At 70.3% G+C, this 54,550-nt stretch carries 60 protein-coding genes and 2 pseudogenes (1 of these 62 cut by a window edge); 30 read left to right on the top strand and 32 right to left on the bottom strand.

Translation table 11 applies throughout. From position 1 onward, the window contains the following. Positions 1–775, bottom strand: partial view of a D-inositol-3-phosphate glycosyltransferase gene (mshA, locus tag ACFC79_RS29390; RefSeq protein ID WP_376246181.1) — the 5' portion only. 566 nt of this gene lie to the left of the window's left edge; 775 of the gene's 1,341 nt are visible here — the first part of the coding sequence; it begins with the start codon at positions 773–775; its stop codon lies off the left edge, out of view. 191 nt (positions 776–966) lie between these two features. Between mshA and ACFC79_RS29385 the strand changes: the two genes are divergently transcribed. The 3 genes from ACFC79_RS29385 to ACFC79_RS29375 all read left to right on the top strand — a co-directional run bounded on the left by ACFC79_RS29385 (position 967) and on the right by ACFC79_RS29375 (position 5,326). Beyond that, a complete protein-coding gene (locus tag ACFC79_RS29385) occupies positions 967–1,758 on the top strand; it encodes a class I SAM-dependent methyltransferase (protein ID WP_376246178.1) in 792 nt (263 codons plus the stop codon). 424 nt (positions 1,759–2,182) lie between these two features. Further along, positions 2,183–3,331 (top strand): NlpC/P60 family protein, encoded by a 1,149-nt coding sequence (locus ACFC79_RS29380; RefSeq protein ID WP_376246175.1) that lies wholly within the window; start codon positions 2,183–2,185, stop codon positions 3,329–3,331. Positions 3,332–3,928: 597 nt separating this feature from the next. Then, positions 3,929–5,326: a PP2C family protein-serine/threonine phosphatase gene (locus ACFC79_RS29375; RefSeq protein ID WP_376246172.1), complete on the top strand. Its 1,398-nt coding sequence runs from the start codon at positions 3,929–3,931 to the stop codon at positions 5,324–5,326. Here ACFC79_RS29375 and ACFC79_RS29370 read toward each other — a convergent pair. The 3 genes from ACFC79_RS29370 to ACFC79_RS29360 all read right to left on the bottom strand — a co-directional run bounded on the left by ACFC79_RS29370 (position 5,308) and on the right by ACFC79_RS29360 (position 7,085). Next, positions 5,308–5,643 (bottom strand): DUF2516 family protein, encoded by a 336-nt coding sequence (locus ACFC79_RS29370; RefSeq protein ID WP_376246170.1) that lies wholly within the window; start codon positions 5,641–5,643, stop codon positions 5,308–5,310. The two genes, ACFC79_RS29375 and ACFC79_RS29370, sit on opposite strands and share 19 nt — an antisense overlap. Positions 5,644–5,789: 146 nt before the next feature. After that, a complete protein-coding gene (locus ACFC79_RS29365; RefSeq protein ID WP_376246167.1) occupies positions 5,790–6,545 on the bottom strand; it encodes a hypothetical protein in 756 nt (251 codons plus the stop codon). A 27-nt stretch (positions 6,546–6,572) separates the two neighbouring features. Further along, on the bottom strand, positions 6,573–7,085 hold the full coding sequence (locus tag ACFC79_RS29360; RefSeq protein ID WP_376246164.1) for a helix-turn-helix domain-containing protein: 513 nt from the start codon (positions 7,083–7,085) through the stop codon (positions 6,573–6,575). A 221-nt stretch (positions 7,086–7,306) separates the two neighbouring features. On the opposite strand from ACFC79_RS29360, the gene ACFC79_RS29355 reads away from it, so the two are divergent. The 6 genes from ACFC79_RS29355 to ACFC79_RS29330 all read left to right on the top strand — a co-directional run bounded on the left by ACFC79_RS29355 (position 7,307) and on the right by ACFC79_RS29330 (position 13,188). Further along, positions 7,307–7,825 carry an NUDIX hydrolase gene (locus tag ACFC79_RS29355; RefSeq protein ID WP_376246161.1) on the top strand — a complete coding sequence of 173 codons (519 nt, stop codon included), beginning with the start codon at positions 7,307–7,309 and terminating at the stop codon, positions 7,823–7,825. Between the two features lie 462 nt (positions 7,826–8,287). After that, entirely contained in the window at positions 8,288–9,400 is a 1,113-nt protein-coding gene (locus tag ACFC79_RS29350) for a MerR family transcriptional regulator (protein WP_376246158.1), read from the top strand. Positions 9,401–9,553: 153 nt separating this feature from the next. Then, positions 9,554–9,982, top strand: a complete 429-nt coding sequence (locus ACFC79_RS29345) for a hypothetical protein (protein WP_376246155.1) — start codon at positions 9,554–9,556, stop codon at positions 9,980–9,982. A 283-nt stretch (positions 9,983–10,265) separates the two neighbouring features. Further along, complete coding sequence (locus ACFC79_RS29340; RefSeq protein WP_376246152.1) at positions 10,266–10,997, top strand: hypothetical protein; 732 nt, start codon at positions 10,266–10,268, stop codon at positions 10,995–10,997. Between the two features lie 478 nt (positions 10,998–11,475). Then, positions 11,476–12,504, top strand: coding sequence for a UDP-glucose 4-epimerase GalE (galE, locus tag ACFC79_RS29335; protein WP_376246149.1), 1,029 nt, complete (start codon positions 11,476–11,478; stop codon positions 12,502–12,504). Positions 12,505–12,666: 162 nt separating this feature from the next. Beyond that, positions 12,667–13,188 (top strand): DUF2199 domain-containing protein, encoded by a 522-nt coding sequence (locus tag ACFC79_RS29330; RefSeq protein WP_376246147.1) that lies wholly within the window; start codon positions 12,667–12,669, stop codon positions 13,186–13,188. Positions 13,189–13,304: 116 nt separating this feature from the next. On the opposite strand, the gene ACFC79_RS29325 is transcribed toward ACFC79_RS29330, so the two are convergent. The 4 genes from ACFC79_RS29325 to ACFC79_RS29310 all read right to left on the bottom strand — a co-directional run bounded on the left by ACFC79_RS29325 (position 13,305) and on the right by ACFC79_RS29310 (position 16,039). Beyond that, on the bottom strand, positions 13,305–14,024 hold the full coding sequence (locus ACFC79_RS29325; RefSeq protein ID WP_376246144.1) for a TetR family transcriptional regulator: 720 nt from the start codon (positions 14,022–14,024) through the stop codon (positions 13,305–13,307). Positions 14,025–14,107: 83 nt separating this feature from the next. Beyond that, positions 14,108–14,368: a sterol carrier protein domain-containing protein gene (locus ACFC79_RS29320; protein ID WP_376246141.1), complete on the bottom strand. Its 261-nt coding sequence runs from the start codon at positions 14,366–14,368 to the stop codon at positions 14,108–14,110. A 15-nt stretch (positions 14,369–14,383) separates the two neighbouring features. Beyond that, positions 14,384–15,367 carry an asparaginase gene (locus ACFC79_RS29315; RefSeq protein WP_376246138.1) on the bottom strand — a complete coding sequence of 328 codons (984 nt, stop codon included), beginning with the start codon at positions 15,365–15,367 and terminating at the stop codon, positions 14,384–14,386. A 45-nt stretch (positions 15,368–15,412) separates the two neighbouring features. Then, positions 15,413–16,039, bottom strand: a complete 627-nt coding sequence (locus ACFC79_RS29310) for an ABC transporter substrate-binding protein (protein ID WP_376246135.1) — start codon at positions 16,037–16,039, stop codon at positions 15,413–15,415. A gap of 130 nt (positions 16,040–16,169) precedes the next feature. On the opposite strand from ACFC79_RS29310, the gene dtd reads away from it, so the two are divergent. After that, on the top strand, positions 16,170–16,619 hold the full coding sequence (gene dtd, locus ACFC79_RS29305; RefSeq protein WP_376246132.1) for a D-aminoacyl-tRNA deacylase: 450 nt from the start codon (positions 16,170–16,172) through the stop codon (positions 16,617–16,619). Between the two features lie 135 nt (positions 16,620–16,754). Here dtd and ACFC79_RS29300 read toward each other — a convergent pair whose 3' ends face one another. The 3 genes from ACFC79_RS29300 to ACFC79_RS29290 all read right to left on the bottom strand — a co-directional run bounded on the left by ACFC79_RS29300 (position 16,755) and on the right by ACFC79_RS29290 (position 19,334). After that, the gene (locus ACFC79_RS29300; protein ID WP_376246129.1) at positions 16,755–17,720 is read right to left on the bottom strand and encodes a YgfZ/GcvT domain-containing protein; all 966 of its coding nucleotides are present in this window, start codon (positions 17,718–17,720) and stop codon (positions 16,755–16,757) included. Between the two features lie 253 nt (positions 17,721–17,973). Further along, a complete protein-coding gene (locus tag ACFC79_RS29295; RefSeq protein ID WP_376246126.1) occupies positions 17,974–18,489 on the bottom strand; it encodes a Fur family transcriptional regulator in 516 nt (171 codons plus the stop codon). 272 nt (positions 18,490–18,761) lie between these two features. Further along, positions 18,762–19,334, bottom strand: a complete 573-nt coding sequence (locus ACFC79_RS29290) for an FABP family protein (RefSeq protein ID WP_376246123.1) — start codon at positions 19,332–19,334, stop codon at positions 18,762–18,764. A gap of 483 nt (positions 19,335–19,817) precedes the next feature. Between ACFC79_RS29290 and ACFC79_RS29285 the strand changes: the two genes are divergently transcribed. Continuing rightward, positions 19,818–20,180, top strand: coding sequence for a DsrE family protein (locus ACFC79_RS29285; RefSeq protein WP_376246120.1), 363 nt, complete (start codon positions 19,818–19,820; stop codon positions 20,178–20,180). 4 nt (positions 20,181–20,184) lie between these two features. Here the strand turns inward: ACFC79_RS29285 and ACFC79_RS29280 are convergent, their stop codons facing one another. The 8 genes from ACFC79_RS29280 to ACFC79_RS29245 form a co-directional block, all read right to left on the bottom strand. Continuing rightward, a complete protein-coding gene (locus ACFC79_RS29280; RefSeq protein WP_376246118.1) occupies positions 20,185–20,442 on the bottom strand; it encodes a DUF3099 domain-containing protein in 258 nt (85 codons plus the stop codon). A gap of 229 nt (positions 20,443–20,671) precedes the next feature. Next, positions 20,672–20,959, bottom strand: a complete 288-nt coding sequence (locus tag ACFC79_RS29275) for a DUF1416 domain-containing protein (RefSeq protein WP_376246115.1) — start codon at positions 20,957–20,959, stop codon at positions 20,672–20,674. Between the two features lie 60 nt (positions 20,960–21,019). Next, a complete protein-coding gene (locus ACFC79_RS29270) occupies positions 21,020–21,865 on the bottom strand; it encodes a sulfurtransferase (RefSeq protein ID WP_376246112.1) in 846 nt (281 codons plus the stop codon). A gap of 160 nt (positions 21,866–22,025) precedes the next feature. Further along, entirely contained in the window at positions 22,026–22,133 is a 108-nt protein-coding gene (locus ACFC79_RS29265) for a putative leader peptide (RefSeq protein ID WP_376246110.1), read from the bottom strand. A 324-nt stretch (positions 22,134–22,457) separates the two neighbouring features. Further along, positions 22,458–23,147 (bottom strand): DUF2993 domain-containing protein, encoded by a 690-nt coding sequence (locus ACFC79_RS29260; protein WP_376246107.1) that lies wholly within the window; start codon positions 23,145–23,147, stop codon positions 22,458–22,460. 211 nt (positions 23,148–23,358) lie between these two features. Continuing rightward, positions 23,359–25,008: a hypothetical protein gene (locus ACFC79_RS29255; RefSeq protein WP_376246104.1), complete on the bottom strand. Its 1,650-nt coding sequence runs from the start codon at positions 25,006–25,008 to the stop codon at positions 23,359–23,361. Positions 25,009–25,018: 10 nt separating this feature from the next. Next, a complete protein-coding gene (locus tag ACFC79_RS29250) occupies positions 25,019–25,273 on the bottom strand; it encodes a MoaD/ThiS family protein (protein ID WP_376246101.1) in 255 nt (84 codons plus the stop codon). 41 nt (positions 25,274–25,314) lie between these two features. After that, positions 25,315–26,187: an alpha/beta hydrolase family protein gene (locus ACFC79_RS29245; protein WP_376246098.1), complete on the bottom strand. Its 873-nt coding sequence runs from the start codon at positions 26,185–26,187 to the stop codon at positions 25,315–25,317. Positions 26,188–26,503: 316 nt separating this feature from the next. Here ACFC79_RS29245 and ACFC79_RS29240 point away from each other — a divergent pair, with 316 nt between their 5' ends. The 3 genes from ACFC79_RS29240 (at position 26,504) to ACFC79_RS29230 (ending at position 29,836) form a co-directional block, all read left to right on the top strand. Beyond that, positions 26,504–27,370 carry a response regulator transcription factor gene (locus ACFC79_RS29240; protein ID WP_376246095.1) on the top strand — a complete coding sequence of 289 codons (867 nt, stop codon included), beginning with the start codon at positions 26,504–26,506 and terminating at the stop codon, positions 27,368–27,370. 51 nt (positions 27,371–27,421) lie between these two features. Continuing rightward, positions 27,422–28,462 carry a LacI family DNA-binding transcriptional regulator gene (locus tag ACFC79_RS29235; RefSeq protein WP_376246092.1) on the top strand — a complete coding sequence of 347 codons (1,041 nt, stop codon included), beginning with the start codon at positions 27,422–27,424 and terminating at the stop codon, positions 28,460–28,462. Between the two features lie 348 nt (positions 28,463–28,810). Next, positions 28,811–29,836: a S1C family serine protease gene (locus tag ACFC79_RS29230; RefSeq protein ID WP_376246089.1), complete on the top strand. Its 1,026-nt coding sequence runs from the start codon at positions 28,811–28,813 to the stop codon at positions 29,834–29,836. A 102-nt stretch (positions 29,837–29,938) separates the two neighbouring features. Here ACFC79_RS29230 and ACFC79_RS29225 read toward each other — a convergent pair whose 3' ends face one another. Further along, a complete protein-coding gene (locus ACFC79_RS29225; RefSeq protein WP_376246086.1) occupies positions 29,939–30,553 on the bottom strand; it encodes a recombinase family protein in 615 nt (204 codons plus the stop codon). A gap of 396 nt (positions 30,554–30,949) precedes the next feature. Between ACFC79_RS29225 and ACFC79_RS29220 the strand changes: the two genes are divergently transcribed. From ACFC79_RS29220 to ACFC79_RS29210, 3 genes are all read left to right on the top strand, one after another. Further along, positions 30,950–32,038: an ABC transporter permease gene (locus ACFC79_RS29220; RefSeq protein WP_376246319.1), complete on the top strand. Its 1,089-nt coding sequence runs from the start codon at positions 30,950–30,952 to the stop codon at positions 32,036–32,038. Next, a complete protein-coding gene (locus ACFC79_RS29215) occupies positions 32,035–32,715 on the top strand; it encodes an ABC transporter ATP-binding protein (RefSeq protein ID WP_376246083.1) in 681 nt (226 codons plus the stop codon). The genes ACFC79_RS29220 and ACFC79_RS29215 overlap by 4 nt, the downstream gene beginning before the upstream one ends. Before the next feature lie 145 nt (positions 32,716–32,860). Then, entirely contained in the window at positions 32,861–33,301 is a 441-nt protein-coding gene (locus tag ACFC79_RS29210; RefSeq protein WP_376246080.1) for a DUF2871 domain-containing protein, read from the top strand. A gap of 354 nt (positions 33,302–33,655) precedes the next feature. Here the strand turns inward: ACFC79_RS29210 and ACFC79_RS29205 are convergent, their stop codons facing one another. Next, entirely contained in the window at positions 33,656–34,240 is a 585-nt protein-coding gene (locus ACFC79_RS29205) for a TetR/AcrR family transcriptional regulator (RefSeq protein ID WP_376246078.1), read from the bottom strand. A gap of 208 nt (positions 34,241–34,448) precedes the next feature. Here ACFC79_RS29205 and ACFC79_RS29200 point away from each other — a divergent pair, with 208 nt between their 5' ends. From ACFC79_RS29200 to ACFC79_RS29190, 3 genes are all read left to right on the top strand, one after another. Then, positions 34,449–36,956, top strand: coding sequence for an MMPL family transporter (locus ACFC79_RS29200; RefSeq protein WP_376246075.1), 2,508 nt, complete (start codon positions 34,449–34,451; stop codon positions 36,954–36,956). A 239-nt stretch (positions 36,957–37,195) separates the two neighbouring features. Further along, positions 37,196–37,927, top strand: coding sequence for a response regulator transcription factor (locus ACFC79_RS29195; RefSeq protein WP_376246072.1), 732 nt, complete (start codon positions 37,196–37,198; stop codon positions 37,925–37,927). Further along, complete coding sequence (locus ACFC79_RS29190) at positions 37,924–39,372, top strand: sensor histidine kinase (RefSeq protein ID WP_376246069.1); 1,449 nt, start codon at positions 37,924–37,926, stop codon at positions 39,370–39,372. Before ACFC79_RS29195 ends, ACFC79_RS29190 begins: the two co-directional genes overlap by 4 nt. A 40-nt stretch (positions 39,373–39,412) precedes the next feature. Here ACFC79_RS29190 and ACFC79_RS29185 read toward each other — a convergent pair whose 3' ends face one another. From ACFC79_RS29185 to ACFC79_RS29165, 5 genes are all read right to left on the bottom strand, one after another. Further along, positions 39,413–39,871: a hypothetical protein gene (locus ACFC79_RS29185; RefSeq protein WP_376246066.1), complete on the bottom strand. Its 459-nt coding sequence runs from the start codon at positions 39,869–39,871 to the stop codon at positions 39,413–39,415. After that, on the bottom strand, positions 39,841–40,218 hold the full coding sequence (locus tag ACFC79_RS29180) for a DUF4157 domain-containing protein (protein WP_376246063.1): 378 nt from the start codon (positions 40,216–40,218) through the stop codon (positions 39,841–39,843). The genes ACFC79_RS29185 and ACFC79_RS29180 overlap by 31 nt, the downstream gene beginning before the upstream one ends. Positions 40,219–40,596: 378 nt before the next feature. Beyond that, on the bottom strand, positions 40,597–41,130 hold the full coding sequence (locus tag ACFC79_RS29175; protein ID WP_376246060.1) for a putative toxin-antitoxin system toxin component, PIN family: 534 nt from the start codon (positions 41,128–41,130) through the stop codon (positions 40,597–40,599). A 40-nt stretch (positions 41,131–41,170) separates the two neighbouring features. Then, positions 41,171–41,617: a helix-turn-helix domain-containing protein gene (locus ACFC79_RS29170; RefSeq protein ID WP_376246058.1), complete on the bottom strand. Its 447-nt coding sequence runs from the start codon at positions 41,615–41,617 to the stop codon at positions 41,171–41,173. A 261-nt stretch (positions 41,618–41,878) separates the two neighbouring features. Next, a complete protein-coding gene (locus tag ACFC79_RS29165; RefSeq protein ID WP_376246055.1) occupies positions 41,879–42,964 on the bottom strand; it encodes a helix-turn-helix transcriptional regulator in 1,086 nt (361 codons plus the stop codon). Positions 42,965–43,025: 61 nt separating this feature from the next. On the opposite strand from ACFC79_RS29165, the gene ACFC79_RS29160 reads away from it, so the two are divergent. After that, a complete protein-coding gene (locus ACFC79_RS29160; protein ID WP_376246052.1) occupies positions 43,026–44,486 on the top strand; it encodes an MFS transporter in 1,461 nt (486 codons plus the stop codon). Positions 44,487–44,559: 73 nt separating this feature from the next. On the opposite strand, the gene ACFC79_RS29155 is transcribed toward ACFC79_RS29160, so the two are convergent. From ACFC79_RS29155 to ACFC79_RS29130, 6 genes are all read right to left on the bottom strand, one after another. Continuing rightward, positions 44,560–45,450: a phosphatidylinositol-specific phospholipase C gene (locus ACFC79_RS29155; protein ID WP_376246049.1), complete on the bottom strand. Its 891-nt coding sequence runs from the start codon at positions 45,448–45,450 to the stop codon at positions 44,560–44,562. Between the two features lie 202 nt (positions 45,451–45,652). Further along, entirely contained in the window at positions 45,653–46,618 is a 966-nt protein-coding gene (locus ACFC79_RS29150) for an ArsR/SmtB family transcription factor (RefSeq protein WP_376246046.1), read from the bottom strand. Positions 46,619–46,703: 85 nt separating this feature from the next. Then, the gene (locus ACFC79_RS29145; RefSeq protein ID WP_376246043.1) at positions 46,704–46,895 is read right to left on the bottom strand and encodes a hypothetical protein; all 192 of its coding nucleotides are present in this window, start codon (positions 46,893–46,895) and stop codon (positions 46,704–46,706) included. Between the two features lie 539 nt (positions 46,896–47,434). Next, positions 47,435–47,716 carry a hypothetical protein gene (locus ACFC79_RS29140; protein WP_376246040.1) on the bottom strand — a complete coding sequence of 94 codons (282 nt, stop codon included), beginning with the start codon at positions 47,714–47,716 and terminating at the stop codon, positions 47,435–47,437. A 409-nt stretch (positions 47,717–48,125) separates the two neighbouring features. Continuing rightward, on the bottom strand, positions 48,126–48,320 hold the full coding sequence (locus ACFC79_RS29135) for a DUF397 domain-containing protein (RefSeq protein WP_376246037.1): 195 nt from the start codon (positions 48,318–48,320) through the stop codon (positions 48,126–48,128). Positions 48,321–48,333: 13 nt separating this feature from the next. Then, positions 48,334–49,185: a Scr1 family TA system antitoxin-like transcriptional regulator gene (locus tag ACFC79_RS29130; protein WP_376246034.1), complete on the bottom strand. Its 852-nt coding sequence runs from the start codon at positions 49,183–49,185 to the stop codon at positions 48,334–48,336. Between the two features lie 250 nt (positions 49,186–49,435). Between ACFC79_RS29130 and ACFC79_RS29125 the strand changes: the two genes are divergently transcribed. From ACFC79_RS29125 to ACFC79_RS29085, 9 genes and pseudogenes are all read left to right on the top strand, one after another. After that, a complete protein-coding gene (locus tag ACFC79_RS29125; protein WP_376246031.1) occupies positions 49,436–49,888 on the top strand; it encodes an ATP-binding protein in 453 nt (150 codons plus the stop codon). 483 nt (positions 49,889–50,371) lie between these two features. Continuing rightward, positions 50,372–50,563, top strand: a complete 192-nt coding sequence (locus ACFC79_RS29120) for a hypothetical protein (protein ID WP_376246028.1) — start codon at positions 50,372–50,374, stop codon at positions 50,561–50,563. After that, positions 50,547–51,074, top strand: a complete 528-nt coding sequence (locus ACFC79_RS29115; RefSeq protein WP_376246025.1) for a DUF6879 family protein — start codon at positions 50,547–50,549, stop codon at positions 51,072–51,074. Before ACFC79_RS29120 ends, ACFC79_RS29115 begins: the two co-directional genes overlap by 17 nt. Positions 51,075–51,106: 32 nt before the next feature. Continuing rightward, positions 51,107–51,900, top strand: a pseudogene (locus ACFC79_RS29110) (helix-turn-helix domain-containing protein). An 86-nt stretch (positions 51,901–51,986) separates the two neighbouring features. Next, complete coding sequence (locus ACFC79_RS29105; RefSeq protein ID WP_376246022.1) at positions 51,987–52,211, top strand: DUF397 domain-containing protein; 225 nt, start codon at positions 51,987–51,989, stop codon at positions 52,209–52,211. Positions 52,212–52,314: 103 nt separating this feature from the next. Further along, a complete protein-coding gene (locus ACFC79_RS29100) occupies positions 52,315–52,791 on the top strand; it encodes a hypothetical protein (RefSeq protein ID WP_376246019.1) in 477 nt (158 codons plus the stop codon). A 266-nt stretch (positions 52,792–53,057) separates the two neighbouring features. Next, the gene (locus ACFC79_RS29095; protein ID WP_376246016.1) at positions 53,058–53,252 is read left to right on the top strand and encodes a hypothetical protein; all 195 of its coding nucleotides are present in this window, start codon (positions 53,058–53,060) and stop codon (positions 53,250–53,252) included. A 13-nt stretch (positions 53,253–53,265) separates the two neighbouring features. Continuing rightward, a pseudogene (locus tag ACFC79_RS29090) lies at positions 53,266–53,761 on the top strand (DUF6879 family protein). Then, positions 53,758–54,537, top strand: coding sequence for a helix-turn-helix domain-containing protein (locus tag ACFC79_RS29085; RefSeq protein WP_376246316.1), 780 nt, complete (start codon positions 53,758–53,760; stop codon positions 54,535–54,537). Before ACFC79_RS29090 ends, ACFC79_RS29085 begins: the two are co-directional and overlap by 4 nt. The last annotated feature ends 13 nt before the right edge of the window (positions 54,538–54,550 follow it).

Raw genomic sequence — 54,550 nt, 5'->3', positions numbered from 1 at the left:
GCTGTATCCGTCCCGCGAAGAGCGGAATCAGCGCGTCCTGCGGAAGCCCGAGACGGGCCCGGGCGGCGGCACGCCCGTCGGCAGGGCGGAAGCGATCCAGGTTGACGCCGGGGTGGACGACGGCGACGGCCCCGGGGTCGGCCTCGTAGAAGCGGACCAGTTCGTCCGCCTCCTCCGCCGTGTTGGCGATCAGCCGGTCGGCCGCGTCGACGATCTGGGTCTCACCGATGACACGGGCGGCGGGTTCGGGGGTGTCGCCCTCCGCGAGCGCCGCGTTCTTGACCTTCGCCATGGTGTGCATGGCGTGGACGAGCGGGACGCCCCAGCGCTGGGCGGCGAGCCAGCCGACATGGCCGGAGAGCCAGTAGTGGGAGTGGACCAGGTCGTAGTAGCCGGGACGGTGACCGGCCCATGCCTGCATGACGCCGTGCGTGAACGCGCAGAGCTGGGCGGGCAGCTCCTCCTTGGCGAGCCCCTCGTACGGGCCCGCGTCGACGTGCCGGACCAGCACCCCGGGCGCCAGCTCGACCGCCGGGGGCAGCGCGCCGGTGGTGGACCGGGTGAAGATCTCGACCTCGATGTTGATCGCGGCGAGGCGCCTGGCCAGCTCCACGATGTAGACGTTCATACCGCCCGCGTCACCGGTGCCCGGCTGGTGCAGGGGCGAGGTGTGCACGGAGAGCATCGCGATGCGGCGGGGTTTGCGGTGGCCGCCGGGAAACCTGAGGCGCGGCGTGGCGAGACTGCTGCCGAGCCGGGAGACGTACTGACTCACGTCGTCCGGTCCTCCTCACTCAGGGCATGACGCCGGAGGGACCCGAGCCCCTTCCGGTCCGCTGAAACAGTGGAAGCCCTCCTTTCATTTCCGCTTTACCAAATCATTACGGTGTCCGCTGCGCACCGCGGCCGGGGTGGGGCCGAGACCGGCCGCCCCACGCCTCCGGCACGGTCGTTACGCTCGCTGTCATGCGCCCCATCGGCACCGCGACCCGCGGGACCACCAACCCGAACCGGCTCCGCCGCATGGACCGCTGGATCGCCGCCACCCATGGCCCCGCCCTGCGTCGCGCCGACGCCCCCATCGCCGTCGACCTCGGGTACGGGGCCGCCCCCTGGACCGCCGTGGAGCTCCTGCAGCGTCTGCGTACGGCCGAGCCGCGCACCGCGGTGGTCGGCGTCGAGATCGATCCGGAACGGGTCGCGGCGGCGCTGCCGTACGAGCGCGAGGGCCTGACCTTCGTGCACGGCGGCTTCGAGATCCCGCTCCCCCGCCGCCCCGACCTCATCAGGGCGGCGAACGTGCTGCGCCAGTACGACGAGGCCGAGGTGGCCGAGGTCTGGCAGCGGCTGTGCGCCCGGCTCGCACCGGACGGACTGCTGGTGGAGGGGACCTGCGACGAGATCGGGCGCCGGCACGTGTGGGTGGCACTCGGACCGGAGGGACCGCGCACGGTGACGTTCGCGACCCGGCTCGGCTCCCTGGACCGCCCCTCCGATCTCGCGGAACGTCTGCCCAAGGCGCTGATCCACCACAATGTGCCGGGTGAACCGGTCCACGCCTTCCTGCGCGACTTCGACCGGGCGTGGGCCTCGGCCGCCCCGTACGCCGCGCTCGGTGCCCGGCAGCGCTGGATCACGGCGGTACGGGCGCTGTCGGCCGACTGGCCGTTGACGGACGGGGTACGGCGGTGGCGCCAGGGCGAGGTCACGGTGACCTGGGACGCCCTCCGGCCCGGCCGTCGGTCCGACGACCGCTGAACAGTCCCGGCACAGACGCCGAACGGTCCCGGCACGGCTGCCGAACGGCACAGACAAGGAACGGTCCGGGCACGGCTGCCGAACGGCACAGACACTGAACGGTCCGGGCACAGACACTGAACAGTCCCGGCACGGGCGCTGAACAGTCCCGGCGGACCCGGCCTCGAAGGAGCGGGCGGGAACGGGCACGGGGTGCCGTTCGTCCAGATGATGGGGCCGACGGCCCGTAGCACGGGTGGGCTTCCGGGGGCGCGGGAGGGGGATTCCGGAGCGCTCGGGGGCGCTGCCCGGGGTGCCGCTCGTTCCGTGTGTCCGTCGGAACAGCGGGTGTGAGCCTCTGTTGCTTTTCGGTACGGCATGGCACGATCGCGCCATCGATGAATAGTTACTGACGGTAAATCAGGTTCGTTCGGAGGGGGATCTCGTGAACCGACGTCACTGTGCCGCAGCCGCGATCACTCTGGTCTGCGCGCTGACCGTGCTCACCGCGCCGGTCCAGGCCTTCGCGGCCCCTTCGCCACCACACCCCTCCGTCTCGCAGCCCGCCTCCGGCTCCGCTTCCGACTCCGGGTCGAAGTCGTCGGAGTCGTCGGAGTCGTCGGAGTCGTCGAAGGCACGGAAGTCGTCCGACGCACCGGCGAAGAGCCTCGAAGAGGTGCGCGAGGAGATCGACGACCTGTACCAGAAGGCGGGGGCGGCCACCGACGCGTACAACCTCGCCGCGGAGAGGGCCAAGAAGCAGTCGAACGAGATCGTCAGGCTGGCCCGCGCCATCGTCGAGGGCCGGGCGAAAATCGCCGAGCTGAAGATCCGGGCGGGCGCCCAGGCCCGCGAGCAGTACCGCAGCGGCGGGCTGCCGCCCGGCGCGCAGCTGATGCTCAGTGACGACCCCCAGCTCTTCCTGGACGGGGTGAGCCGGGTCCGGGAGGGCCAGCAGGCCGCCAAGGGCGTCCTCGGCGAGCTGACCAGGACCCAGCAGGACCTGGAGACGTACACCCAGGACGCGAGCACCAACTGGGAGAAGCTGGAAGCCAACCGGCTGAAGCAGGCCAAGGCCAAGAAGAAGATCAACGCCCAGATCGCGGCGGCGAAGAAGCTGGAGTCCCAGCTGAAGAAGGAGGAGCTCGCCCGGCTCCTCAAGCTGGAGCAGGAAGCCGCGTACCAGCGCCAGACGGCCTGGCTCAGCTCCGGCGCGCTCAAGGACATCCACCGCGAGGCGAGCGCGAGCGGGAAGAAGGCGGTGGCCTTCGCCACCGCACAGATCGGCAAGCCCTACGTCTGGGGGGCCGAGGGACCGAGCTCGTACGACTGCTCGGGGCTGACGTCGCAGGCATGGGCAGCGGCCGACCGGCCGATCCCGCGCACCTCGCAGGAACAGTGGCGGCTGCTGCCGCGCATCGCCATCAAGGACATGCGCCCCGGCGACCTGATCATCTACCACAGCGACGCCAGCCATGTGGGCATGTACGTCGGTGACGGCGCCATCATCCACTCACCGCGCCCCGGCCGGAGCGTCACGCTGGCGGGCGCGGGCTCGATGCAGATCCTCGGCGTGGTCCGTCCGGACAAGTGACGGCCGCGGCGGCGGTGCGTCACGGGGCCCGGACCCCGTGATCTGTGCCCCGTGGTCCGGGCTTCGTGGTCCGTGGGCCGCGGTCCGTGATCCGTGGTTCGAGGACCGGGGTGGGCCGTGCCGTACGGACACGCCCCACCTGCCGGGCGACGGACTCCGGGCGTCGGGCTCCTGGCACCGGACTCCGGGAACCGGGCTCACGCCCTCCGCCCCTGCGGCTCCCACTCCCCGCTCCGGCGGGCTCACCCCTCCCTCTCTCCCGCCGCTCCGACGGCGCGCGTCCACCGTTCTCGCCCACTCCGTCCCAGCCCCCTCACGCACCGCGCATCCCGCGCTGCCCGGGCCCGGACGAACACGGCTCGCGCCGCCACGAGCGGCCACGTGACCTTTGTCATGCCAGGACGCGCGTCCCCCGCTCCTGCCCCATGTGTGGCGCCGGATCCGTGACGGGACACGGCTTATGGCACCGGTACATGACAGGCACTGACACGGTGCGCCATTCCGTTCCCCGGCCGCGGCCCGCTATCGTCCCCGTCTGGCAGGCGTCGATCGTCGTCCCGCCGCGCCCTCGGGGGGAGGGAAGGAACCCGAACACCGATGCCCGTACCCGCGCCGCAGTCACACCCTCTCCACGCTGCGGAGAACTCCCACGGCACCGACCTCACCCTCCTGGTGATCGAGGACGACCCCGCGGGTGCCTTCACCGTCCCCGAACTCCGGGCCGCGGCCGGAACCCGGGTACGCATCCGGAACGCCCGCAATCTCACCGAGGCGGGCCGGCTCCTCACGGACGACGTGGACTGCGTCCTGCTGGACCTGGCCCTGGCGGCCGGGGGCGAGGCACGCCCGGCCCGGACCGGCGGCACCCGGGAGGCCGACGGAGCCGGCGCGGCCCGGGAGATCGATGCTCTCGCCCCGCTCCGGCACATGCTGCGGATCGCCCCGCGCCACGCGGTCCTCGTCCTCACGTCGGAGGACGACACCGAACTGGCCGCCGAGGCAGTACGGGTCGGCGCCCAGGACTACCTCTTCCGCGGCGAACTCGACGGACAGCTGCTCAGCCGCGCCATCCGTTACGCCGTCGCACGCAAGCGGGCCGACCTCGCCCAGGACCAGCTCACCGAATCCCGGCTGCGTGCCCAGGAGAACGCCCGCCTCGAACGCGGGCTGCTCCCCACCCCGCTGCTCGAAGGCTCCGACCTGGGCTTCGCCGCCCGCTACCGCCCCGGCCGCAGCCGTGCGCTGCTGGGCGGGGACTTCTACGACACGGTCCGCACCCCCGACGGAACCGTTCACGCGATGATCGGCGACGTCTGCGGGCACGGTCCCGACGAGGCCGCACTCGGTGTCGAGCTGCGCATCGCCTGGCGAGCGTTGACCCTGGCCGGGCTCTGCGGCGACGCGTTGCTCTGCACGCTCCAGCAGGTCCTGGAACACGAGCGGGAGAGCGAGGAGATCTTCGCGACGCTCTGCACCGTCGACATCGCCCCCGACGGACGCCGCGCCGGGCTCTGCCTCGCCGGCCATCCGGCCCCGTTGATCGCCCGGCACGGGCGGGCCGCGCAGCTCCTCCCGTACGAGGACGGCGGTCCGGCGCTGGGGCTGCTGCCGCGCGCCCGGTGGCCGCGCCGCCAAGTGGACCTCGGCGGTTCCTGGAGTCTGATGATGTACACGGACGGGCTGATCGAGGGACGTGTCGGGGACGGTACCCGGCGGCTCGGCCAGGACGGCATGGTCGCGATGATCAACCGGCAGCTGGCAGAGGGGCTCACCGGGGAGGACCTCCTGGAGGCCGCGGTCGCTTACGTGCGGGAGCTCAACGGCGGCGAGCTGACCGATGACGTCGCGGTCCTGCTGCTCGACAACGACCGGAAGCGGGTCCGCCGCCGGGGCCCGGAAGGCGAACGGGGCCGGAGCGCACCGCGCCCCCGCCCCGAATCGGCCCCGCCCGTGTACCCGGCCAACGCCGCGTACGGTCAACGCCCGCCGTTGTAGGGCCCGTACGGCCCGTCACTGCTGGAGCCACCACGTCGGCCGCCGCCGCCCGAGACCGCCCTGAGCGCGGGCCGTACGTCCACCAGGAACACGATGGACGCCACCAGGCCGGCGAGTTGGAGGAACAGCATCGGCACGAAGAGATTCACCGCGACGGCAATACCGAGGATGATGAGCCAGAAGGACTTCTGCTGCTTGTCCGCGGCCCGGTAGGCGTCCTCCCGGGCCATGGCGGCCATCACCAGCGCGGCCACGGCCAGGACGAGCATGGCCAGGTACAGCAGCCAGATGAGTGTGCTGAATCCTGAGAGCAACATGGTGTGCACCGCCTAAGGAATGGATGAGCGCCTCTTGGCCAAGGTACCGGGGCACGGGGCGGTCACCACGAGGACGCCCGCCCCGTGCCCGGTACACACAGCGGCGCCGCAGTCCGCCGCGGGCGGCACTGCGGCGCCGGAGGGTGCTACTGGGCGGCCGGCGGGGTGGTCTTCTTCGCGGCGGGCTTGCGCACCGGAACCTTCCTGGCGGGCCCGGCCGGGGTCCCGCTCGCCGACCCGGCAGGCTTCGCAGCGGGTTTCGCGGCGGGCGCGGCCTTGGACTGCCCAGCCGTCTTGCTCTGCCCAGCCGTCTTGCTCTGCCCCGCAGCCTTGGCCTGCCCCGCAGCCTTGGCCTGACCTGCGGCCTTGGCCTGCCCCGGCCCGGCGGCCGGTGCGGTCCGCGCGGTGCCCGTCGGCCGGCTCTCCTTGCCCGTCGGCCTCGACTCCTTGCGCGGCTCGACGACCACGGCGATCTCGACGATCTCCTCCGCCGTCTCGCCCCGCCAGTTCTTCACGGTCCGCTCACCGCGCTCGGCGACCTTCTCGTACGTCTCCCGGGCCCGCACCGCGTACTCCGCGGCCACGCCCAGACTGCGCAGCGCCAGATCCTGGGCGTTCTCGCCCAGCTTGCGCAAGTCGCTGTCGAACGAACCGATCACCTCGGTGACCTTGGCCTGCACGGTGGCCTGCGCCTCCTTGGCCTGCGCGGTCACCTTCTCCTGCACGGCCTTGGGGTCGGCGTTGCGCACCGCCTCGATGCGCTCGGGCGCCTCGGCGCGCAGCTGCTCGATCAGCGCCGGGACCTTGCGGGCCTGCTCGACGGCGAGATCGGCAGTACCGGCGGCGAAGTAGAGGGGGGTCGGGTCGGTGAGGGTCTTGCGCAGGTCATCGGTGATGGCCATGACTGTGGTCCTCCCGGATCATCGGGCTCAGTGTGAGGGTTTTGAAGGCTTTGACGTCGAATCCGGGCCGTCGACGTCTCCGTCGTCGGCCGCACGCGGGCCGTCGTCGCCGGGGCGGCCGTCCGCACCGGTCCCCGGTCCGGGCCCGCCGCCGGTCTCCGATCCGGCTCCCGCGCCGGATTCCGGTCCGGACTCGAACCCGTTCTCCTTGCGGAAGGAGTCGTAGATCTGCAGCAGCACACTCTTCTGCCGCTCGTTTATGGACGGGTCGGCGAGAATCACCGCCCGCGTCTCCGACTCCTCGCGCTCCCGCTCGTCCAGAATCCCGGCCCGCACGTAAAGGGTCTCGGCGGAGATCCGCAGCGCCTTCGCGACCTGCTGAAGGACCTCGGCGCTCGGCTTGCGCAGCCCGCGCTCGATCTGGCTGAGGTAGGGATTGGACACCCCGGCGGCATCGGCGAGCTGCCGCAGCGACAGCTGCGCGTTGCGCCGCTGCTCGCGCAGGTACTCACCAAGATTGCCGACGTTGAGTGATGCCATATCCCGATGGTGCACCCGTCTTGCTAACTTTTGCAAGCGACCGCTTGCAAAAGTGCGCCACACCACTCACCCGGCCCAGTGCGACTGAGCGCGATAGGTGTCGTATTTGCACGACAACTGCCGTCGTCCGCGTCCGGCCTCCTGGTGCAGGCGCTTTGGGGCCGGCCTCCGCGAGTCGCCGAGAAACGACGTTGTCGGTGGGCTCTGCCAGGGTGTGCGACGTGGATGAAGACGTGGATGAAGACGTGGATGAATTGGTGGAGCGTGTCGACGGTCGAGATCGCGTGCTGGGGGTGGTCAGCCGTCGAGAGGCCATACGGGAGGGTTGGCTGCACCGGGTCGCCGTAACGGTGTGTCGTGATGAGCGTGGGCGGATCCTCATCCACCGGCGGTCGGAGCAGGTATCGCGCTTCCCCGGGCTCCATGAGGTCGAGGTCGGTGGCGCCGCAAATGTCGGCGAGTCCTATGAACAGGCCGCCGCACGGGAGTTGGCCGAAGAGCTGGGCATTCGTGCGCTGCCGCGCCTGCTGTTCACGTTCATCAACTGCAGCGGCTTGAGCCCCCACTGGCTCGGCGTGCACGAAGCCGTGGTGCCGGACGCCGTGGTCCCCGATCCCGATGAGGTCGCCTGGCATGGCTGGCTGACAGAGCCAGAACTGCGGTCGGCTCTGCTGGAGTGGCGCTTCACTCCCGACAGCCACGAAGCCTTCAGCCGGTATCTCGCGTTCCGGACCGTGTAGTTCGGTAATGCCCGTCGGCAGAGGCGAGTCGCACCCGATGACGACGATCACGACGATGACGACGGCAACGGGGACCGCGGTCCCCGCGGGGAGGGGCGGGGGCGAGTTCTCGTGTTCCCGATCCGCTCTCGATTTCGGCCATTCCACCGGCCCTCTCGATCGCGTCATCGCCCGCCCGACGAAAGAGGAATCTCCGTGCGCAGCACGCGCATTCGCGAAGAATTCGCAGTGAACACCCACATCGTCGTCGAGCTGTTTCACGGTACGTACGGAAAGAAAGGAGGAGCGAAGACGTAATTCCCGTACGCGCCACAGGGAATTCCTATGGCGCCCCTGGTGCAGCCACGAAGGGCAACACCGGGGCATCACGAGGACGCTGTTGACCTTCACCTCGGGGGAGACCACACCATCGATGGAGCCGGGAGAGACGCCCGGCATGAGGAGGAGCGAGGAGGAACGCGCATGAGCCTGCTGACCATCGGGGCGTTCGCGAAGGCGTCGCGGCTGTCACCGAAGGCGCTGCGTCTCTACGACGAGCTCGGCCTGCTGACACCCGCCCGCGTCGACCCGGTGACCGGCTACCGCCACTACGCGCCGGAGCAGCTGGAACAGGCCCGGCTGGTCGCCTGGCTCCGGCGTCTGGGCATGCCGCTGGCCCGCATCCAGCGAGTCTGCACGCTGGACGCGGTACCGGCGGCCCAGGAGATCCGCGCGTTCCGGGCCCAGGTAGAGGCCGACACCGCCGCACGGCGGGACCTTGCCGACTTCCTCATCGACCATCTGACCCGGAAGGACCCCGCCATGCCTCCGACCGCTACTCCCCTGGGCATCCACTACGCCGCCCTCTCCGACACCGGCCGTATCCGCGCGAGCAACCAGGACACCGCCTACGCCGGTCCTCGCCTGCTCGCCGTCGCCGACGGCTACGGCCACCGCGGAGCCCCCGCGAGCGCGGCCGCCGTCGACGCACTCAAGCACCTGGAATCCGACGGCGTCCCGGCGGGCAATCTGCTCGACGTCCTCAAGGACGCCGTCGAACGGGTCGAACACGCAGTGCACGGCGCCACGGGGGTCGGCTCCTCACCCGCCGACTCATCACACGAGGATGCCGGTACGACACTCACCGCGATGCTCTGGACCGGATCGCAACTGGCCCTCGTCCACATCGGCGACTCCCGCGTCCTTCTCCTGCGCGACGGCGAGCTGTTCCGGATCACCCACGACCACACCCTGGTGCAGTCGATGGTCGACGAAGGACGCATCCGCCCGGAGGAGGCCGACTCCCACCCCCAACGTTCGCTGCTGGTACGGGCCCTGGGCCATGGAGCCGACGCCACCCCCGACATGCGCCTCCACGACGCCCGACGAGGAGACCGCTACCTGCTCTGCTCCGACGGCCTGTCGACCGTGGTGCCGACCGAGGAGATCCGTCGGGTGCTCTCCGGGACACCGGAACCCGAACAGGCGGTCCGCGAACTCATCGCCCTCGCCAACGCCTCCGGCGGCCCCGACAACATCAGCTGCGTGGTCGCCGACGTCGTGGAGCACCAGCACCCGCGCTCCGCCCGGCACTGATCCGCGGAATCGAGTGGCGGGGGGGGGTGCTGTGCGGATCTCGCCGGTGCCTGCCCCCGGCGGCGCGGCCACCGTTCGTATGCTTGTCCGCGGGCGGTGGCCGCGTCCCCGGGCCTCGGACGGCGCCGCGCGCCGCGGAACTGGGGGACAGACATGCGGAAGAGCCGCCCTCCCTGGGCGATCGGCTACTTCCTGATGGGCAGTGTGTGCCTGCTGATCGCCGTGGTGATGACGGTGGGCATGCGCCATGTGGTCAGCCTGATCCCGATCGTGGTCCTGGGTGTACCGGGTGCGGTGCTGACGTTCCGCGCGCCGGTGTTCAGCGTCTCCTACGGGCCGGCCGGGGTGAGGTACTCCGGGCTGCTCGGGGTGCGCTCCTACGCGTGGGCGGACGTCCTGGAGGTGCGGGTGGCCGTCCTGTCGGGCAACGTCTACTCGTCCGACGTCCCGGAGCTGGTGCTGGCCTCCGGCGGGACGGACCAGCTGCTGATGCTGGGGGGCCACAGCTGGGGCCGGGCCCGGAACCGGCGTGTCGTGCGGCTGGTGGCCCGGCTGGAGGCGGCGCGCGTGGCCGCGTCCTGACGCCGGTCGCTTCCACCGGCGGCGCGCGGCACCGGCAGTCTCGGATACCCGGTTTCCCGACACCCGGTTTCCCGACGGGCTCCCCGGGGCGCGGGCGTTGGGTCGTGGTGGGCTCGGAGCGGATGGCACGGCAGCGGTTGCCGGGCCGGACTCGGCGGCAGATTTCGACCTCGGTGACAACCACCGCGCCGAAGTGATGACTGCCGCGCTTCGCACAGGAGGAGCCACCGAGGGCCGGGAAAACCTGATGTATCCCTTATCGAACTCCTGTTAGCTTCCTCGTGTGCCGAAGCTGAATCAGATAATCGCCGTGGAGAAGGGCGTCAAGTCCAAGTCTCTGCAGGAGTTGACCCAGGCCCACCACGACGTGCAGAAGCCGGCGCTGCTCGCCGGAATTTCCCGCACGTACCAGCCCAAGGACGAGGAGGGCGAGCAACTGCCGCCCGAGTCCACCCGGGTGCAGGTCAAGGCGGAGGACGTGCTGCGCACGACGGCGGCCACACTGACGCGGCTCTTCGATGTCACGGCGACGAAGGACTGGGCGAACCGTTCGGCCGCCGCCGACATCGTCGTCGACGGAACGGTGCTGCTGCCGCAGGTGCCGGTGCCGTACCTGCTCTTCCTGGAGAAGCAGCTGACCGACCTGCACACCTTCGTGCGGAAGCTTCCGGTGCTCGACGCCTCGGAGTCGTGGAACCTCGACGCCTCGACGGACTCCTGGAAGACCGACCCGGTGCGTACGATCCGCACCAAGAAGGTGCCGCGCAACCACGTCAAGGCGGAGGCCACGGACAAACACCCGGCCCAGGTCGAGGTGTACTACGAGGACATCCCGGTCGGGTACTGGACGACCGTGAAGTTCTCCGGCGCACTGCCCGCCCGGCGGGTGAACGAACTCCTCGACCGGGTCGAGAAACTCCAGCAGGCCGTCAAGTTCGCCCGCGAGGAGGCCAACGGCGTCGAGGTCACCGACCAGCGGATCGGGGACGCGGTGTTCGGCTACCTGTTCGGGTAGCCTCCAGAACTCCCTCCTTTTGAGCGGGGAGGGTGCGCGAAAGCGCAAGCTGAAACTGAAGTTGAAGCTGAAAACGGGGTAACAGGTGGGGGTTCGAATCCCTCCCCCGGCACTACGGGCCGGGGTGGCCCAATACGGTAGAGGCGGCCCCTCAATCTCAGATTCTCGCTCCAGTCTCAGTATTCGCCGCCGAACGCCGGATCGACCGGGCGCGGACGATCGCCGATGGATGGGGGTTCAAGTCCCCTCTGCGCCTCTCACATGGCGCGGTAGTTCAAAGGCAGAACACTCGGTATCAGAATGATCCGCGACCCTTAAACGCCGCCGGTGTGCGCAATTGGGTGGCACACAGGTGCCCGGGAGCTGGATATGCTCCCGGGCACCGTCACGTTCACGGGCCGCCGTCGCCACCGGGGCTACGGCACCGCCGTCACACGGACGGTACGACCCCAGGAAGCCACACACAGGAAGGCGCACCATGAAGGTTCTGATCGCCGGAGGCGCGGGCTACATCGGCAGCACGGTGGCATCCGCCTGCTCGGACGCGGGCATCACCCCGGTCGTCGTCGACAGCCTGGTCACCGGACGGCGGGAGTTCACGGCGGGACGGGACTTCTACGAGGGCGACATCGCGGACGGTCCCCTGATCGACCGGGTCTTCGCCGAGCACCCGGACATCGACGCCGTCATCCACTGCGCGGCCCTGATCGTGGTGCCCGACTCGGTCGCCGATCCGGTCGGGTACTACCGGGCGAACGTGACGAAGAGCCTGGAGTTCGCCGGGCATCTGCTGCGCAACGGCTGCACCCGTCTGATCTTCAGCTCCTCCGCCTCCATATACGGCGCGGACACCGACCTGACGGTCGACGAGGACTCCCCCGTCGCACCGCAGAGCCCGTACGCGCGCACCAAGGCGGTGTGCGAGGCGATGTTCGCCGACATCGCCGCCGGCCGACCGCTGCGGGTGCTGTCCCTGCGCTACTTCAATCCGGTCGGCGCGGACCCGCGCATGCGCACCGGACTCCAGTTGCGACACCCGAGCCACGCGCTGGGCAGGATGATCCAGGCGTGGGAGGAGGGAGTGCCGTTCCGGGTCACCGGGACCGACTACCCGACGCGCGACGGGTCCGGGATCCGCGACTACATCCACGTCTGGGACCTGGCCACCGCGCACGTGGCCGCCCTCGGCGCCTTCGACACCCTCCTGCCGGGAGCGGGAGCGGGAGCGGGAGCGGGGGGCACGGGGGCCTCCACCGTCATCAACGTGGGCACCGGCACGGGCACCACCGTGCGCGAGCTCCTCGACGCCTTCAACGGCGTCGTCGACACACCCGTGTCCGCCGTCGACGCGCCCGCGCGGCCGGGCGATGTGGCGGGTGCCTACACCCGGAGCGAGCGGGCACGGCGCGTTCTGGGGTGGAAGCCCAGCTATTCGCTTGCCGACGGCATCCGCCACTCGCTGGAGTGGGCGACCGTGCGCGAGACCGTCCTCGGCCACTCCGTCTGACGACCGTCCCGTACCCGTGTGCCCGCCGCCGTCCTGACGGCCGCCCCGGTTCGGCCGCGCAGCCCGGCGGCCGCGGCAGCCGACGCACGTACCGGGCGTCGCCGGCCGGTGGCCCCCTCCGGCCACAGCACCGGTGCCGCTCCCGGCAATAGGATCCCGCCCATGGCTATCGACCCCGGCTACACGTGCTCCTCCTGCGGTGAACACCACGCGGAACTCCCCATGGGGTACTCGACCATGGCGCCCGACGCCTGGGACGCGAACCTGGAGAGCGACCCCGACAGCATGCTCTCCTCGGACCAGTGCGTCGTCAGGAACGAGCACTACTTCGTCAAGGGCCTGATCGAGATACCCGTCCTGGGCAGCGACGAGCCCTTCTCCTGGGGCGTATGGGTCTCGCTCAGCCGGACGAACTTCGCCCGCGCCCTCGATGTGTGGGAGACCCCGGGCCGCGAGTCCGAGCAACCGTACTTCGGGTGGCTGAGCACCGAGTTGGGGCTGTACTCGCCCCGTACCACCAACCTCAGGACGAACGTCCACACCCGTCCGATCGGCCGACGCCCCCGCATCGAGCTGGAGCCCACAGATCACCCCCTCGCCGTGGAGCAGCTCACGGGCATCACGCGCGACCGGGTCCGGGCAATCGCCGAGGCGGTACTGCACGGCACGGACGTCCGGGCCTGATCCGGGCCCGAGCTGTCGCACGGCAACGCCGCCGCACAACAACACCGTTGTGCCGTCCTGCTGTTGTGCTGTTGTGCCGTTGTGCCGGCGCGGAGGCGAACCGGGCCCGCCGGTTGTCAGCGGCCGATGCCCGACCGCAACTGCGCGAAGGCGGCCTCGGCGGCCTCGACCGCACCCGTGTACGCCTGGCCGGCGCTCGCGCCCGCGTCGATCCGCCGCCAGTTCTCCATGGCCAGGATGCGTAGTACGGCGACGATCTGGCCCGCGGCCAACCTGTCCCCTGCCCGGTCGCCGAGCGCGCGGGCGAGCGCCGCCTCGGAGCGGTTCTGGTAGCCGACCATGCGGGCCACCAGGGACGGGGTCCCGTACAGCATCCGCATGAACGCCAGCACCTCCGGCACGTCGCACAGCCCGGTCACCGGGTCGCGACGTGCCAGGCCGTCGAGGAAGTGGCGGTGCAGCGCGTCCAGCGGGGATTCGTCGTCGGCGCGGGCGGCGACCACCCGGGCAGGCTCGTCCTCGTGGTCGGCGAACCGGTGCAGCGCCAGGTCCTCCTTGGTCGGGAAGTACCGGAACAGCGTCGGCTTGGAGATATCGGCGGCGGCAGCGATCTCCGCGACTGAGACCTTGTCGAAGCCCCGCTCCACGAACAGGGCGATCGCGATGTCGGAGACCGCCTGGTACGTCAGCTGTTTCTTCCGCTCACGCAGGCTCATCGGCACGTCGGGCGCCTGCGCCGGGCCGCCCTTCCCCGCCCCGTGCGCCGCATCCGCCGTGCGTGCCGCCCGCTCCGAAGCCCCGGGACCGGTTCCGGGGCCGGGAATCTCTCCGCTCATGAGCAGGAAGCGTACGCTCCGGCCCCGAACGAACCTGACGTACCGGCCACCGGAACACTCAGGTGTCAGAACATGTCAGGACATCAGGCGCGTCGCGCCGCCCGGATCATTCCCTCCGCCGGCGCCACCGCCCCCGGCCCCAGTTCCTCGATCCGGCCCGGGGCGGCAAGTCGGACCGGCGACTCGTCGCCGAGGCAGAACGTCCCCAACTCCCCGACGTCCAGGGCGATATCGGCATCCCGCGTGGTGGGTGCGCAGCTCGCCCCGGACGGTGAGCCGTCCAGCCGGTAGCGGCCGCCGACCGATTGTTCCGTCCGCGCCCACGTCTGCGGCCCCGTCCTCACCGCCGGGACGACCGTTCAGAACGCCGCGCGGATCTCGCCGACCTCGCCCCCGCCGCCGAGCAGCGGCGCGCGCCCGATCCGGTCGACCACCGGATCGTCGACGCCGAGCAGCCGCAGCGACCGGGCCAGCACCGGGCCGATCACCCGGCCGGCGCCGTCGTCGATCTTGAAGGCGAGGGCCCGGCCGTCCGGCAGCGCCACCGCCTGCACCGCCTCCGCGCCCATCTTGGAGAGGGCTCCGGGCACCTCCCGCATCAGCCAGGTGTCGGGGCGGCGCGTCCCGGCCACGTACTCGGGATGGGCCCGCATCGCGTCCGCGACCCGGCGCTCCGCCGTCCCCGGCTCCGCCCGTACGAACGCCCGGAAGGCCCGCGCCAGGCCCACCAGGCTGATCGCCATCAGCGGCGCCCCGCACCCGTCCGTACCGACCGCCGCGACCGGCTCACCGGCCATTTCCTCCACCACCTGGTGGATCAGCTTCTGGAGCGGGTGCGACGGGTCGAGGTAGGAATTCCGGTCCCAGCCGTTCGACGCGCAGACCGCGAGCATCGCCGCGTGCTTGCCGGAGCAGTTCATGGCGATCCGCTCCCGCACGCGGCCGGCGGCCAGGTACGTCTCCGCCTCGGCCGGGTCCAGCGGCAGGTCGGGCGGGGTCTGCAGATCACCGGGCGTCAGCCCGTGCTCGGCGAGCATCGTACGGACGAGGTCGAGGTGGAAGTCCTCGCCGGAGTGGCTCGCGGCGGCCAGCGCCAGCCGTTCCCCGGACAGGTCGAGTCCGGCCCGCAGCACGGCCGCGGCCTGCATCGGCTTGTTCGAGGAACGCGGGAAGACCGGCGTCGTCGGCTCGCCCAGGGCCTGTTCCACGCTGCCGTCCGCGGCCAGCAGGACCAGGGAGCCGCGGTGACCGCCCTCCACGAAGCCGGACCGTACGACCTCGGCGAGGACGGGGTGGGCGGGCGATATGGCGGAGGGGGCGTCGGCGGCGGCGCTGGGGGTCATGGTGGCCTTCCGGGGTGGGGCAGGACCCGCCCCGGAAGGATCGCTTCAGGCGAGCAGGTCGTCTACTTGTGCTTCACCTTCACGGTACCTGCGGGCGATCTCCGCCCCGCAATCGTCGGCGGTGCGTTGCAGCAGGTGACGGCGGTGGGAGACCTCCTGTTCGTAGCGGATCAGGCGTCCCATCGCGGTGTGCAGCTCTTCGTCCGTACGGGCGTCGAGGTCGGACAGTTCGACCTCGGCGAGCGTCTCGGCCGCCAGCTGCCGGTACTCGTCGCTGCGCGGTGTGGTGAGCGTGACGTGCCGGGCGGAGGAGCGCTGCTGGGACGGGGTGTCGGCAAGGATCTCCGAGAGCCGGTCCACCACGGGCATCTCCGGGTCCAGCCGCCGGGCCAGCTCGGCCCGCAGGATGTCGATCCGCCCCTGGACCAGTCGCCGCACATAGCTGAGGTCGGCCTCGTCGCGCTGCGAGTCGCGGCGCAGCGTGCGCAGCTCCGCCAGACACAGACCGGCCAGTTCGGGCCGCGCCTCCGCGTGCGGGGCGTCCACTCCACCGTGACCGGTCCGCTGAACGGGTGGGCGCATGGTGCTGGTGCTGGAGTTGCCGCTGGTGCCGCTGCCGGTACACGTGACCGGCACGGCGCCGGGGGACCGCCCGGTTCCATAGGTGCTCATGCTTGTGTCCATCCCCTCGACCGGTGCGTCGGCACACCGCCTTCCGAGCATGGTGCCACTTGGGTGGGTCTGTGTGGCCGCTCTGTACCCGTTCAGCCCAAGGCGGGTTGGCCAAGTTAGGTTGGTCTGTATGCGTGCAGTGATACAGCGGGTGGACGGCGCGAGCGTGACGGTGGCCGACGGAACGGGCGCGTCGGGCGGTCCGGATGTGGTCGGTGAGATCGTCGGCGAGGGGTTGTGTGTGCTGGTGGGAGTCACCCACGACGACACCCCGGAGAAGGCCGCCCAGCTCGCCCGGAAGCTCTGGTCGGTCCGCATTCTAGAGGGCGAGAAGTCCTGCTCGGATGTGAATGCACCGCTTCTGGTGATTTCGCAGTTCACCCTCTACGGGGACGCCAGGAAGGGGCGCAGGCCCACCTGGAACGCGGCGGCGCCCGGCGAGGTCGCCGAGCCGTTGGTCGACGAGGTGGTGGCCCAGCTGCGTGCGCTGGGGGCCCGTGTGGAGACGGGCCGGTTCGGCGCCGAGATGCGGGTCTCGCTCACCAACCACGGCCCGTTCACCGTGATCGTCGAGGTCTGAGCCGCCCCGGGGCCGGCCGGGCCCCGCAGGCACAGGACCGGACTGCGGACCCAGGACCGGCCCCGCAGGCACGGAGCCGACCCACGAACACGCGGCCCGGCCCCCACGGGCACGGGGCCGGACCTCAGGCGGACACTACGGCTCCACGACCGTCTCCTGCGCGGCGGCCGTGTCGCCCGCGAGCAGTTCCGCGTCCACCGCGACGTTCCGCTTCACCAGGGCCAGCGCGATCGGCCCCAGCTCGTGGTGGCGGGCGGACGTCGTGATGAAGCCCAGCTGCCGACCCTCGGGGCCGTCCGCGGCGAGCCGTACCGGGGTGCCGTGTCCGGGCAGCACGACCTCGCTGCCGTCGAGGTGCAGAAAAACCAGCCGACGCGGCGGCTTGCCCAGGTTCTGCACCCGCGCCACGGTCTCCTGCCCCCGGTAGCAGCCCTTCTGGAGGTGGACGGCGGTACCGATCCAGCCCACCTCGTGCGGAATGGTGCGGTGGTCGGTCTCGAAGCCGAGGCGCGGACGGTGGGCCTCGACGCGCAGCGCCTCGTAGGCCAGGACACCGGCCAGGGGGCCGTGCGCGGCCGCGTACTCCTCCAGGTCGGCGCGGGGCAGGAAGAGGTCCCGGCCGTACGCCGTCTCCCGTACCGTCACGCCCTCCGGGGCCTCGGCGATGGAACCGGCGGGCAGGTGCACCACCGCGAAGTCCTCCGTACGGTCGGCGACTTCGACCCGGTAGAAGAACTTCATGGACTCCAGGTAGGCGACCAGGTCGTCCTGCGTGCCCGGCTCGGCGTGCATCCACACGGTCTCGCCGTCGTCGACGAGGTAGAGGGCGTGCTCTACGTGCCCGTGCGCGCTGAGGATCAACGCCTCGGTGGCCTGCCCCGGGGCGAGTTCGCTGACGTGCTGGGTGAGCAGCAGGTGCAGCCAGGCCAGTCGGTCGTCGCCGATGACGGTGACGACGGCGCGGTGCGAGAGGTCGACGAGGCCGGAACCGTCGGCGAGGGCGCGCTGCTCACGGAACAGGTCGCCGTAGTGCGCGGCGACACCTTCGTCGCGGCCCTCGGCGGGGACGGCGCCGGGCAGGGACAGCAGGGGGCTCTTCATGCGACCAGCGTACGACGCGCCTCGGAGCCCGTCGGGCGGCCTTCGCCCGGGGCACATCCCGGCCGACGACCGAGCCGGGGCGGGCGTCCCGGACGACCGACGACCGCGCCCGGTCGGGGGGCCCGGACACCGAAACGTCACGACGTCACGACGCCGCCGAGCCCCGTGGCGGAGGTCGTCACTCCGTGAGGTGTTGCGCCATGGAACGTCACGTTGTGCAGCGTCACGCCGTGAGGCGCCACGCCACGGAGCATCACGCCGTGGAGCCTGCCGCGTCCCCCGCCGATGCCGTGCTCCCGCTCTCCGCGGCCGTGCCGTCGGGCGCCGTCCCGTCCGCGCTCTCGGACGCCTTCCTCTCCGTGCAGTCGGCGCAGCGGCCGAAGATCGCGAAGTGCTTCATGTCGGTGTCGAACCCGAAATCGTCGCGGAGCTTCGCGGTGAAGTCGGCGACGACGGCGACATCGGCCTCGATGACGTTCGTGCAGTCGCGGCAGACCAGGTGGATGTGGTGGTGGCGGTCGGCCAGGTGGTACGTCGGTGCCCCGTGCCCCAGGTGGGCGTGGCTGACCAGCCCCAGCTCCTCCAGGAGTTCCAACGTCCGGTAGACGGTGGAGATGTTCACCCCGGACGCGGTCTTGCGCACCTCGCAGAGGATGTCGTCGGGCGTCGCGTGTTCGAGTGTGTCGACGGCCTCCAGAACAAGCTGCCGCTGCGGCGTCAGCCGGTAGCCGCGCTTCCGGAGATCGGACTTCCAGTCGGTGCTCACCACACGCTCAGTGTAGGTCCGGGCGGACCGCTTGCCCTCCGTCGAACGGGAAGGTCTGCGGGACGGGCACGCACGAGGCGGGGCGGAACACGCGCAGGGCCGTCCGGAATGTGCCGGACGGCCCTGCGAACGATCGAACGGCCCCGGACGGCCCCCGCGCCGGGTGACCGGACACGGGCTGCCGTCGGATGCGGGCCACCGGACGAAGACGACGAAGACGCGGACTGCCCGAAGAGGCGGACTGCCCGAAGAGGCGGACTGCTTGAAGGCGCGGACTACTTGAAGAAGGCGATGCCGTCGTCCGGCAGGTCGCCGAGGCTCTTCGCCATCGCCTCGACCTCTTCGGGGGTGACGACCTTCTTCAGGTGGGCCGACATGTACGGGCGCAGTTCCACCTCGGGGGTGGCCTTCTCGCCGACCCACATCAGGTCGCTGTTCACGTAGCCGTAGAGGCGCTTGCCCCCGCTGTACGGGCCGGAGGCCGCAGTCCGCGCCACCGCGTCGGTCACCAGGTCGATCTGCGGCTTCTGATCGGCGAGTTCGCCGTACCAGATCTCGATGACGCCCTGGTCGCGGGCCATGACGACCTCGACCTTGCGGTCCTTGTCGATGCGCCAGTACCCCGTCTCGGACTCCAGCGGCCGGACCTTCGCGCCCTCGGAGTCCAGCACCCAGGTGTGCGAGGTGTACTCCAGGAAGTCCCGCCCGTCGTGGCGGAAGGTGACCTCCTGGCCGAAGTTGCACTTCTCGGCGCCGGGGAAGTCGGAGACACCCGCGCCCGCCCAGTTGCCGAGGAGGAAGGCCAGCGGGACGAGGTCCGGGTGGAGGTCGGACGGGATCTCGATCATGAGCGGCTCAGTCGATCTGTGAGGGGGGCGGGTGGTTCGCAGATGCCGTGGCGGTCAGCGCTGGCCCTGGTACAGCTTCTTCACGGTCAAGCCGGCGAAGGCGAGAACGCCGACGCAGACCAGGACCAGCAGGGCGGAGAAGAATGCCTCAAGCACGAGAGCTCCTTGGAACGAGCGGTGTGGCAGCGGTACGGCGCCGGGCTCCAGCCTAATGGGTTGGCCCTCGGCACGCCGGTCCGGGGCTTGCGCGGCGGGACCGCCCCGACGGCCGGAGGCGGGCAGCACCCCCGAAGCGGCCGGTGCCGGTCCGGGGTGCCGATGGCCCCGTGAACGCGTGCGGGCCGCCCCCGACCGCCGGCTCCGGACGACGCCCGGAGCCGGACAGGGGCCCGCGCGCACGGTCCGGGCGTCCGAAGGCAAGGGCTCGGGGCACCGCTCCTTCTCCCGCGGCCCGTCGTCGGCGAGGCCGTTACAGTTCGAGCCATGTCGAAGAAACTCGTGATCAAGGTGACCGCCGGTGCCGACTCGCCCGAGCGCTGCTCGCAGGCGTTCACGGTGGCCGCGGTCGCCGTCGCCAGCGGGGTGGAGGTCTCGCTCTGGCTGACCGGGGAGTCCTCGTGGTTCGCGCTGCCGGGACGGGCCGCGGAGTTCGACCTGCCGCACGCGGCGCCGCTGCCGGACCTCGTCGAGGCGATCCTGGCGGCCGGACGGATCACCCTCTGCACGCAGTGCGCGGCCCGCCGCGACATCACCGAGCAGGACGTCCTGGAGGGAGTGCGCATCGCGGGCGCCCAGGTCTTCGTCAGCGAGATCATGGCCGACGACGTGCAGGCCCTCGTCTACTGACGCTTCAATGGCGCTTCTTGCCGTCGAGCTCGTCCCACCACTCGTCGGACTGCGGGTCGCCGGACGGGTCGTCCCACCAGCGGTCCTCCGGCCCCCGCCGATTGGCGACCATGGCCGCGACGGGCGGGATGACCATCGCCACGACGCACATCGCTATCGCGGCGGGCATCGACCACAGCCTCACAAAGGCCCAGGCCGAGACGAAGAGGACGATGCACACGCCCATCATCAGGAAATAGCCGCGACGGCGTCGGGCGTACATACCTCAAGCGTAGGCCCGTTCCCGCCCGCGCGAACGTCGCACGGGCGGGCACGGCGCGCCTGCAAAAACACCGCGGGCGCCCCGCAAGCCGCACGCGCCGCACCGGGGCAGGACGTGAACGGCGCGAAGGGCCGTACCCGTGCCAGAAGCGTCCAACCCCTGGGGTACGGCCCTTCGGCCGGTCCGATGCGTGCCGGGTCCGCCCCCGCCGCATACGTCAGTCCATGTCTCAGACGGCGATGGCGACCTCGGAGAGGCCACCGGTGCTCGCCACGACCGTGCGGTCGGCGCTGCCGCCCGGGACCAGGGCGCGCACCGTCCACGTGCCCTCGGCCGCGTAGAAGCGGAACTGTCCGGTCGCCGAGGTCGGGACCTCGGCGGTGAACTCGCCGGTCGAGTCCAGCAGGCGCACGTAGCCGGTGACGGGCTCGCCGTCGCGGGTCACGCTGCCCTGGATGGTCGTCTCACCGGGCTTGATGGTCGAGGCGTCGGGGCCGCCGGCCTTTGCTCCACACATGGTGTTCTGTCCTTCTGCGTCGGGGGTCGGTGCTGTTCCGGGTCGTGCGGAGTCGTTCGGCTACTTGGCGGCGCCGAGCTCGATCGGCACACCCACGAGGGATCCGTACTCGGTCCACGAACCGTCGTAGTTCTTGACGTTCTCCTGGCCGAGGAGCTCGTGCAGCACGAACCAGGTGAGCGCGGAGCGCTCGCCGATGCGGCAGTACGCGATGGTGTCCTTCGACAGGTCGACCTGCTCGGCCTCGTAGAGGGCCTTGAGCTCCTCGTCCGACTTGAAGGTGCCGTCGTCGTTGGCGTTCTTGGACCACGGGATGTTGCGGGCGCTCGGCACGTGGCCGGGGCGCTGGGACTGCTCCTGCGGGAGGTGCGCCGGGGCGAGCAGCTTGCCGCTGAACTCGTCGGGCGAACGCACGTCGACCAGGTTCAGGTTGCCGATCGCGTTCACGACTTCGTCGCGGTAGGCGCGGATCGACTCGTCCTGCGGCTCGGCCTTGTACGCGGTGGCCGGGCGGGACGGGATCTGGTCGCCGTCGACCAGGTCGCGGGAGTCGAGCTCCCACTTCTTGCGGCCGCCGTCGAGCAGGCGGACGTCCCTGTGACCGTAGAGCTTGAAGTACCAGAACGCGTAGGACGCGAACCAGTTGTTGTTGCCGCCGTAGAGGACGACGGTGGTGTCGTTGCCGATGCCCTTCTCGGACAGCAGCTTCTCGAAGCCGGCCCGGTCGATGAAGTCACGGCGGACCGGGTCCTGGAGGTCCTTGGTCCAGTCGATCCGGATCGCGTTCCGGATGTGGTTCTTCTCGTACGCCGAGGTGTCCTCGTCGACCTCGACGAGAGCAACCTGCGGGTCGTCGAGGTGGGCCTCGACCCAGTCGGCGTCTACCAGGACGTCGCTGCGGCTCATTCTGTTCTCCTCCGGGGCAGTCTGCGGCGAGATGATGCGAGAGGTGCGTGCTGCGGATGTACGGCGGCGCAGGATGCGGCGCACGTGCAAAGGCGATGGGGCAGGGCCCTGAAACCGGTCGAAGGGCCGGAAGGACGCGCGGGCGCCGAAGGGCTTCCGCTCAGACAGTGCGACAGAGCATGGCGGCGACGCGGCACAGGTCCACTGCCCGCCGCTTCGTGAGATCCGCCCGTCCCCGCTGAGGGAGACCGTTGATGGAGCACTGCATGGGACCGATCGTAGGGACGTGCGGACGGCCGTGTCACCGCCGTGTCGTATATTGAGACGCTATCGTCCGCGATGCGGGATTCAACAGAGGTCCCGGTGTCCGGCGCATCGCTCCCGCCTCCCCGGTGCACGCCCCCCATCTGCGGAGCGGACAGGACTGTCTCAGCATGTGGCCGAAAGTGTGTGTCGCATGCGACCGGCACGGGGAACGGGGCGGGGAACGGGGCGGTTCGTGCGGCCTCCGGGCCGCCGGGCAGCACGCTCGCCCGTGCGGCACGGGGCAGGGGCGACCGGGCCCGCTGGCCCGTACGGGCCCGACGGGGGCTCAGCCGGCGAGCTGGACGTCCTTGCCCGTCACCGAAATCTCCACGCCCTCGGCGGTCGGCTGGATCTTCTGCAGCTTCAGCCCGCTGGGAAGGCCGCCGACCTCCCGCTGGAAGTCGGTCTTCCGGCGCACCAGACTCTCCAGCCCGGGTATGCCCTCGCCCGGCACCTTGTCGGCGTGCACCTTGAGCGTGTGGTCGCCGACCAGGGTGACAGTGGAAAGCACACTGCGGGAGATCGGCTGGCCGAGGACGTCGACCGTTCCGGTCACCTTCACCTTGCCGTTGCCGCCGTACTCGACGGCGACCCCGCCGCTGGCGGCCTCGGTCAGGTCCTTGTACGAGATGACGGCGGTGCCGTCGGCACGGGCGGCCGTGGCACCGGTGTAGCCGCTGGTCAGCCTGACCTCGTGCAGCGCGGCGTTCATCCGGCTGATCCGGAGCCTGCGGCCGTCCGTCTCGGTCTCTATGTTGCCGAGCTCGACGTCGACCTCGTCGATCTGCGAACCGGCGAGCTGGGTCAGGAACGGGAACCCCTTGATGGAGACATCCGCGGAGCCGACCGTGGCGCCCTCGACCCGGATCCGCCCCTCGACCTCCGACTCGGCGAAATACACCGCCGCCCGGTCGACGGCGACGAACAGCCCGCCCAGAACCACCACGACGACCAGCAGGACCCGCAGCGCGCGCATACCGTTCTTCCCCCCTGCCATCCGACCGTGTTCCGGCCGGAACACGGAGCCCGTGCGTCCGCTGTGCACACGGCCCCCTGGATGATCGACGAGCGGGCACCCCCTCTCGGTTCCCGAAGGGGGTGCCCGCTCGTCGGCGCGGATGACCGTGCGCCGGTGGCATCCGGCGGATCGAGCCCTGTGAGCCGGGTCGGGCCCTGTGGGTCATGCCTCAGGCGAGCAGGCGGCCGATCAGGTAGACGGCAGGGGCCGCGGCGGTCAGCGGCAGCGCCACACCGGCCGTCATGTGGACGAACCTCGACGGGTAGTCGTAGCTCGCCGCCCGCAGCCCGATCAGCGCGCACACACCCGCACCCAGGCCCAGCAGCGCCCCCTGCCCGCCGAGATCGGTGAGCATCCCGGCACCGGCACCGGCGCCCGCGGCGGCGAGCAGCGCCACCACGACCGAGACCGGCTCGGGCAGCGGCAGCGCGCGCACGACCGCGGCGACCGCGACGGCCACCCCGCCCACCGTCACCGCGTCCGGCACCGCCGCAAGGTGCCCGGCGGCCAGGACCGAGAGGGCGGCGGAGACAACGGTGGCCATCAGTCCGTACATCCGCTCGTCCGCGTCCGCACGGCTGCGCAGCTGGAGGACCACGGTGAGCAGTACCCAGACGCCGAGGGCGCCGAGAAGGGCGGCCGGGCCGTTCTCCCGGCCTGCGGCGAGCAGCGCGACATCGGCGACGAGACCTCCGGCGAACGCGAGCGCGATGCCCTGCCGGGCGGGCCACATGCCGTTCAGCCGGAACCATCCGGCCGCGGTCACGGCCTGGAGCAGCACCAGCGGTACGAGCAGGGCGTACGAGCCGATCGAGGCGCCGAGGGCGAGGAGCAGCCCGAGCACGGCGGTGAGGCCCGCGGGCTGGATGCCCGGCGGAATGATCGGCGAACGGCCCTCGGCGCGGGCCCGCTGGGCATCGGTGACGCGGCTGTTGCCCAGGGTGGTGGGAGCGCTGTATCCGGCGGCGTCCAGCGCGGACTCGGACGCGGAGGCGGAGGCGGTGTCGGTGGCGGCCGGGGACGCGGTGGACGCCGCCGCCGACTCGGCGGATGCCACCGGGGCCTCGGGGGGCAGCGGGTGGGAGCCGGTGCTGCCCGCCGCGCGCGGCGGGGTGTACGGCGGCAGGTACGCGGTCTCGGCGGCGGCCGGAACGGCCTCCGGCACCGGCACCGACCCGGCCGTCCCGCCCTGGTCCCCCTGCCCGGCGGGCCGTCGGAGGGTCGGCTGGTACTGGGTGTCCCAGGTCTGGCCCTCCCAGGTCTGGGCGACCCCGGAACCGTGGAGGTCATGGCCCCCGGACGCGTCCGTCCCCTGTGCCCCGGGGGCGGCCTGCCCCGTCGGCCACGCCTGCCCGGCGGGCGCCGCGTGGGTCCGGCCCTGGTCGTACGGCCCGGCCGCCGGGGCGCCGAAGGACTGACCGCCGTGGGAGCCGTTGTCGTGGGAGCGGTTGTCGTGGGGCTCGCCGCCGTATGCCTGCTGTCCGTGGACGCCGCCGTGGGAGCCGCCGTGCGCGTGGTCCGTGTACGGCCCGCCCGCGTACTGCTGCTGGTTTCCGTACGGCTGCTGGTTCCCGTACGGCTGCTGGTTCCCGTACTGCTGCTGGTTCCCGTACGGCTGCGCGCCGGAGGACGGCTCGCCGAGGGCCTGCTGCCCGGGGTACGGGTACGGGGGCTGGGGCTGCTGGTGTCCGTACGGCTGGGCCGACTGCGGCTCGGGGCCGTTCGGCGGGATGCCGTATCCCTGCCCGTAGCCCTGCCCGTAACTCTGGCCGCCCTCCGGGGGCCTGCCGTACGGGTGCTGCTGATCGTTGCTGCTCATGTTCTGGGGTTCACCCTCCTGCGAACGGCGGGAGCACCTCGACCGTGCCGCCCTCGGCAAGGCGTACGGTCTCATGCCCGCGAGCCCCCACGGGATCTCCGTCGACGAGGAACGAACACCTTTGCAGCACTCGGGTGAGCTCGCCGGGGTGCCGCTCGCGCACCGCGTCGAGGGCCTCGGCCAGGGTCGCGGCCGTGTACGGCTCCTCCGCGGTCCCGGCGGCTGCCTTGGCGGCGGCCCAGTAGCGGATCGTTCCCGCGGGCATGGCGGCGCTCCTCTCGTCTCGCGTCAGCTGTCCATGATGAATCACCGCGCCACCGCCCAGTCCCCGATGCGGCCGAGCAGGTCCTCGTCGGCGGCGTTCTCGGCATGGCCCATGCCGTGCTCCAGCCACAGCTCGGCGCCCTCGCCCGCCGCCTCGGCCAGCATCCGGGGGTGGTCCAGCGGGAAGTACGGATCGCGGTCGCCGTGCACGATCAGCAGCGGCGCCGGGGCGATCAGCCCGGCCGCGGCGAAGGGCGCGAGCGGCACGGGGTCCCAGTCGTCCCGAGCGATGCGGGTGCCGAATCCGTAGCGCCCGACCAGCCGCCCGGCGGGCCGGGTCACCATCCAGTGGAGGCGGCGCATCGGGGCCGTGCCCCGGTAGTACCAGCGTGCGGGAGCGCTGACCGCCACCACGGCGTCCGCGTGCGCGGCGTCCGCTCCCGCGCGGTACAGCGCCCCGTGCCGCAGCACCACGGAGCCGCCCATCGAGAACCCGACGGTCACCACCCGGCGGTGCCCCAGCACCCGTGCCCACTGCACCGCGGCCGCCAGGTCCAGCACCTCGCGATCGCCCACCGTCGACCGGCCGCCGGACCCGCCGTGCCCCCGGAACGAGAAGGTGACCACGGCTGCGTGCCGCCGCAGCGCCCCGGCCGCACGCAGCAGCGCGGGACGGCCGAGCGAACCGGTGAACCCGTGCGCGATCACGATCGCCGTGCCGCCCGCCGCGCCGTCCGCCGTGCCGCCCGCCCCCGCGCACGGTTCGTACGCCGCCTCGATCCGGACGCCGTCGTCGGTCAGCAGGGAAGCGCGTGCGGAGCCGGAATCCGGCGCGGAACCGGACACCGGCGAAGAACCGGGCGTGAGCAAAGGAACAGCGGAACCGGGAAATCGTCCCTCGGACACAGAACTCATGTGGGCTATTCTGCTGGGAAGAGGATCCGGGCAGAGCAGCCCCCGGGTCCTTTTGCGCTTTTCCGGCGTTGTTACGGCGACGTTTCCACAAGCTCAGCGGCCCCGGGAACGGGGCCACCACCCGTAAAGGCCGCACCAGGATCAGGACCCGGACCAGGCAGAAGCAGGACCCCGCGCAAACAATCGAAAGAAGTGCCGCATACTCCCCCGGGCCGGGCCCGGGAGTGCCCCTCTCGCAGGGAACGAGGAGGATCGACGTAATGGGCGAGCGAACCGTGCATGATCATCGACCGACGAACCGGGCAGGTGGGCGTCGATGAGTTCACTGCTGCTCCTGACGAATGCACTTCAACCATCGACGGAGGTGCTTCCCGCCCTCGGCCTCCTGCTGCACAGCGTCCGGGTGGCGCCCGCCGAGGGGCCCGCGCTCGTCGACACCCCGGGCGCCGACATCATCCTGGTCGACGGCCGCCGTGATCTGCCGCAGGTGCGGTCGCTGTGCCAGCTGCTGCGGTCCACCGGGCCGGGCTGTCCGCTGATCCTCGTCGTGACCGAGGGCGGACTCGCGGCCGTCACCGCCGACTGGGGCATCGACGACGTGCTGCTGGAGACGGCCGGACCGGCCGAGGTCGAGGCCCGGCTGCGGCTGGCGACCGGCAGACAGCAGCTGACCTCCGACGACTCCCCGATGGAGATCCGCAACGGCGATCTGTCGGTCGACGAGGCGACGTACAGCGCGAAACTGAAGGGCCGGGTCCTGGACCTCACCTTCAAGGAATTCGAGCTGCTCAAATATCTGGCCCAGCACCCGGGCCGCGTGTTCACCCGCGCCCAGCTCCTCCAGGAGGTCTGGGGCTACGACTATTTCGGCGGCACCAGGACGGTCGACGTCCATGTGCGGCGGCTGCGCGCCAAGCTCGGCCCCGAGCACGAATCGCTGATCGGCACGGTCCGCAACGTCGGCTACCGCTTCGTCGTACCCGAGAAGACGGAGAGGACGGAGAGGACGGAGAAAACGGCGGGAGCGGAGAAGGCCGGAAAGGCGCGACGCACCGCCGACCGGGCCGGGGAACGGGCCGCCGACCGGGCCGGGGAACGGGCCGAAAGCCGGAGCTCGTCGGGGACGGCGGCCGGATCCGTCACCCGTTCGGAGCAGCCCGCAACGGCAGGCTCCGCGGAATGAGCCCTGGTACGGCCTGCCTCTCGATGGGTCGATCCGCGTAGACTGCCGCGCGTGGCCAAGGTGACGCGGGACGATGTGGCGAGACTGGCGGGTACGTCGACCGCGGTGGTCAGTTATGTCATCAACAACGGACCGAGGCCGGTCGCCCCGGCCACGCGCGAGCGAGTGCTCGCCGCGATCAAGGAGCTTGGCTACCGGCCCGACCGGGTTGCCCAGGCGATGGCCTCGCGGCGGACCGATCTCATAGGAATGATCGTCCCGGACGCCCGGCAGCCGTTCTTCGCGGAAATGGCGCACGCTGTCGAACAGGCCGCCGCCGAACGCGGGAAAATGGTCCTCGTCGGCAACTCCGATTACCGCGACGAGCGCGAGGTCCACTATCTGCGGGCATTCCTCGGGATGCGGGTCTCCGGTCTGATCCTGGTCAGCCAGGGACCCAGCGAGCGGGCGGCGGCCGAGATCGAGGCGTGGGACGCGCGAGTGGTGCTGCTGCACGAGCGGCCGGAGGCGATCGAGGACGTCGCGGTCGTCACGGATGACATCGGCGGCGCCCAACTCGCCACCCGTCACCTTCTGGAGCACGGCAACGCGTACGTGGCGTGCTTCGGCGGTGTGGAGTCGACCCCGGTGGTCGGTGACCCGGTCGCCGACCACGTCGAGGGCTGGCGCCGTGCGATGCACGAGTCGGGGCGTTCGACGGAGGGCCGGCTCTTCCAGGCCCCGTACAACCGTTACGACGCCTATCAGGTGGCGCTGAAGCTCCTCGCGGGCCCGGACAGGCCGCCGGCGATCTTCTGCTCGACGGACGACCAGGCCATCGGGGTGCTGCGGGCCGCCCGCGAGCTGCGGATCGATGTGCCCGGGGAGCTCGCGGTGGCGGGCTTCGACGACGTGAAGGAGGCGGGTCTCACCGATCCGCCGCTGACCACGGTCTCCTCCGACCGCCCGGCGATGGCACGGGCCGCCGTCGACCTGGTCCTCGACGACTCGTTGCGGGTGTCGGGATCACGGCGGGAGCGGCTGAAACAGTTCCCCTCGGCGCTGGTGGTCCGGCGTTCGTGCGGATGCGGGGAGCCCGCCATCGGGTCGTGACGGTGCGCGGCATCGGTGCCCGGGAAGGTGCCCGATGCCCGCCGGCGCGGGACCGCAGGATGCCGCTCCCGGCCGCCGCCGGAGCTTCCGCGGCCACCCTGGCCCCGGTGCCCCGCCCGTCCCGTCTCCCGGTCCCGTCCCGTCTCCCGTTCCCGTCCGGTGCCGTCTCCCGTCCCCTGTCCCTGTCCGCACGGGCATCTGACCGCTCAGGCCCCTGCCCGCACAGGCGCCTCCCCCTCGGCCCCGGGCCCTTATGCCCCGGGCCCTTATATCGGGCATACGAGCTTCTGCCGGGCTTCTCAGGGCACGCTCAGGCTTCTCTCATCTTCGGCCGCGACGCTTTTGGACATGACAGAGAGCCAGCGCCCGAGCGGCGAGTACCCGATGTACCCCTCGTACGGCAACGGTGACGCGTCGTACCCGCCACCGCCGTCCTACCTCCCCCCGGCCCCCGAGCCCATCGAACCGGCCGCGCCCCGCAGCCGCCGGGCCCGGCGGCCGGTGGCCCTGCTGGCGGCCGTGGCGATCGCGGCGGCGCTGGTCGGCGGCGGCACCGCCGCTCTCGTCGGCGAGCTGACCCGCGGCGACACCGGCGCCGTGGGCGGCGGCGTCATTTCCGGCACGACGGTCTCGCAGAGCAGCAAGGGCACCGTCGCCGGTGTGGCCAAGGCCGTCTCACCGGCGATCGTCGAGATCAAGGCGGCCTCGAACGCGGGCGAGTCCACCGGCTCCGGCGTGGTCATCACCTCCGACGGCGAGGTCGTCACCAACAACCACGTCATCTCCGGCGCCTCGTCGATCCAGGTGACCCTGAGCACCGGCAGGACGTACCCCGCGAAGGTCGTCGGCACCGACGCCGACAAGGACCTCGCGCTCATCAAGCTCCAGGGCGCGAGCGGACTGAAGACGGCCACGCTGGGTGACTCCTCGGCCATCGCCGTCGGCGATCAGGTCGTGGCGATCGGCTCCCCGGAAGGTCTCACCGGCACCGTCACCAGCGGCATCGTCTCCGCCCTCGACCGCGATGTCACCGTCGCCAAGGACGGCGACAACGGCCAGGGACAGGGTCAGGGCGGGTTCGGCGGGCAGTGGCCGTTCGAGTTCGGCGGCCGGCAGTTCAACGGCGACACCGGCGACTCCACCACCACCTACAAGGCCATCCAGACCGACGCCTCGCTCAACCCCGGCAACTCCGGCGGCGCGCTGATCAATATGAACGGCGAGATCATCGGCATCAACTCCGCCATGTACTCGGCGAGTTCGTCCAGCGGATCGGGCAGCGGCAACGCGGGCAGCGTGGGCCTGGGCTTCGCCATCCCGGTGAACACGCTCAAGGCCGACCTCGACACCCTGCGGGCCGGCAACGGCTCCTGAGGGCTGTGCCGGCAGCGGCGCGGGCACAAACGCTCGCGGCCCCGGCCCACCACCCCGGCACGACCGTCCCCGGCCCACCGGCCCGGCACGATTCCCCCCGTCTCATCGAATCGCCCCATCGACTCGCCCCATCGACCCGGCCCATCCGGCCATGGCCCCACCGGCCGCAGCGCTCCGTGCGGCCTCCGCCTCGCACGCCCGGGACCCTCGCACCCCCGTGCCCCGGGCGTGGCCCTGTCCTCCCGAACCTACGGCGAAGTGAAAAGCAGCTCTCTGCAATCCAAGTGACGCTCGGTCAGGGAGAGCGAGGCGGGACCCGGGGACTTCGCCCGCCTGGAGGGCGGCGAAGTCTGCGTGGGCCTGCTCGACGGCTTCGGGGTACGCCTCGCGCTTGGCGTGTTCGGCGAGCGCCCGGTAGATGCCGGCCACCGAGGGGTTCTGTCCCCCGCGCTTGCCGGTGGGGATGAACAGGCCGGGCTGGACCTGCTCAACGGACTCGCCGAGCGCCCGGCGCCGCAGCACAGTGTGCAGCATGTCGTCGGTGATGACCGGCGGCCGGCCGCCGTGCCTGCCCTTGCGGGCTGCGGTGTCGAGCCCCTCCGACGTGAACTCCCGAATGTTCTCCCGCTCGGTCTCCGCCATCGCCGCGAAGAACGCGAACAGCAGCTTGCCCGGCCCGGTGGGGTCGTCGGTGCCGGGCAGTGGGCCGGCGAGCATCTCCAGGACCAGGCCGTGGGCGGGGTGAGGTGGTCCGCCCGGGCGGTGAGTTCGGCGGCGTCGCGACCGAGCCGCTTGGAAAGCGCGCGGCGATCCGGTGGCGGGTGCTGGTGGTGGCGCACAGGCGTTCCAGTGCGGCGGCGAGGGTGGTGCCCTCCAGGGCGAGCAGGGCGACGACCAGCAGGTGCAGGTACCAGGCCAGGGTCCGGGTGGTGGGGGTCGGGGCGGGAGCGGTGGTGTTCAGTCCCTCGCCTGAGCGGCGTCCATCGAAAGTTACAGGCGGCGGGCCGTCCTTCGGCGCGGCAAGTGCGGTCCTGGGCCAGATGCCCTGGGCGGGGGCTGGCGGCGAGAGTGGGGACATACCGCTTCCACCCTATGAAAGGGCAGGCCAGAGCCGTGTACGTCGCCTGGAGAGATCTGAGATTCGCCAAGGGGCGCTTCGCCCTGATGGGCACCGTCATCGTGCTGATCACGCTGCTGGTCGGACTGTTGTCGGGGCTGACGGCCGGGCTGGGCCAGCAGAACATCTCCGCGATCACGGGCCTGCCCGCCGACAGGATCGCTTTCGGTGCGCCGGGCCAGGGCGAGAAGCTGTCGTATGCCAACTCCACCGTCACCGAAAAGCAGTGGCGGCAGTGGGCCAGGACGCCGGGTGTGAGCACCGCCGAGCCGCTGGGCATCACCACGACCAAGGCGACAGCCGGGACCAAGAGCACCGGCGTCTCCGTCTTCGGCGTCCGGCCCGGGTCCTCCCTCGCTCCCGACAGCGACAAGATCGACGGCAAGGCGGTGGTGCTGTCGACCGCCGCCGCCGACGACCTCGGCGTGGCGGCGGGCGACACCTTCACCCTGGCCGGTCAGAAGGCGACGGTCGCGGCGGTACGCGGGGATGCCTCCTTCAGCCACACCCCCGTCATCTGGGCCGGCCTCGGACTCTGGCAGAAGGCCGCACCCCCCACCGGCCAGGCCGACGGGCCGACCGCGACCGTCATCGCCCTGCACACCACCTCCGGCACCGATATCAAGGCCGCCGACCAGGCCGCGGGCACCAAGACGGTCTCCACCGACGAGTCGCTGTCCGCCATCGGCTCCTACACCTCCGAGAACGGCTCGCTGCAGCTGATGCGCGGCTTCCTGTTCGCGATCTCCGCCCTGGTCATCGGCGCCTTCTTCACCGTGTGGACCATCCAGCGCAGCGGTGATGTCGCCGTTCTCAAGGCGCTCGGCGCCTCCACCGCCAGCCTGCTCAAGGACGCGCTCGGCCAGGCCGTCGTCCTGCTGGCCGGCGGCACTCTGATCGGCACCGGCATCGCCGCCGGCCTGGGCGCACTCGTCGCCGGCTCGGCGGTGCCCTTCCTCCTCACCCCCGCGACCGTCCTCGTCCCCGCCGCCGTCATGATCGCGCTCGGTGCGCTGGGAGCGGCCCTGTCCATCCGCCGCATCACCTCCGTCGACCCGCTGACCGCCCTGGGGAGCGCCCGATGAGCCTGAACCTGACCGACATCACCCTCACCTACCCCGATGGCGACACCCGCCTCACTGCCCTCGACCAGGTCACCCTTGACGTGCCCAAGGGCACTCTGACCGCTGTCGTCGGCCCCTCCGGCTCGGGCAAGTCCAGCCTCCTCGCCGTCGCCGCCACCCTCATCACCCCCGACTCCGGCACCGTCACCATCGACGGCGTCACCACCACGGGCATGACCCGCGCCGAACTCACCGACCTGAGACGCCACAAGATCGGCATCGTCTTCCAGCAGCCCAACCTGCTGCCTTCCCTGACCGCCGCCGAGCAGCTCCAGGTCATGGCACAGCTCGACGGCCGCAAGCCGCGCACCGCCCACGCGCGGGCCATGGAACTCCTCGACGCCGTGGGCCTCGTCGACCAGGCCGGCCGCCGCCCCCACCAGCTCTCCGGCGGCCAGCGCCAGCGTGTCAACATCGCCCGCGCCCTGATGAACGACCCCACCGTCCTCCTGGTCGACGAACCCACCAGCGCCCTCGACCACGAACGCGGCGCCGCCGTCCTCGACCTGATCACCCGCCTCACCCACCAGCAGGCCACCGCGACCGTGCTGGTCACCCACGACCGCACCCACCTGACCGCCGTCGACCAGATCGCCGAGGTCCACGACGGGCGTCTGCGGCTGCCCGAGCACACCTGACCCGCCTGGAAATCCGCCTCCAGGACCACCGGGCACACGCGGCGCCCGGTGGTCCTCGACGACGACGACGGCGGCCGTCCGTCCCACCCACCGTGCCCGTCCGCCGCGGCAACGATCGCCGCATCGCCGAAAGAGACCGCCACCCGTGAAGAAGCTCTACTACTCAGCAGTCGTCTACACCGTCCTCGGCCTCCTGGCCGGACTCTTCTACCGGGAACTGACCAAGGCGCAGGACTTCACCGCAGGCACCCAGCTCTCCGTGGTCCATACACACCTGCTCACCCTGGGCACGCTGTTCTTCCTGATCGTCCTCGCTCTGGAGAAGGTCCTGCACCTGAGCAGCGGCCGGTTCTTCAACGCGTTCTTCTGGACCTACCATGCCGGCCTCGTCCTCACGGCCGGCATCATGACCGTCCACGGCACCATGACCGTCCTGGGCAAGACCGTCGGACCCGCGATCTCAGGACCGGCAGGACTGGGCCACATACTTCTCACCCTCGCCCTGGTCTTCTTCTTCCTCTGCCTGCACAACCGGGTGCGTCCTGACTTCGCCCGTCCCGACGACGCCGAACGACGTCTCTCCTGAACACCCCCGGCACCGCTGAGGCCGCACCCCGAGCCGAGGACGCACCACGACGCGTCATCTGACACAGGGTGCGGCCCCGCAGGCATGTCGCGCATCGCGTGGCAGACACCCGACCGGATCGCCGAGGCCACGACGGAAGACTCACCCGGGTGCGGCGGGGCATGGAGGCCGCCGCGACGTGCGGGGCAGCAAGACCACCGGGTGAGGCGGTCCGCGTACCGCACCGCCACCCGCGCATCGTCCTCGCGCAACCGCAAGGACGGGCCGCACGGCCTCTTCTGGCCGCAGACCCGGCCCGGTTCGAGCCCCTTTTCCGGGCAAGCCGTCGGGCCGGGGCCAGGCCGACCCGCCCTGTCAGTCGGCGTCCGGGGCGAGCAACCGGTGCACGGCGCGCATGGCGAACGAGGCGGTCTCCTCGGGATCGCCGCCCTGGTCGATCCTGCGGATGCACGCGTCGACGACCGCTTGGATCACCGCTGTGGTGAGTTCGGGCTGCACCGGATCGAGTTCGGCGACCACGCCCTCCAGCGCGCTGTGCAGCGACCCGTGCAGATCCCTGACCCGCTGCCGGACGCGATCGGACAGGAAGCCGCGGGACAGCGACGCGCGCCAGCCATGGGTGCCGCGGGCTGCCTGCTCGATATTCGCCCGCACATACGCGGCGGCCCGTGCCTGGGGTGTGGCCTCGGCGGCGATGGCGTCCTCGACGGCGGTGACCCAGACGGGAAACTCGCGGGTCACGACGAGTTCGAGCAGGTCTTCGATGGAGTCGAAGTAACGGTAGATGCTGTTGCGGGCGATACCGGCCCGCGCGGCGACCGCGCCGGCGGTGAGGCTCTCCACGCCGTCCTCGTTCAGGATCGCCTCGGCCGCGTCGATCAGCTGAGCGAGCCGCTGGGCCCGGTGCTCACGGACACTACCGGCTTCGATCTTGGGCATTCTCTCCGCTCCGCCTCGGGCACTGCGCCATCTCGCGCCAATCTACCCCCGTATCCGGGGTGCCGAGAGGGCCCGTGTTAGCTTGACGCCAACTTAGAGACACCCCTGTCGCTAAGTTCTGTCCGTGCTTCCGGCCGAAGGCTTTCCGATGCAACCGATGTACTCCCGCATGCTCCGATGCCTCCTGGGATCAAGAAAACGTGCCGCCATGGTGGTGGCGTTCTGGGTACTGATCGCGGGCCTCCTCGCCGGGGCCGCCCCCGCTCTGGAATCCGTCGAGGACAACGCCTCCGCCAACCTTCCACCCGCCGCCTCGGATTCCATGAAGGCCCGCGACCTCGTCCGCGCGCAGCTTCCGGGCCAGGACGCGACGCCGGCGATCATCGTGGTGCGCGGTGAGGGTGCCGATGCCGCGGCAAGCGCCGGAGAGGCCGTGACCCGCATCACCTCGGCCCTCTCGGGAACCGCCCGGCCCGACCATGTCGCGAGCGTGATCTCCACGGTGACCGCTCCCACCGCCGCGGCCGAGCTGGTCTCGCAGGACCGCGGCGCCCAGCTGGTCATCGTGCCCATGACCGGAAGCCCCTCGGACAAGTCCTTCCAGAACGCTGTCGACAAGGTCCGTGCCCTCGCGGCCGACCGTGCGGGCTCCACCGAAGTCGCCGTGACCGGCCCCGCCGGGATCGCCACCGACACCGTGAAGGTCTTCAGCGGCGGCGACAAGGTCATGCTCCTGGCCACCATCCTGCTCGTCCTCGTCATCCTCCTGGCCATCTACCGCGCACCCCTGATGGCCCTCGTGCCCCTCCTCGCCGTCGGCGTGGCCATGCGCGTGGCGGAGACGACCGGCGCGCTCCTCGCGGACGCCGGAATCATCACGGTCAGCTCCCAGACCGCCTCGATCATGACCGTGCTGCTGTTCGGAGTGGGCACGGACTACGCGCTGATCATCACCGCCCGCTACCGCGAGGCCCTTCTCGACGAGCCCGACCGTCCGCGCGCGATGCAGACCGCGGTGAGCCGGACAGCCGAATCCGTCCTGGCCAGTGCCTCCACCATCGTGCTCGCCATGTTCGCCCTGCTGGTGGCCGTCTCTCCGGCGCTGCACGGCTTCGGGCCCTACCTCGCTCTCGGCGTGGCCGTCATGGCGCTGGTGGCGTTCACCTTCATCCCCGCCCTGGTCCTGCTGCTGGGCGGGGGCGTCTTCTGGCCGGGGGGCGTGGCCAAAGCCGCCGAACGAAGCCGTGGGACGGGCATCTGGCACCGCATCGCCGCTCTCGTCGCCCGGGCCCCGGTCCGGGTGGTCACAGCCGTGGTCGCGCTGCTCACGGTGATGAGCGCCGGGTTGCTCGGCTACCACGAGAGCTTCAACACGCTCAGCGGCTTCCGTGCCGCCACCGAGTCGGAGCGCGGGCAGCACCTCATCCAGGAGCAGTTCGGCCCGGGCGAGATCGCGCCCAGCACCGTCGTCGTCCAGTCCCGGGACGACCTGCGCTCCAGCACCGCGCCCGCCGGCATCGCCGCCGCGCTCGCCCGCGCCGACGACGTCAGCCGGGTCGGACAGCACCCCCGCTTCGGAGACGACGGCAGGACGGTCTTCTACGACGTCGTCCTCGACCTCGACCCGTACAGCTCCAAGGCGCTCGACACCATCGGCCCGCTCAAGGACACCGCGCAGGCCGCGGCCGACACCGCCGGCCTGAAGGACGCCACGGTACTCATCGCGGGAGAGACGGCGCAGAACGCCGACATCCGCTCCGCGCTCGACCGCGACACGACCTTCGTCATGCTCCTGGTCCTGGCCATCGTCACAGCGGTCCTGATCCTCCTGCTGCGCTCGCTCCTCGCACCGCTCTACCTGGTGGCAACCCTCCTCCTGTCCTTCCTGGCCACCTTGGGCGCCACCACCTTCTTCACCGTCACCGTCCTCGGCGACGAAGGCATCGGCAACCGCGTCACCGCCTACATCTTCGTCTTCCTCGTCGCACTCGGCGTCGACTACAACATCTTCATCATGAGCCGGTTCAAGCAGGAGCTGCGCACGCTGCCCCCGGCCAAGGCCATCAGCGCCGCCCTCACGCGCACCGGCGGCGTCGTCTCCTCCGCGGGCCTCATCCTCGCGGCGACCTTCGCCGTCCTGATGACCCAACCGATCCGCGAACTGTTCCAGTTCGGCTTCGCCATGGCCTTCGGCATCCTCCTCGACACCTTCCTCATCCGACCGCTCCTGGTCCCCGCCATCGTCCGCCTTCTCGGCGACCACGCCCTGTGGCCCGCACGCCCCCGCCGCAAGACACCCCCCACGCCCGCCGACGAAACCGTCATCCCGGCAGGACGCCTGCTGCGCGCCTTCACCCGGATCGCGGTCATCGAGGCATGCACCTGGGCCGGCCTGCTGATCGGGATGTACTTCAAGTACATCCCGAAGACCACCGAACTCGGCGTACGGATCTTCGGAGCACTCCACGGAGCCGCCTTCATCGCCTACGTACTCCTGACCGTCCTGGTGGCGATCCGGCTGAAGTGGCGGCTGGGCCGGACGACACTCTTCGCCCTGCTCGCCGCCATACCGCCCTTCATGACCGTGGCATTCGAAATCTGGGCCCGCCGTACCGGTCGGCTCACCGAGCCGACCCCGGCCCCCACTCCTGCCGCACCCCGAGTTCCCTCCGGGCATCATGACCGGACCAACGTCGCCGAGCACGGCCCCCGATGAACCCAGAAGATCGAAAGCACTGACAAGCACACCCCAGATCCACTACAGAGAGCTACTTCTCACTTCGCCGTACCTTCGGGAGAACAGGGCCGGCGTGCGAGGCTGGGAACATCGGGAAACACTCCGGCCCGGCGGGCGGGCTCCGGCCGTACCGACCGCACGCCCGACGAACCCGTCGGACCCCGCCCCGCGGCCGGACACCCGCACGGAACGAGAAGACGAGAAGAGGAAGAAGAGCGATGAGCCCCGCCGAAGACGATCCGCAACGCATCCTGATCGTCGACGACGAACCCGCCGTGCGCGAGGCACTGCAACGCAGCCTCGCGTTCGAGGGGTACGGCACCGAGGTCGCCGTCGACGGCCTCGACGCCCTCGCCCGGACCGAGTCGTACACGCCCGACCTCATCGTCCTCGACATCCAGATGCCCCGGATGGACGGCCTGACGGCGGCGCGTCGGCTCCGTTCCGCCGGGACCACCACCCCCATCCTGATGCTCACCGCCCGCGACACCGTCGGCGACCGGGTCACCGGTCTCGACGCGGGTGCCGACGACTACCTGGTCAAGCCGTTCGAACTGGACGAGCTCTTCGCCCGCATCCGGGCCCTGCTGCGTCGCAGCTCGTACGCGACCGCGACGGCCGACGCGCACACCGCCGACGACAACGTGCTGACCTTCGCCGACCTGCGGATGGACCTCGCCACCCGCGAGGTCCACCGGGGCGGTCGCCGGGTCGAGCTGACCCGTACCGAGTTCACCCTGCTGGAGATGTTCCTGGCGCACCCCCGCCAGGTCCTCACCCGCGAACAGATCCTCAAGGCGGTGTGGGGCTTCGACTTCGAACCGAGCTCCAACTCCCTGGACGTGTACGTGATGTACCTGCGCCGCAAGACGGAGGCGGGCGGCGAACCGCGCCTGGTGCACACGGTGCGCGGCGTCGGCTACGCGCTCCGCGCGGGCGGCGACGGATGACCGCGTTCGTCCACCGGTTCCGCGCACTGCCGCTGCGCACCCGGCTCGCGCTGCTGGTGACGACGGCGGTCGCGGCGGCGGTCGCGGCGGTCGCGGCGGCCTGCTGGTTCGTGACCCGGGTGCAGTTGGAGGACCAGCTGGACTCCTCGCTGCGCAGCTCCCAGGTCGACGCAAGCTATCTGTCGAGTCTGTACGCCTACTGCCGGGGCACCACCCCGCTGCCGCCCCGGCCGTTCACCGGGAAGTACACCGTCCAGCTCATCGACTCCCGGGGAACGGTCTGCATCGCCCCGGGGGTGTCCCCGCTCCCGGTGAGCGCGGCCGACATGGAGGTCGTCGACCAGGACACGCCCGACGCCCTGCACTCGGCCCGGACCGAGAACGGCACGAAGATGCGCGTCTACACCTACCCACTGGTGCAGGTCACCCAGTTGCCGGGCGGGGCCACCGGCCGGATCGCCGTCTCCATCGCCCGTCCGCTCAGCGAGATCGACGACCCGTTGTCCACCCTCGCCTGGGTGCTGCTGCTCGTCTCCGGCATCGGCGTCGTCGGCGCGGGCGCGGCCGGTCTGTGGGTCGCCCGCACGGGGCTGCGGCCCGTCGACGAACTCACCGAGGCGGTCGAACACGTCGCCCGCACCGAGGACCTCACGGTCCGCATCCCGGCCGAGGGCGAGGACGAGATCGCCCGGCTGTCCCGTTCGTTCAACTCCATGACCGCCTCCCTCGCCAGCTCCCGGGACCGCCAGGCCCAGCTGATCGCGGACGCCGGTCACGAGCTGCGGACCCCACTGACCTCACTGCGCACCAACATCGAGCTGCTGGCCCGCAGCGACGAGACCGGCCGGGCCATCCCGCCGGACGACCGCAGGGCCCTGATGACGTCGGTGAAGGCCCAGATGACGGAACTGGCATCGCTCATCGGCGACCTCCAGGAGCTGGCCCGCCCCGACGCGGCGACACCCGGCCCGCTCCAGGTCGTCGCCCTGCACGACATCGCGGACACCGCCCTGGAGCGCGCCCGTCTGCGCGGCCCCGAGCTGGCCATCCGGGCCGACCTGTCCCCGTGGTACGTACGGGCCGAACCGGCCGCGCTGGAGCGTGCGGTGGTCAACGTCCTGGACAACGCGGTCAAGTTCAGCCCGCCGCGCGGCACGATCGAGGTCGTCCTGCGGGACGGCGAACTGACGGTACGGGACCACGGCCCCGGCATCCCCGCCGAGGAACTCCCCCACGTCTTCGAACGCTTCTGGCGCTCCCCGTCCGCCCGCCAACTCCCCGGCTCGGGCCTCGGCCTGTCCATCGTCGCCCGCACGGTCCAGGCGGCGGGCGGAACGGTCGCCCTGCGCCTCCCGACACCGGACGAGGACGGCGAGGGCGACGAGCGCGGCACGGTGGCATCGATCCGGCTGCCGGGAGCCCCGCACCCGCCGCCGGGCCCATGAGGCGGGACGGGCCAGGCACCCCGGTGCCCGCGCCGACGGTTCACGACAGGTAGCGCTCGGGGTTGTGCGCACCGGCGCCGACGAGGAATTTCACGTCCATCTTGAACTGCGTGTTGGTCATGTCGTTCGACTTGATGTCGTTGCACGAAGCATGCACGATCTGGAGATTTCCCAGGTCGTTGTAGATCAGCAACTCCCGTCGGCGATCGTTCACCGGGTACAGGTCGTGGAAGGTTCCGCGTTCCCCGGTCGCCTGGTTGACGACCGACCGGGAGCCGATGGAATCGGCCGCGACCCGGACGGGTACCCGCTGGATCGCGGGGCCGGTCGCCCCGGTCTCCCCGACCGGCGCCGGACGTACGGAGCCGCCGCGCCGCCGTCCCGGCGAATGCCCGACGGGCCGTGACATCGCCCGGGTCGCGTTCGCCTCGGCCTCGGGTTCGAAGCGGTCGTGCGGGTCTCTGACGCTCAGCCCGTTGCCGTGGTCGGTGCCGGACACCCGGCCCCGGCGTTGCTGGATGACGTGGGTGAGTTCTGGGCGAGGGTGTGATCGTCGCCCCCGCCGTGGCCGATGACCACATGGCTGCCGGAGGTGTAGGCACGGGCCCCGACCTCGGCGGCAAACGCCTTCGCGGCGGCGTCGTCGTGGATGTGGACGTCGGTGAAATCCGCGCCGAGCCGGTTCTCCATCTCGGTACGAGTGGCCTCGTCGAGCGGCCGACCGCTGTCGCGCAGGACGCCGTGGACGGTGGAGCGCTGTAACCGGGGTTGCCCGTCCGGGACCTCGCGGTCGGCGTCGTGCCGGTGCCGGTCCTCTTCCCCGAGGCGGCCTGCCAGGCGGAGCATCTGGACGACGACCGCGTTCCCGACACTGCCCTGCAGGGCGGAGAGCCCCGGGAGCAGTGCCCGTTCCTCGGTCGAAAGTGGGCGGGCCGACGGTGTACGACCTCTCGCGGTCGCGGACGTCGTGTCGTTGTCTCGGGCGCGCTCAGGACCCCTTCCCACGCAGGAATGCGACGTCTCCTGGGTACACGGTGCGCACCCGCCGGGGCCAGGGGCCGAGGGGCCGTATGTGCTTGCCTGGCGGACACCACCGGTTGTCCCGACTGACGGATTCCTCGCCGGCACCGGCCGAACTGCCCCCGGGCCAACCGGGCCCGGACCTTCTGCGGAGGCCGGACCATCTGCGCCGGGTCTTCGGCGCGGGCCGGAACGCCCCACCGCTCAGAGTCGACGCCGGAACTCGGCGGCGAACTGCTGTGCCCCGCAGACCGCGAGACGGTCCAGCAGCCCATGCACATCGCGTGGCTCCCGGCGGTAGCGGACTGCCTGGTTGCGCAGGACACCCGTCACCTCGACAGGGGCGAGGTCGAGCATGTCCAGCAGGACATCGTCCGGATGGAGAACCTCGACCTCGTACGGGTCCGCCGCAGCTGGCGGGAAGTCCTTCAGGTTGAGCGTGACCACGGCGTGAGCCTGCCCGCAGACCGCCGCCGCCAGCACATGGCGGTCCTCCGTGTCATTCGTCATCACGGGCACAAGTCCCGTGTACCCCGTCACCGCGCTGTACGGGAAGGCGTCCGCCATGGCCCCGACGACCTTCTTGGCAGTCTCCGGAGCCACCTTGTCGGCGAGGTTGCGCCGTAACTCCTCCAGAATGTCGGCCGACCACAGCGGCTCGTACAGCTCCGCCTCGGCCAGCCGGAGCAGGGTGTCCCTCAAGTAGTTCGGGAAAAGGACACACGTGTCCAGAACCACGCGCTGCACATCACTCCCGTTCGCTCGGTGCCATGAGACCTCAGGCGTCGTAGAGACCGGCTTCCTCGGTCAGCTCGACAAGTTCGTCCAGCCCTCTGCGACGCTGCGTACGCCGCTCTTCCTTGTAGGCGAGAACGTCCGCCAGCAGCACCCTGCGGTGCCGTCCCGGGCGGGAGAAGGGCAGTCCCCCCTCGTCCAGGATCTTCACGAAGGTCGGTCTGCTGATTCCCAGCAGATCCGCCGCCTCCTGCGTCGTCAGAGTGGTGTTCACCGGGGCGACGGTCACCGCTTTGCCTTCCGACAGGGCGCGGACGACCATCATGAGGGCTTCGTAGACCTCCGGCGGCAGCGAGCGGAACGTACCGTCGGGGCCGCGCAGCAGCGCCGGTTCGGCGGCCTGCGGGGCCCGGTCGAGGAATGCGCAGAGCTCAGCGATCTCCGCACGGTGTTCTGGCAGGAGGGTTCGGTCTTCGACGGTGCTGTGCATAGCTCTGTCTCCTTCTTGAATGACCCCAGCATCGCAGAATTCGAAAGAATCGCAAGCGGTGTTCCGTCCGGCAGTGCGTCTACGTCCTGGCGGCCTCACCGACCGGCACGACGGCCCGGCCGCCTGCCCCGGGCTGCCGGGATGAACCATGCCCAGGCCGATGTCGTACTCGAAGCGCCCGGCCGCCCCGGCCGCGTCCCCCAGCCCCCTCAGCCCCGCTCCCCACCCCCCACCCCCCGCCCCCCGCGAGACGGACACCCGTCACCTCGACAGGGGCGAGGTCGGCCCCTCGGAGTACTCGGCCGTACCGCCCGGGGACATCCGTCGGGTGCCGCCCGGGGCCTCTCGCTCCGCGGCGGGTTGGGCCCGATGGAGCCTGGTGGCCAACTGGCGGAGTGCGTCGCCGAGCTCGTCGGGCTCGATGTCGTGCAGGTCGGCGTCGAAGGTGGCGAACAGGCCGGCCACTCCCATCCAGGACCAGCCGCCGAGGGTGAGTGTGCAACGTCGCTCGTCGATGTGTTCGACAACGGAGCCGCCGGGTGCCCAGCGGGCGACGAGACCGGCCGGGAGATCGATGGTCGCGCTGCCACGGCATGGCCACTGCGCGGCGGTGTCGCCGCGGTCGGGGTTCTGGATCACGAGTCGGGTGAGGTCCTCGTCGGTCAGGGGCACGGGCGTGAACAGCGCGCCGACAGGGTTGCGCGGGGCGATCCTGTCGACGCGGTAGATGCCCCATGCGCGAGTCCGTCGGTCGCGGGCGATGAGGTACCACCGACCGGCCCACACGACGAGATGGTGGGGCTCGACCTCCCGTGGCGGCGTGAAGTCCGGTGCACCGGGGTCCGGGAGCGGTCCGTCGGGCGAGCGGTAGTCGAAGCGCAGCGTGCGGTGGGTACGGATCGCCGCCCCCACGGCCTGCAGCGTCGCGACGCCGACGGGTGGGGCGGCGAACTCCCAGTAGTTGGGCAGGGTCGTGAGCTCGAACGCCTCGGACGCGGCCCGCAGCCGGGCAGGCATCACCTGCCGCAGCGTTGTCAATGCCCGGGTGACGGCGTCGTCGATGCCCGCGACGGTCGCGGGTGCGGTCTGCAGGGCGATCGCGATGGCTATCGCCTGGTCGTCGTCGAGGACCAGGGGCGGCAGCTTCCCGCCGCTCCCGAGCCGGTAACCACCGCCGGGACCCTTGACCGCCTCGACGGGATAGCCGAGCTCGCGCAGCGTGTGGACATCCCGCCGCAGGGTTCGGGCGCTCACGCCCAGTCGTGTGGCGAGCTCGGCGCCGAGCCACTCGGCTCGTGCCCGGAGCAAGGACAGCAGTCGCAGGATCCGTGCGGAGGTGTCGGCCATACCGGCAGACTGGCAGCAGTAGCGGTCATTCGGTGACCGCCACTGCTGCCACGGTGCGGTCATGAGCACTGAGAACTCCTCCATGGCACCACCCCACGCACCGGCGACGACCGTGACCGGCGGGCGTGCCGTCCTGCCGTTGCTCGTGGTCCTGTTCGCGTCGTTCATGGATCTGCTGGACGTCACGATCGTCACCGTCGCGGCGCCGTCGATCGCCGAGGATCTGCACGCCTCCCCGGCGCAGTTGCAGTGGATGCTCGCCGCGTACACCCTGGCCCTGGGGTCGGGGCTGATCACGGGCGGCCGGGTCGGCGACGCGTACGGCCGTCGCAAGGTCTTCCTCGCCGGCCTTGCCGGGTTCGCGATCACGTCCACGGCGTGCGCGCTCGCACCGTCCGCGGGTGTGTTGATCGCGATGCGGGTCCTGCAGGGCCTCGCGGGCGGGTTCATGGTCCCGCAGGTGTTCGGGATGATCCGTTCCTCGTTCGACCCGGCCTCGATGGCGAAGGCATTCGGTGCGTACGGCGCCGTCCAGGGCCTTGCGTCCGTCGCGGGACCGCTGCTGGGCGGGGCGTTGGTGGACGCGAATCTGTGGGGCCTGGCCTGGCGCACGATCTTCTGGGTCAACGTGCCCGTCGCCGTCGTCGCGCTGCTTCTCGGGATGCGGGTGCTGCCGGAGTCAACGGCCGAGCGGCGTGCCCGCCTCGACGTGCCCGGGGCCGTGCTGTCCGCCCTCGCGATCGCGCTGATCCTCCTGCCGCTGGTGCAGGGCCGGGACTGGGGTTGGCCCCGGTGGGGCTGGGCCCTGCTCGCCGCGGGCGTGGGCCTGTTGGGCGTGTTCCTCGCTCATGAGCACGGGCTCGCGTCCCGCGGCGGTCGGCCGGTGCTGGACCCCGGGCTGCTGCGCATCAAGACCTTCACCGCGGGCCTGGCCGCGTCGGTGCTCTTCTTCGGCGCTCTCGGATCGTTCTTCCTCGTGCTGTCGCTGTACCTGCAGTCGGGCACCGGGCGGTCCGCGTGGGACACCGGCCTTGTGCTCCTGCCCTACGCGATCGCGTCGGTGGTCACCTCCGGGCTCGGCATCCAGCTGGCGGCCAGGGCCGGACGCGTGCTGCTCATGACCGGCTCGCTGGTTCTCGCCGTCTCCCAAGCCGCGATCTGGGGTCTGGTCCGCGACGGGGGGCAGCCGGGCTACTGGCCACTGGCGGCCTCGTTGTTCGTCGGTGGGCTCGGCCTCGGGCTGGCCGCGCCGATCCTGGTGAACGTCGTCCTCGCCGGCGTCCCCGGGCGGCACGCCGGTGCCGCCGGCGGGGCCCTGGCCACGGTCAATCAGATCGGCGGCGCCGTCGGGGTCGCCGTCCTCGGCACCGTTTTCTTCACCGCGCTCGCCCCCGCCCCTTCCCCGGCCGTCGCGTTCGGGAGCGCCCTCGCCGCCGTCATGCCCTGGCAGGTCGTCGCCTACCTGGCCGCGGCCCTGCTGATGCTCGCCCTGCCCAGGGCCGCCGGTGCCCACCAGTCCTGACCCGCCCGACCGCCCCCACCCGGGCCAGCCGTCGTCGCCGAACTCTCCGACGGCGGCCGGCCCACCGGCGACGTCACCGCGGGTTGTGCCGGATCAGCGACTCCACCAGCCCCGGCCGGGTGGCGGGGAAGTCCAGCGGGACGATCCCGAGCCCGGTCCAGCCGGACGCCTCGGAGCCATCGAGGATGGACTGCACCTGCGGGTTGAGGCGGTCGGCGTTCCAGCGCGGTGGCATCAGGGCGGCCGTGCTGACGTAGTTCATGTACAGCTTTCCCGGCTGCTGGGCGGCCTTGCGGAACTGGGCCTCGATCTTCGGGTACTTGGCGAACGGCTCCGCCATGTAGTCGTCCTGGATGTCGAACAGCGCGGAGTCCGCGTAACGGACGCCCGGCAGCCCGCCGTTGTCGGCGAGCAGCACCACCTTGCCGCGCGCCTGCCCGAGCGAGGGGAGCGCCGGGTCGATGCGGAAGAGGGGACGCCAGCCCCGGACGTCGAGGTAGTCGTCGAAGATGCGCCGGAACGTGTCGTCGCCGTCCTCGGAGTACTCCTGCTTGACCCGCATGAGCACCGTCTCGGTGGGGTGGGCGGCCAGGAAGTCCCAGCAGGCGCCGAGCACGTCGCCGAACATCAGATTCTGGTACGCGGCGCCGTGGTGGATGGCGAAGGAGCCGTCGGTGACCCGGCACCGCACGTCGAGAAAGCGCAGACCGCTGTCCAACTGCTCGGCGATCGTGGTGTTCTGGCACTCGGTCCACGGCCCGCCGTACCGGGCACCGGAGTCGTGCGAACCGGGGATCGTGAGACGTTGCAGGGCGGTGGCGTCGGCAAGGTCACCCATCCATTCCTGGGTGGTGAGGGCCTGCTTCGTCCCGGCCGAGGCGTGTCCGGCCCCCATGAGGACGGTGGCGGTGGCGGCGAGCGCGCCGGTCAGAAAGGTGCGACGGGAACCGGTGTGCGTGCTCATACGGGAATGCCTCCATCTGCCGTGGGGGGCGGGCCCTGGGATTATGTCGGGTCCACGTCATAGGCGGAACAGAGCCGCTCCCGGAATCGGCGAGTGCGCGAGCGGCCGCAGGTGCGGGAGGAACCGACAAGTCCCGGTGGGGCGACCGATCCCAAGTGGACCGACCGGTCCCGGAGCGAGTCCGTGTCACGGCGGATGCGTGTCACGGACTCAGGACCGAGCCGCCGAGCAGGTCGAGCCCCAGCGGCGTGCAGGAGTGCCAGACCGCCTTGCCCTCGCGCCGGGTGACGATGAGACGTGCGTCCCGGAGCGCCTTCGCGTGCTCGGACGCCGACGACTTGCTGATGTCCAGTTCCCGCGCGATGTCCGTGGTGGTGAGCTGCCGGGTGAGCAGGCCGAGGGCCGCGGCCCTGGTCCGCCCCAGCAGCGCGGTCAGCGGATGGTCCTCGTCGTGCGCCTGGAGCAGCGGCAGCGGGGTCAGCGCCGGGTAGATGAGGATGCTCGGGGAGTCGTCGTGCACGGCCATCACGGGCGGCCCGTCCCACACGGCGGACGGCAGCAGCACCAGACCGTGCCCGCTCAGGTGGGCGTCGGCCTCCTTGTCGCAGGCGAGGACCAGGGTCGTCCCCTCCCAGTAGCTGCCGGGAACGAGTCCGGCCAGCGTCGCACGTATCCCCTGCCCGGCCAATTGCCGGGTGCGCCAGGCCCGTTCGGCATCGAAGCCCGACCGGATGCGGCTCCAGGACGGCTCCACGAAACTCGCGTACGCGGACCGGAGCACCTGTTCCAGTTCCTGCCAGGCGTCCCCGTCCCGGTCCGCCAGCCCCCGCAGCCACGGCGTGACGGGACGGCTCGTCCGGCACACGCGTGCCAGCTCCGTGCGGACGGTGTCCGTGCGTGCCGACAGCACGGCGTCGAGGCCGTCCTCCAGTCCTCGGCTCAGCGGGTCGAGGAACATCGGGCCCGTCGCCGTCGGCGGGACGAGCTCCAGGAGCCTGCGCGCCTCGCGCGGGAAGCCCGCCCGGATCACGTCCCGCCACCGCCCGAACACCGGCGAGACCTCCCGTTGGGCCATCGCCGCCACCAGGACCAGCTCCATCAACGGGGCCGGTCCGGCGGCGAAGGTGACCCCCAGTAAGTCCTCGGACGTGAATCGCACCCTGAACATTCGTCCCCCTCGTGTGACTGAGCGCTTCCCGCGGCGAGGTGCCGTAGCTGACGCCGCGCGCCCGCCAGGGATTACGGGACACCGCTTAGTCGCCGCCGTCGTCCCCTCCCTGGCCCCGGTGGCCGCTCTTCCCGGAGCGGCGCACCACCTGGCCCGCAGCGAGGGTCACGGTGGCCACGGCGCGGGCCCAGCGGGGTCCGCCCCGCTCCGCCCACACCACACACGCGCACCCACCGACGACGAGCGCCAGGACGACGAGTAGCACCAGCACGATCACGTTCCCCCTCTACGTTCATCCGTTCGATCCCGCTGATCGTCTCAGGCCGACAGGTCTCCCGCCCCCGGGCCCCGGACCCTTCCGGGGCCTCGCGGCTCGCCCCGACAAGACCGCCACCGTTCGGCCACGGCCGAACATATGGCCGTCCTCCGGATCGATCCGGACCATGGGACACGCAACGCCTTCGAGAGTGACCCCGGTCGCCCCGGGGCGGAAGCACCTAATCGGCCCTGTGCACACCGATCGCGCCGGGCCGTCGCGTCCGCACGAACACCCCGCGCGCACCGCACCGTCCGGCACCGCGTCCCGCACACCGGTCGCGGCGGCAGACAGCACGGGGGCTCCGGTCCGAGCCGGAGAAGCAGCACATCCACCGAGGAGTTGAGACGACCGTGGCACCATCCGGCCCGGACGCGGAACGCGATGCGTTCCGGAGGCGAGTGGTCTGGCTTGCCGCACTGTCGGCCGCCGCGCTTGCCGTCCCCCTCCTCACCTCCGGCAGCGACGACGGCCCGGCGTGCGCACCCGCCCCCCGCGGTTCATCCGTGCGGCGGGACGAGGGGCAGCAGAGCCTCGGCGTCCACCGGGAACCCGAAGTACGGGTGCACGGTCCACTCGATCCGGCGCCCCCGATGGTTCAGCGAGAAACCGCAGGGTTCGTCCCGGTGGAGCGCGCCGAGCGCGCCGATCCCCCCGTCCCCGTCCACCCAGCTCAACGCGTGATCGCGCTCGGCGCGCGGCAGTACGCAGGCGAGGTCGCGGACGGCCCGGCGAATGCCCCGGATCGCCTCCGCGGCATCGGTGACCGTGTGCTGCGACACGTCCGTCGCCTCATCGGCAGCCAGGTCCCAGTGGACGACACGCTCGCACCGGAACAAGCGTGTCAGGGGAACGGCAGTGTGCCCCGAGTCGTACATGACGGCCTCCCGGCGCGGCTCGCCGCCCCTTGCCCGACACCGGCGTGACGAGCGTCGAGCAAGGAGCGACCTTCATACTCCCCAACTGGCGCAGTACGTCAGGGAGTTGTTTGACCGACGGCGGGCCTTCCCGTGGTCGGCACACGGCAAGCTAGCGCGTCGAATGAGCCCGTATCAAGCGTTGTACATCTAACGAGTGATGAGTTAACTCCTAGTACTTGGTACTCATTGGCCGAATCAAAGCCATCACACAACAGAACGGGCGACCCCCACCTGCACCAATGAGGGCCGCCCGCACCGAGAAGGCTACAAATCAAGCCAGATCGTCGAACTCACCCTCCTTGGCGCCACCGAGAAATGCGCGGAGCTTGGCACGGCTCGTGCGGATGATCACGTCCGGGTTGTCGCTCTCGCGCACAAGGATCTCGCCGCCGTACTCGGCGAGTTCCAGGCAGTTGTCGCCGTCGGCATCAGCCGACTTGGACGACTTTCGCCACTGAATTTCCATGGTTCTCACGCCTTCACACTTGCTCTGCGACTTCCTTGATGAAGTCTCTCGAACTCTGCGGATCGAGCGATCGCCCTTCCGTTCGGTCGAGCACCGCCCGAAAGACCCGGAGCCGCGCCTCGGCATCGACGAACCCGGCGCCCAACAGGGCATCCGTCTGCACGGTGTCGAGCTGCGGAACCGGACCGTAGACATAGTGGGTCGAACTGCCGGCGTTCGGAAAGCCACCCACCGCGAACGGGATCACTCGCACGGTGACATTGTCGCGCTCGGACTCCTTCAGAAGGTGCTCAAGCTGCCCGAGCGCCACCTTGCGGCCACCGAACTGCATCCGCAGAGCTGCCTCATGAATCAGGAACGTGCAGATGGGCGGGTTCATCCGGTCAAGAACATCCCTGCGCCTCAATCGGTGCGAGATCCTGCGCCGGAGACCCGCCGGAGTCGGCGCGGGCAGGGCTTCGGCATAGACCGCACGCACGTAGTCCTCGGTCTGGAGCAAGCCGGGCATATGCATGATCTGAACCGAACGGAAACCCGCCGCGTGATGCTCCAGTTCGGCCAGGTCGAGCGCACTTCCGGACAGCTCGCCCCGGTAGTCCTCCCACCACCCCTTTATCCGCTCCTCGGCCATGTCGGCGAGCGCATCGACGTATGCCGTGTCATGGCACGCGTAATGATCGGCCCATGTACGCACCCGCGCCCCACTCACACCGAACCGGCCCGATTCCGTGTTGCTGATGGTGGTGCGGTCAGTGCCCAGCAGCGCCGCCGCCTCGGTCGGCGTCAGGCCGGCGTGCTCGCGCATCTTGCGCAGCTCCGCACCCAGCCGTCGCTGCCTCGCAGTAGGGGGCTTCCTCGGTGGCATCAACCTCTCCTCTTGTCGAATCCCAGTGTGGCCACATCCCCTGAAGGGGTCCACTTACAGCACGATTTATTGGATCCTTCACAACACTTGATACATCCACGCTAGCGTGACCGCAGCACCACGCCGCGCATCGTCACGTTCGAAGTGCAGCCGAGCGCAGGCGCTTCGGTACGCGCCCCGCATTCGGCCATCGCCACGGACAACGAGCAGCGCATGTCCCGCTCAGACCACACCGCGTTGGGAGAACGACATGACCACCGCCACCGCAACTCCCCTGCCGCCGGGACCACTCGACGGCGAGACCTACCGGCTGACGCTGCCCAACACCGCAGCCGCGCCCAGGATCGCGCGTGACTTCGTCACCTCACTGCTGAACGTGAACAGGCACCCGGGCCTCGTCGACGACGCCCGCCTCTGTGTCTCCGAGGTGGTCACCAACGCACACCAGCACACCTGCTCCCCACTGATCCGCGTGCAGGTGACGGTCGGCCCGGACCGTGTCACCATCCAGGTCGCGGACAACGCCCCAGCCGCACCGACCACGCTCGGCGTGCCGTACGCGAGGACCGACGGAGAGCACGGGTGGGGACTCTTCCTGGTGAACAGGCTCGCTCTCACCTGGGGCGCCAACGTCCTCGGCGGTCACGCTCCCGGCCGCAAGACCGTCTGGTTCGTCCTCGGCGGGCGGGAGTCGACACCGTGACCACGTGAGGTCCGGTCCTGGCCGCCCACCGGGGCGCGCCGCGGCGACGGCGAGCGGACGCAGCGGGGATCAGCGGGCCGAGGCCGTCCGAGGCCCGCCCTGCACGAGATCGAAGAGGGTGGGGGCTCGTCCCTTCCAAATCCGGCGGGAGACCTGTTCGGCCGGTGGGGCCGGCTGGACGTACCGAACGCCAGGGGTACGTCGAGGCTGTGGCAACTGGACGTGATCGCGCCCGGGGACGTACTCACCGCCATCGATCGGCACCTGGACAGGCTGTAGCACCAACGCCGACACGTGTGGGCTGCCGGACGGACCTGTCGGCCCCACCCGCAGTCCACGCAACCTGCCCTGCCCTGCCCTGCCCTGCCCTGCCCACAGGCGACTTCCGGTCCGGTTTCCCGTAACGGAAACTCGAATCCCTTGTTCTTCACAGTGCGGGCCGGGAGCATCGTGTACGGCAACCAATCACAAAGGGGCAGGGACATGAAGCTGACGCGGCTGGTGGGCGAGTGCGAAGACGGTGAATGTCCGACGATCTACGCCACGGACCGGGGCACCCTGGCCATCCAGGGCAACAAGGTGACTGACCACGGGATAGACATTCCCGCCCACGAAACCCTGGCAGAAATCCCCGTCGACCTCGTCCGAAAGGCCATTCATGACAAGCTCATCTAAAACACTCGGAGATTGGCTTCACGAATTCGATCAAGAAGCCTTCCGACTGGAGACGCTGGACGACTACGGAAAATCTGGCGGAACCGAAGCCTATCTGGCGTTTCTCGCCGGCGAACCGCAGCCGGAGTCGTACAAAACAGCTGCCTGGATGAAGACTGTCGGGGACGCGACCCGATCGGGGAAGCGCATCTACCGTGTCCACGTGCTCGCCCGGCCGTTGACAAAATACCTGCGCTTCGAACTCTCCTGGGGATACCACCGGAACATGACCGTCGGCGAAGAGTTCTTCATCCTGGACACAACCGACAGGAATAACCCCCTCCCCGATGCACCCGACTTCTGGCTCTTCGATGAGCGAGTTGCAGGCGTGATGAATTATGACGACGAAGGGAAATACCTGGGAACAGACTTCTGCGACACAGATCAAATTTCCAGGTTCTTGACATACCGGGATACAGCACTAGCACAGTCCGTGCCATTCTCTGATTGGTGGGAAGAATACGGAGAGTGAACAAGTCCGCCCTTGGGCCAGCACTGCGGAAACTGCGGGAGGCCTCCGGACTGGAGGCCAAAGCAGTTGCCCGCAGCGCCGCCATGTCTCGTTCCAAGCTGTCCAAGATCGAGCACGGAAACGTGACGGCGAGCATTACGGACGTCGAATGCATCCTTACCGCCATAGGGATATCTGATGAGGCCAAGGCAGAATACATGGCCGCCGCCAGGGAGGCGGCAACGGAAGTCACAGCGTGGCGAATCATTCGACGGATGGGCTACAGCCGCAAGCAGCATCAAGTGCAGGCCCTGGAGTCACAGACAGCTTTGCTTCGCCTTTTTCAACCTTCCCTCGTCCCCGGGCTGCTCCAGACATCCGAATACGCCCGCGCTGTATTCGCGAGGAAGGATTTGACGGAGGAAGCACTGGAGCGCACTGTCAGCGCGAGACTCGCACGGCAAAGCGTCCTGCACTCGGAAGAAAAACATTTCGCTTCGTTGTCACAGAATCCGTTTTGAGATGGCACGTCGCCTCTCCCATGGTGATGGTTGGCCAACTGGATTGGCTGGTCTCCATCTCCCGACTTCCCAATGTCGATATCCGAGTCGTTCCACTGCATACGCCACAGGCAGATTTCCCATGCCACTCGTTCTCCATCAAGGATGATCGCACGGTGACTGTTGAGACGATTCATGCGGAAATAGTGGTGACCGACCCCAGAGACATCTCACTCTATGCGGTGAAGTTCGAGCGCTTCAGCGAGAATTCCGTTTCCGGGGATGCCATGCGGACTCTGATCGAAGGCATCCGCGACAATCTTTTGCGCGAACAGGAAACCGGATAGGAACTGAGCTCTCGCCCGGGCACCATGGCTGCAAGATAACTCCGCCCGACAGGGGCGGAGTCACATGCAGATCAGGAAGGGCGAAGATGACCGACCTGTACTCGCTCCCTATCGAGGGGGCTCAGTTCTCAAAGGCGTGCGGTGGCAGCACGCACCCGGACGGCGAGGCGTGCGTGACTCTCGCGAAGATCGACCGGGATGTGTGGGCCCTGGCTGACAGCAAGCGCCCGCAGGCCGAGCCGCTGCGGTTCACCACGGCGGAGTTGACCGCTGCGGGTATCGACCCCGGTCGCTTCGGTCTCTCCGCCTGAGAGCTGCCCGGTAGCGCACATCCCCCACCTCACCGACCGACGGCCCCGCCCCGACCGCCACACCGAGGGTGGGGGCGTCGTCGTCTCTCTGAACGGAGCAGCAGTGCATTTCCACGGTTACGTGTGGCTCGGAGAGAAGAAGATCTTCGACAAGGAGAGCGTTCGCAGACCACCCGGCCAGACGCCGACCGCGAGCAGCGACATGGAGGTGGTCGACCGGTACCGGGAGGCAGTGGCGGTGTTCCCGGTTTCCGAAGTGCCCCCGATCCAGACAGCGCACTGGCTGATGAAGCCGCTCTCCGTGGTCCGTGGCACATGGGACGAGCCCAAGGAGGCGGCCGAGTGGCTGAGCATCCAACTCGCGGAAACCGCACCCCGGTTCGCCTCCGGAAGCGAGAGGAGAGCGCAGAGGCTGGTCCTCCTGTTGAACGAAGCGGTCGAGCGATTGGCATGGGGTGGGGACGTATCCCTCGGCCACTATCTTCGTGGCACCGTATTCCATTCGGTTGCCTTGGTGGCATGCTCCCCGAACCATGCCGCGCCGGAGCTTTCCTGCCCTGGCGGACGGGGTCGTGCCTGAGGCCCTCTCTCGGCATGGACGTAGGAAAGGGCGATACGTTACGCAAAAGCTGCGGGCCTCGGCACGTTCGCGAACGCACTTGCCCCCTTGTCCTTGCCGCCTGCCGCTTGTCCTCGCTCCTTTTCCCGGCAGGCCCGGTTTCCCGTTCTGGAAACCTGAAACTCTTGCTCCGCCCGCCGTCCGCCGTCCTCCGTCCTCCGTCCTCCGTCCTCCGTCCTCCGGACCGATTCAGGGGAGACAGCACTTCCGGCAGAGAGGAAGCCCCCGTGAAGGTGACCACGCTCGCGACGTCGTGCGACAAGAAGGACTGCCCCACGATCTACAAGACGGACCGGGGCACGATCCTCGTTCAGGGTGAGACTCCCGCGGATCACGGGCTCGTGATCCCGGCCCACGAAACGGTCGTCGAGATCCCTGTGGAACTGATCCGCGAAGCATTCGGGGGCCACTTCGGTGTCTAAGACCCTGGGGGACATGTTCGACGACTTCGAGCGGGAAGCGTTCCGGCTGGAAACCCTCGACGACTACAGCCGTTCGGGCAATGTCGACGCGTACAGGCTGTTCCTCGACGGCAAGGCGAAGCCCGAGGACTACAACGTTGACTGGCTCGACGAGGTGCGGGGGGCATGTTGAAGCCGGACGCAGGATCTGCCGCGTACACGTGGTCACACGTCCGCTCACTCCCTATCTGCGGTTTGAACTGGGGTGGGGCTACACCACGAACAGAACGGTCGGCGAAGAGTTCTTCATCCTGGATGTGACCGAACAGCCCAACCCTCTTGGTGGCGTGGGCGATTTCTGGTTGTTCGACTCGGCTACCGCCGCACCTATGCGCTACACCCCCGATGGCGCGTTCCTCGGAGCCGACGTGTTGCCCGAGGACCGGGGCGATCAGTACGTCACGTACAGGAACACGGCCCTTGCTCACGCCGTGCCGTTTGCCGACTGGTGGGCGCAGTACGGGGCGTGAACCGTTCAGAACTCGGGGCCGCGCTGCGGGTGCTGCGGAACGCTTCCGGGAAGCAGGCCAAAGCAGTGGCCCGTGGCGCTGTCATGTCGCCGAGCAAGCTCAGCAGGATCGAAACCGGGAAGCTCTCCCCGAGCGCGGACGACATCGACCGCATCCTGACTGCCATCGGCGTCTCGGAGGACGTCAGAACGGAGTACAGGGATGCCGCCCGCGCTGTTGCGACAGAGGCTACGGCGTGGCGCCTGATTCAGCGTGCGGGTCTCCACAAGGCCCAGCAGCACCTACGGGACGTGGAAGCCCGGATGAGTCTTCTGCGACTGTTCCAGCCCGCTCTGGTGCCGGGCTTGCTCCAGACCCCGGAATACATGAGGGCCGTCCTGTCCCGTCATGAGGACCTGACCGAGGAGACCGTGCGTCGAACGGTCGGCGCACGGCTTGAACGGCAGGAGGCCCTGTACGACAAGGCCAAGACGTTCCGGTTCGTCATCACGGAGCCGGTGCTCCGGTGGCTGATCGTGCCGCCCGCGGTGATGGTCGGCCAGCTCGATCGGCTGGCGTCAGCCTCCCGCCTGCCGAACGTGGACGTGCGTGTCGTGCCGCTCGCGGGGCGGAAGCATGACGTTCCGAACCATGCGTTCGTGGTCCGGGACGACCGAGCCGTGACGGTCGAGACCGTGCACGCGGAAGTCGTCGTGACCCAGGGTCCGTTGCAAGGTCAGCGTTCGTCCGATTCGCCGGAGTGGGGCGGAACTGGGCGGGGCGCCCGCTTTGAGTGAGGTGGACGCAGCA

Source organism: Streptomyces sp. NPDC056061, assembly GCF_042266885.1.
Classification (GTDB): domain Bacteria; phylum Actinomycetota; class Actinomycetes; order Streptomycetales; family Streptomycetaceae; genus Streptomyces.
This window is presented reverse-complemented; position numbering and strand designations above follow the sequence as displayed.

Excerpts from the sequence above, each read along its gene's own strand:
- ACFC79_RS29315 (WP_376246138.1), bottom strand. The coding sequence starts at position 15,367 with ATGACCCCCAGCGCCGCCGCCGACGCCCCCTCCGCCATATCGCCCGCC.
- ACFC79_RS29255 (WP_376246104.1), bottom strand. The coding sequence starts at position 25,008 with ATGAGCAGCAACGATCAGCAGCACCCGTACGGCAGGCCCCCGGAGGGC.
- ACFC79_RS29245 (WP_376246098.1), bottom strand. The coding sequence starts at position 26,187 with ATGAGTTCTGTGTCCGAGGGACGATTTCCCGGTTCCGCTGTTCCTTTG.
- ACFC79_RS29350 (WP_376246158.1), top strand. The coding sequence starts at position 8,288 with ATGAGCCTGCTGACCATCGGGGCGTTCGCGAAGGCGTCGCGGCTGTCA.
- ACFC79_RS29160 (WP_376246052.1), top strand. The coding sequence starts at position 43,026 with ATGAGCACTGAGAACTCCTCCATGGCACCACCCCACGCACCGGCGACG.
- ACFC79_RS29290 (WP_376246123.1), bottom strand. The coding sequence starts at position 19,334 with ATGATCGAGATCCCGTCCGACCTCCACCCGGACCTCGTCCCGCTGGCC.
- ACFC79_RS29130 (WP_376246034.1), bottom strand. The coding sequence starts at position 49,185 with ATGCCACCGAGGAAGCCCCCTACTGCGAGGCAGCGACGGCTGGGTGCG.
- ACFC79_RS29165 (WP_376246055.1), bottom strand. The coding sequence starts at position 42,964 with ATGGCCGACACCTCCGCACGGATCCTGCGACTGCTGTCCTTGCTCCGG.
- dtd (WP_376246132.1), top strand. The coding sequence starts at position 16,170 with ATGCGTGCAGTGATACAGCGGGTGGACGGCGCGAGCGTGACGGTGGCC.
- ACFC79_RS29115 (WP_376246025.1), top strand. The coding sequence starts at position 50,547 with ATGACAAGCTCATCTAAAACACTCGGAGATTGGCTTCACGAATTCGAT.
- ACFC79_RS29300 (WP_376246129.1), bottom strand. The coding sequence starts at position 17,720 with ATGAAGAGCCCCCTGCTGTCCCTGCCCGGCGCCGTCCCCGCCGAGGGC.
- ACFC79_RS29260 (WP_376246107.1), bottom strand. The coding sequence starts at position 23,147 with ATGCGCGCGCTGCGGGTCCTGCTGGTCGTCGTGGTGGTTCTGGGCGGG.
- ACFC79_RS29170 (WP_376246058.1), bottom strand. The coding sequence starts at position 41,617 with ATGCACAGCACCGTCGAAGACCGAACCCTCCTGCCAGAACACCGTGCG.
- ACFC79_RS29150 (WP_376246046.1), bottom strand. The coding sequence starts at position 46,618 with ATGTTCAGGGTGCGATTCACGTCCGAGGACTTACTGGGGGTCACCTTC.
- ACFC79_RS29280 (WP_376246118.1), bottom strand. The coding sequence starts at position 20,442 with ATGTACGCCCGACGCCGTCGCGGCTATTTCCTGATGATGGGCGTGTGC.
- ACFC79_RS29325 (WP_376246144.1), bottom strand. The coding sequence starts at position 14,024 with ATGAGCGGAGAGATTCCCGGCCCCGGAACCGGTCCCGGGGCTTCGGAG.
- ACFC79_RS29180 (WP_376246063.1), bottom strand. The coding sequence starts at position 40,218 with ATGCTCCGCCTGGCAGGCCGCCTCGGGGAAGAGGACCGGCACCGGCAC.
- ACFC79_RS29310 (WP_376246135.1), bottom strand. The coding sequence starts at position 16,039 with ATGAGCACCTATGGAACCGGGCGGTCCCCCGGCGCCGTGCCGGTCACG.
- ACFC79_RS29205 (WP_376246078.1), bottom strand. The coding sequence starts at position 34,240 with ATGCCCAAGATCGAAGCCGGTAGTGTCCGTGAGCACCGGGCCCAGCGG.
- ACFC79_RS29360 (WP_376246164.1), bottom strand. The coding sequence starts at position 7,085 with ATGGCATCACTCAACGTCGGCAATCTTGGTGAGTACCTGCGCGAGCAG.
- ACFC79_RS29270 (WP_376246112.1), bottom strand. The coding sequence starts at position 21,865 with ATGAGCCGCAGCGACGTCCTGGTAGACGCCGACTGGGTCGAGGCCCAC.
- ACFC79_RS29125 (WP_376246031.1), top strand. The coding sequence starts at position 49,436 with ATGACCACCGCCACCGCAACTCCCCTGCCGCCGGGACCACTCGACGGC.
- ACFC79_RS29385 (WP_376246178.1), top strand. The coding sequence starts at position 967 with ATGCGCCCCATCGGCACCGCGACCCGCGGGACCACCAACCCGAACCGG.
- ACFC79_RS29365 (WP_376246167.1), bottom strand. The coding sequence starts at position 6,545 with ATGGCCATCACCGATGACCTGCGCAAGACCCTCACCGACCCGACCCCC.
- ACFC79_RS29190 (WP_376246069.1), top strand. The coding sequence starts at position 37,924 with ATGACCGCGTTCGTCCACCGGTTCCGCGCACTGCCGCTGCGCACCCGG.
- ACFC79_RS29250 (WP_376246101.1), bottom strand. The coding sequence starts at position 25,273 with ATGCCCGCGGGAACGATCCGCTACTGGGCCGCCGCCAAGGCAGCCGCC.
- ACFC79_RS29155 (WP_376246049.1), bottom strand. The coding sequence starts at position 45,450 with ATGAGCACGCACACCGGTTCCCGTCGCACCTTTCTGACCGGCGCGCTC.
- ACFC79_RS29200 (WP_376246075.1), top strand. The coding sequence starts at position 34,449 with ATGGTGGTGGCGTTCTGGGTACTGATCGCGGGCCTCCTCGCCGGGGCC.
- ACFC79_RS29195 (WP_376246072.1), top strand. The coding sequence starts at position 37,196 with ATGAGCCCCGCCGAAGACGATCCGCAACGCATCCTGATCGTCGACGAC.
- ACFC79_RS29215 (WP_376246083.1), top strand. The coding sequence starts at position 32,035 with ATGAGCCTGAACCTGACCGACATCACCCTCACCTACCCCGATGGCGAC.
- ACFC79_RS29370 (WP_376246170.1), bottom strand. The coding sequence starts at position 5,643 with ATGTTGCTCTCAGGATTCAGCACACTCATCTGGCTGCTGTACCTGGCC.
- ACFC79_RS29120 (WP_376246028.1), top strand. The coding sequence starts at position 50,372 with ATGAAGCTGACGCGGCTGGTGGGCGAGTGCGAAGACGGTGAATGTCCG.
- ACFC79_RS29240 (WP_376246095.1), top strand. The coding sequence starts at position 26,504 with ATGAGTTCACTGCTGCTCCTGACGAATGCACTTCAACCATCGACGGAG.
- galE (WP_376246149.1), top strand. The coding sequence starts at position 11,476 with ATGAAGGTTCTGATCGCCGGAGGCGCGGGCTACATCGGCAGCACGGTG.
- ACFC79_RS29265 (WP_376246110.1), bottom strand. The coding sequence starts at position 22,133 with ATGCAGTGCTCCATCAACGGTCTCCCTCAGCGGGGACGGGCGGATCTC.
- ACFC79_RS29345 (WP_376246155.1), top strand. The coding sequence starts at position 9,554 with ATGCGGAAGAGCCGCCCTCCCTGGGCGATCGGCTACTTCCTGATGGGC.
- ACFC79_RS29375 (WP_376246172.1), top strand. The coding sequence starts at position 3,929 with ATGCCCGTACCCGCGCCGCAGTCACACCCTCTCCACGCTGCGGAGAAC.
- ACFC79_RS29105 (WP_376246022.1), top strand. The coding sequence starts at position 51,987 with ATGACCGACCTGTACTCGCTCCCTATCGAGGGGGCTCAGTTCTCAAAG.
- ACFC79_RS29135 (WP_376246037.1), bottom strand. The coding sequence starts at position 48,320 with ATGGAAATTCAGTGGCGAAAGTCGTCCAAGTCGGCTGATGCCGACGGC.
- ACFC79_RS29275 (WP_376246115.1), bottom strand. The coding sequence starts at position 20,959 with ATGTGTGGAGCAAAGGCCGGCGGCCCCGACGCCTCGACCATCAAGCCC.
- ACFC79_RS29330 (WP_376246147.1), top strand. The coding sequence starts at position 12,667 with ATGGCTATCGACCCCGGCTACACGTGCTCCTCCTGCGGTGAACACCAC.
- ACFC79_RS29225 (WP_376246086.1), bottom strand. The coding sequence starts at position 30,553 with ATGCTCGCCGGCCCACTGCCCGGCACCGACGACCCCACCGGGCCGGGC.
- ACFC79_RS29230 (WP_376246089.1), top strand. The coding sequence starts at position 28,811 with ATGACAGAGAGCCAGCGCCCGAGCGGCGAGTACCCGATGTACCCCTCG.
- ACFC79_RS29285 (WP_376246120.1), top strand. The coding sequence starts at position 19,818 with ATGTCGAAGAAACTCGTGATCAAGGTGACCGCCGGTGCCGACTCGCCC.